The sequence below is a fragment of the uncultured Microbacterium sp. genome (assembly GCF_947632095.1).
Lineage (GTDB): Bacteria > Actinomycetota > Actinomycetes > Actinomycetales > Microbacteriaceae > Microbacterium.
In genome coordinates this window covers 1-55,673 of the sequence record NZ_CANROA010000006.1, presented here as the reverse complement: position 1 = coordinate 55,673, position 55,673 = coordinate 1, and the positions used below count along the sequence as shown (strand labels likewise).

General features: G+C 68.4%; 54 protein-coding genes (1 of these 54 running past the window's edge). 23 read left to right on the top strand and 31 right to left on the bottom strand.

Going from position 1 to position 55,673, the window contains the following annotated elements:
* Window positions 1–908: the 3' portion of a diacylglycerol kinase family protein gene (locus Q0Z66_RS03460; protein ID WP_298037792.1), read on the top strand. 13 nt of this gene lie to the left of the window's left edge; only the last 908 of its 921 coding nucleotides appear in the window; its start codon lies off the left edge, out of view; it ends in the stop codon at window positions 906–908.
* A gap of 71 nt (window positions 909–979) precedes the next feature.
* On the opposite strand, the gene Q0Z66_RS03455 is transcribed toward Q0Z66_RS03460, so the two are convergent.
* Genes Q0Z66_RS03455 through Q0Z66_RS03445 form a run of 3 tightly spaced genes read right to left on the bottom strand, consistent with a single transcriptional unit; the run spans window position 980 to window position 3,148 of the window.
* Window positions 980–2,272 (bottom strand): GNAT family N-acetyltransferase, encoded by a 1,293-nt coding sequence (locus Q0Z66_RS03455; RefSeq protein ID WP_298037791.1) that lies wholly within the window; start codon window positions 2,270–2,272, stop codon window positions 980–982.
* Between the two features lie 31 nt (window positions 2,273–2,303).
* On the bottom strand, window positions 2,304–2,543 hold the full coding sequence (locus Q0Z66_RS03450; RefSeq protein ID WP_298037788.1) for a zf-HC2 domain-containing protein: 240 nt from the start codon (window positions 2,541–2,543) through the stop codon (window positions 2,304–2,306).
* Window positions 2,540–3,148, bottom strand: coding sequence for a sigma-70 family RNA polymerase sigma factor (locus tag Q0Z66_RS03445; RefSeq protein ID WP_298037786.1), 609 nt, complete (start codon window positions 3,146–3,148; stop codon window positions 2,540–2,542). The genes Q0Z66_RS03450 and Q0Z66_RS03445 overlap by 4 nt, the downstream gene beginning before the upstream one ends.
* Window positions 3,149–3,256: 108 nt before the next feature.
* Between Q0Z66_RS03445 and aroA the strand changes: the two genes are divergently transcribed.
* The 3 genes from aroA to bcp are packed head-to-tail and all read left to right on the top strand — an operon-like array spanning window position 3,257 to window position 6,167.
* Entirely contained in the window at window positions 3,257–4,582 is a 1,326-nt protein-coding gene (gene aroA, locus Q0Z66_RS03440; protein WP_298037784.1) for a 3-phosphoshikimate 1-carboxyvinyltransferase, read from the top strand.
* The gene (gene rsgA, locus Q0Z66_RS03435) at window positions 4,579–5,664 is read left to right on the top strand and encodes a ribosome small subunit-dependent GTPase A (RefSeq protein ID WP_298037782.1); all 1,086 of its coding nucleotides are present in this window, start codon (window positions 4,579–4,581) and stop codon (window positions 5,662–5,664) included. Before aroA ends, rsgA begins: the two co-directional genes overlap by 4 nt.
* A gap of 26 nt (window positions 5,665–5,690) precedes the next feature.
* Window positions 5,691–6,167 carry a thioredoxin-dependent thiol peroxidase gene (gene bcp, locus Q0Z66_RS03430; RefSeq protein ID WP_298037780.1) on the top strand — a complete coding sequence of 159 codons (477 nt, stop codon included), beginning with the start codon at window positions 5,691–5,693 and terminating at the stop codon, window positions 6,165–6,167.
* Window position 6,168: 1 nt separating this feature from the next.
* Here the strand turns inward: bcp and Q0Z66_RS03425 are convergent, their stop codons facing one another.
* The gene (locus tag Q0Z66_RS03425; protein WP_298037779.1) at window positions 6,169–6,588 is read right to left on the bottom strand and encodes a hypothetical protein; all 420 of its coding nucleotides are present in this window, start codon (window positions 6,586–6,588) and stop codon (window positions 6,169–6,171) included.
* A gap of 212 nt (window positions 6,589–6,800) precedes the next feature.
* On the opposite strand from Q0Z66_RS03425, the gene Q0Z66_RS03420 reads away from it, so the two are divergent.
* On the top strand, window positions 6,801–7,049 hold the full coding sequence (locus tag Q0Z66_RS03420; protein WP_017203224.1) for a WhiB family transcriptional regulator: 249 nt from the start codon (window positions 6,801–6,803) through the stop codon (window positions 7,047–7,049).
* A 58-nt stretch (window positions 7,050–7,107) separates the two neighbouring features.
* Here the strand turns inward: Q0Z66_RS03420 and Q0Z66_RS03415 are convergent, their stop codons facing one another.
* Together Q0Z66_RS03415 and Q0Z66_RS03410 are read right to left on the bottom strand one after the other, a co-directional pair.
* Entirely contained in the window at window positions 7,108–8,592 is a 1,485-nt protein-coding gene (locus Q0Z66_RS03415) for a sensor histidine kinase (RefSeq protein ID WP_298037776.1), read from the bottom strand.
* A 74-nt stretch (window positions 8,593–8,666) separates the two neighbouring features.
* Entirely contained in the window at window positions 8,667–9,053 is a 387-nt protein-coding gene (locus Q0Z66_RS03410) for an Rv3235 family protein (RefSeq protein WP_298037775.1), read from the bottom strand.
* Between the two features lie 126 nt (window positions 9,054–9,179).
* Here Q0Z66_RS03410 and Q0Z66_RS03405 point away from each other — a divergent pair, with 126 nt between their 5' ends.
* Window positions 9,180–9,770, top strand: coding sequence for a hypothetical protein (locus Q0Z66_RS03405; protein WP_298037773.1), 591 nt, complete (start codon window positions 9,180–9,182; stop codon window positions 9,768–9,770).
* Window positions 9,771–9,795: 25 nt separating this feature from the next.
* Here Q0Z66_RS03405 and Q0Z66_RS03400 read toward each other — a convergent pair whose 3' ends face one another.
* Entirely contained in the window at window positions 9,796–10,062 is a 267-nt protein-coding gene (locus Q0Z66_RS03400; protein WP_298037772.1) for a helix-turn-helix domain-containing protein, read from the bottom strand.
* Between the two features lie 98 nt (window positions 10,063–10,160).
* Between Q0Z66_RS03400 and Q0Z66_RS03395 the strand changes: the two genes are divergently transcribed.
* Window positions 10,161–10,781 carry a hypothetical protein gene (locus Q0Z66_RS03395; protein WP_298037769.1) on the top strand — a complete coding sequence of 207 codons (621 nt, stop codon included), beginning with the start codon at window positions 10,161–10,163 and terminating at the stop codon, window positions 10,779–10,781.
* Window positions 10,778–12,064 carry a P-loop NTPase gene (locus Q0Z66_RS03390; RefSeq protein ID WP_298037767.1) on the top strand — a complete coding sequence of 429 codons (1,287 nt, stop codon included), beginning with the start codon at window positions 10,778–10,780 and terminating at the stop codon, window positions 12,062–12,064. Before Q0Z66_RS03395 ends, Q0Z66_RS03390 begins: the two co-directional genes overlap by 4 nt.
* Here Q0Z66_RS03390 and Q0Z66_RS03385 read toward each other — a convergent pair.
* Together Q0Z66_RS03385 and secA are read right to left on the bottom strand one after the other, a co-directional pair.
* Window positions 11,955–13,181, bottom strand: coding sequence for a pyridoxal phosphate-dependent aminotransferase (locus tag Q0Z66_RS03385; protein ID WP_298037765.1), 1,227 nt, complete (start codon window positions 13,179–13,181; stop codon window positions 11,955–11,957). The two genes, Q0Z66_RS03390 and Q0Z66_RS03385, sit on opposite strands and share 110 nt — an antisense overlap.
* A gap of 58 nt (window positions 13,182–13,239) precedes the next feature.
* The gene (secA, locus tag Q0Z66_RS03380) at window positions 13,240–15,984 is read right to left on the bottom strand and encodes a preprotein translocase subunit SecA (RefSeq protein WP_298037763.1); all 2,745 of its coding nucleotides are present in this window, start codon (window positions 15,982–15,984) and stop codon (window positions 13,240–13,242) included.
* Window positions 15,985–16,164: 180 nt separating this feature from the next.
* On the opposite strand from secA, the gene Q0Z66_RS03375 reads away from it, so the two are divergent.
* Together Q0Z66_RS03375 and Q0Z66_RS03370 are read left to right on the top strand one after the other, a co-directional pair.
* Complete coding sequence (locus Q0Z66_RS03375; protein WP_298037761.1) at window positions 16,165–16,755, top strand: PadR family transcriptional regulator; 591 nt, start codon at window positions 16,165–16,167, stop codon at window positions 16,753–16,755.
* 9 nt (window positions 16,756–16,764) lie between these two features.
* On the top strand, window positions 16,765–18,084 hold the full coding sequence (locus tag Q0Z66_RS03370) for a hypothetical protein (protein WP_298037760.1): 1,320 nt from the start codon (window positions 16,765–16,767) through the stop codon (window positions 18,082–18,084).
* Between the two features lie 63 nt (window positions 18,085–18,147).
* On the opposite strand, the gene raiA is transcribed toward Q0Z66_RS03370, so the two are convergent.
* The 5 genes from raiA to mtrA form a co-directional block, all read right to left on the bottom strand.
* Window positions 18,148–18,807: a ribosome-associated translation inhibitor RaiA gene (raiA, locus tag Q0Z66_RS03365; protein ID WP_298037758.1), complete on the bottom strand. Its 660-nt coding sequence runs from the start codon at window positions 18,805–18,807 to the stop codon at window positions 18,148–18,150.
* 97 nt (window positions 18,808–18,904) lie between these two features.
* Complete coding sequence (locus Q0Z66_RS03360; RefSeq protein ID WP_298037756.1) at window positions 18,905–19,561, bottom strand: ComF family protein; 657 nt, start codon at window positions 19,559–19,561, stop codon at window positions 18,905–18,907.
* 77 nt (window positions 19,562–19,638) lie between these two features.
* Window positions 19,639–21,357, bottom strand: coding sequence for a GerMN domain-containing protein (locus tag Q0Z66_RS03355; RefSeq protein WP_298037754.1), 1,719 nt, complete (start codon window positions 21,355–21,357; stop codon window positions 19,639–19,641).
* Complete coding sequence (gene mtrB, locus Q0Z66_RS03350; RefSeq protein WP_298037752.1) at window positions 21,354–23,054, bottom strand: MtrAB system histidine kinase MtrB; 1,701 nt, start codon at window positions 23,052–23,054, stop codon at window positions 21,354–21,356. The genes Q0Z66_RS03355 and mtrB overlap by 4 nt, the downstream gene beginning before the upstream one ends.
* Window positions 23,055–23,064: 10 nt before the next feature.
* A complete protein-coding gene (gene mtrA, locus Q0Z66_RS03345; protein ID WP_298037749.1) occupies window positions 23,065–23,745 on the bottom strand; it encodes an MtrAB system response regulator MtrA in 681 nt (226 codons plus the stop codon).
* 173 nt (window positions 23,746–23,918) lie between these two features.
* On the opposite strand from mtrA, the gene Q0Z66_RS03340 reads away from it, so the two are divergent.
* From Q0Z66_RS03340 to Q0Z66_RS03320, 5 genes are read left to right on the top strand one after another with little or no spacing between them, the layout of a single operon-like run.
* Complete coding sequence (locus Q0Z66_RS03340) at window positions 23,919–25,307, top strand: hypothetical protein (protein WP_298037746.1); 1,389 nt, start codon at window positions 23,919–23,921, stop codon at window positions 25,305–25,307.
* Window positions 25,304–25,960 carry a DUF4129 domain-containing protein gene (locus Q0Z66_RS03335; protein WP_298037742.1) on the top strand — a complete coding sequence of 219 codons (657 nt, stop codon included), beginning with the start codon at window positions 25,304–25,306 and terminating at the stop codon, window positions 25,958–25,960. The genes Q0Z66_RS03340 and Q0Z66_RS03335 overlap by 4 nt, the downstream gene beginning before the upstream one ends.
* The gene (locus Q0Z66_RS03330; RefSeq protein ID WP_298037740.1) at window positions 25,957–27,156 is read left to right on the top strand and encodes a DUF4350 domain-containing protein; all 1,200 of its coding nucleotides are present in this window, start codon (window positions 25,957–25,959) and stop codon (window positions 27,154–27,156) included. The genes Q0Z66_RS03335 and Q0Z66_RS03330 overlap by 4 nt, the downstream gene beginning before the upstream one ends.
* A 50-nt stretch (window positions 27,157–27,206) precedes the next feature.
* Window positions 27,207–28,130, top strand: coding sequence for a MoxR family ATPase (locus Q0Z66_RS03325; protein ID WP_298037836.1), 924 nt, complete (start codon window positions 27,207–27,209; stop codon window positions 28,128–28,130).
* Between the two features lies 1 nt (window position 28,131).
* Window positions 28,132–29,439, top strand: coding sequence for a DUF58 domain-containing protein (locus Q0Z66_RS03320; RefSeq protein WP_298037737.1), 1,308 nt, complete (start codon window positions 28,132–28,134; stop codon window positions 29,437–29,439).
* 71 nt (window positions 29,440–29,510) lie between these two features.
* Here the strand turns inward: Q0Z66_RS03320 and katG are convergent, their stop codons facing one another.
* Both katG and Q0Z66_RS03310 read right to left on the bottom strand, forming a co-directional pair.
* Entirely contained in the window at window positions 29,511–31,733 is a 2,223-nt protein-coding gene (katG, locus tag Q0Z66_RS03315; protein ID WP_298037735.1) for a catalase/peroxidase HPI, read from the bottom strand.
* Window positions 31,734–31,780: 47 nt separating this feature from the next.
* Window positions 31,781–32,218, bottom strand: a complete 438-nt coding sequence (locus Q0Z66_RS03310) for a Fur family transcriptional regulator (protein WP_298037732.1) — start codon at window positions 32,216–32,218, stop codon at window positions 31,781–31,783.
* 132 nt (window positions 32,219–32,350) lie between these two features.
* On the opposite strand from Q0Z66_RS03310, the gene aqpZ reads away from it, so the two are divergent.
* Window positions 32,351–33,115, top strand: coding sequence for an aquaporin Z (aqpZ, locus tag Q0Z66_RS03305; RefSeq protein ID WP_298037729.1), 765 nt, complete (start codon window positions 32,351–32,353; stop codon window positions 33,113–33,115).
* Between the two features lie 27 nt (window positions 33,116–33,142).
* On the opposite strand, the gene Q0Z66_RS03300 is transcribed toward aqpZ, so the two are convergent.
* Window positions 33,143–34,135 carry a stage II sporulation protein M gene (locus Q0Z66_RS03300; protein ID WP_298037727.1) on the bottom strand — a complete coding sequence of 331 codons (993 nt, stop codon included), beginning with the start codon at window positions 34,133–34,135 and terminating at the stop codon, window positions 33,143–33,145.
* Between the two features lie 16 nt (window positions 34,136–34,151).
* On the opposite strand from Q0Z66_RS03300, the gene Q0Z66_RS03295 reads away from it, so the two are divergent.
* A complete protein-coding gene (locus Q0Z66_RS03295; protein WP_298037725.1) occupies window positions 34,152–34,961 on the top strand; it encodes an RDD family protein in 810 nt (269 codons plus the stop codon).
* Between the two features lie 20 nt (window positions 34,962–34,981).
* Here the strand turns inward: Q0Z66_RS03295 and Q0Z66_RS03290 are convergent, their stop codons facing one another.
* The 4 genes from Q0Z66_RS03290 to Q0Z66_RS03275 all read right to left on the bottom strand — a co-directional run bounded on the left by Q0Z66_RS03290 (window position 34,982) and on the right by Q0Z66_RS03275 (window position 38,172).
* Window positions 34,982–36,196 carry an ABC transporter permease gene (locus tag Q0Z66_RS03290; RefSeq protein ID WP_298037723.1) on the bottom strand — a complete coding sequence of 405 codons (1,215 nt, stop codon included), beginning with the start codon at window positions 36,194–36,196 and terminating at the stop codon, window positions 34,982–34,984.
* Window positions 36,193–36,945, bottom strand: a complete 753-nt coding sequence (locus Q0Z66_RS03285) for an ABC transporter ATP-binding protein (protein ID WP_298037720.1) — start codon at window positions 36,943–36,945, stop codon at window positions 36,193–36,195. Before Q0Z66_RS03285 ends, Q0Z66_RS03290 begins: the two co-directional genes overlap by 4 nt.
* Window positions 36,942–37,865, bottom strand: a complete 924-nt coding sequence (locus Q0Z66_RS03280) for a biotin/lipoyl-binding protein (protein WP_298037717.1) — start codon at window positions 37,863–37,865, stop codon at window positions 36,942–36,944. The genes Q0Z66_RS03285 and Q0Z66_RS03280 overlap by 4 nt, the downstream gene beginning before the upstream one ends.
* Before the next feature lie 100 nt (window positions 37,866–37,965).
* Complete coding sequence (locus tag Q0Z66_RS03275; protein ID WP_298037715.1) at window positions 37,966–38,172, bottom strand: DUF3499 family protein; 207 nt, start codon at window positions 38,170–38,172, stop codon at window positions 37,966–37,968.
* 152 nt (window positions 38,173–38,324) lie between these two features.
* On the opposite strand from Q0Z66_RS03275, the gene Q0Z66_RS03270 reads away from it, so the two are divergent.
* Complete coding sequence (locus tag Q0Z66_RS03270; protein WP_298037835.1) at window positions 38,325–38,666, top strand: metallopeptidase family protein; 342 nt, start codon at window positions 38,325–38,327, stop codon at window positions 38,664–38,666.
* A 10-nt stretch (window positions 38,667–38,676) separates the two neighbouring features.
* Here Q0Z66_RS03270 and Q0Z66_RS03265 read toward each other — a convergent pair whose 3' ends face one another.
* From Q0Z66_RS03265 to manA, 4 genes are all read right to left on the bottom strand, one after another.
* Window positions 38,677–40,053 (bottom strand): DUF5719 family protein, encoded by a 1,377-nt coding sequence (locus Q0Z66_RS03265; protein WP_298037713.1) that lies wholly within the window; start codon window positions 40,051–40,053, stop codon window positions 38,677–38,679.
* Entirely contained in the window at window positions 40,053–43,115 is a 3,063-nt protein-coding gene (locus tag Q0Z66_RS03260) for a glycosyltransferase (protein WP_298037710.1), read from the bottom strand. The genes Q0Z66_RS03265 and Q0Z66_RS03260 overlap by 1 nt, the downstream gene beginning before the upstream one ends.
* Before the next feature lie 64 nt (window positions 43,116–43,179).
* Window positions 43,180–43,497, bottom strand: a complete 318-nt coding sequence (locus tag Q0Z66_RS03255; RefSeq protein ID WP_298037708.1) for a WhiB family transcriptional regulator — start codon at window positions 43,495–43,497, stop codon at window positions 43,180–43,182.
* A gap of 260 nt (window positions 43,498–43,757) precedes the next feature.
* Window positions 43,758–44,888 (bottom strand): mannose-6-phosphate isomerase, class I, encoded by a 1,131-nt coding sequence (gene manA / locus Q0Z66_RS03250; protein WP_298037706.1) that lies wholly within the window; start codon window positions 44,886–44,888, stop codon window positions 43,758–43,760.
* 72 nt (window positions 44,889–44,960) lie between these two features.
* Here manA and Q0Z66_RS03245 point away from each other — a divergent pair, with 72 nt between their 5' ends.
* Window positions 44,961–46,151, top strand: a complete 1,191-nt coding sequence (locus Q0Z66_RS03245) for an O-antigen ligase family protein (RefSeq protein ID WP_298037704.1) — start codon at window positions 44,961–44,963, stop codon at window positions 46,149–46,151.
* Entirely contained in the window at window positions 46,148–47,449 is a 1,302-nt protein-coding gene (locus Q0Z66_RS03240; protein WP_298037702.1) for an O-antigen ligase family protein, read from the top strand. The genes Q0Z66_RS03245 and Q0Z66_RS03240 overlap by 4 nt, the downstream gene beginning before the upstream one ends.
* 25 nt (window positions 47,450–47,474) lie before the next feature.
* Here the strand turns inward: Q0Z66_RS03240 and galE are convergent, their stop codons facing one another.
* Window positions 47,475–48,464, bottom strand: a complete 990-nt coding sequence (gene galE, locus Q0Z66_RS03235) for a UDP-glucose 4-epimerase GalE (protein WP_298037700.1) — start codon at window positions 48,462–48,464, stop codon at window positions 47,475–47,477.
* A 145-nt stretch (window positions 48,465–48,609) separates the two neighbouring features.
* Here galE and Q0Z66_RS03230 point away from each other — a divergent pair, with 145 nt between their 5' ends.
* From Q0Z66_RS03230 to Q0Z66_RS03220, 3 genes are read left to right on the top strand one after another with little or no spacing between them, the layout of a single operon-like run.
* Entirely contained in the window at window positions 48,610–50,520 is a 1,911-nt protein-coding gene (locus Q0Z66_RS03230) for a glycosyltransferase (RefSeq protein WP_298037698.1), read from the top strand.
* Window positions 50,517–51,479 carry a glycosyltransferase gene (locus Q0Z66_RS03225; protein ID WP_298037695.1) on the top strand — a complete coding sequence of 321 codons (963 nt, stop codon included), beginning with the start codon at window positions 50,517–50,519 and terminating at the stop codon, window positions 51,477–51,479. Before Q0Z66_RS03230 ends, Q0Z66_RS03225 begins: the two co-directional genes overlap by 4 nt.
* Window positions 51,479–52,078 (top strand): hypothetical protein, encoded by a 600-nt coding sequence (locus tag Q0Z66_RS03220; protein ID WP_298037693.1) that lies wholly within the window; start codon window positions 51,479–51,481, stop codon window positions 52,076–52,078. The genes Q0Z66_RS03225 and Q0Z66_RS03220 overlap by 1 nt, the downstream gene beginning before the upstream one ends.
* Before the next feature lie 15 nt (window positions 52,079–52,093).
* Here Q0Z66_RS03220 and Q0Z66_RS03215 read toward each other — a convergent pair whose 3' ends face one another.
* The 5 genes from Q0Z66_RS03215 to Q0Z66_RS03195 form a co-directional block, all read right to left on the bottom strand.
* The gene (locus Q0Z66_RS03215; protein WP_298037692.1) at window positions 52,094–52,843 is read right to left on the bottom strand and encodes an ABC transporter ATP-binding protein; all 750 of its coding nucleotides are present in this window, start codon (window positions 52,841–52,843) and stop codon (window positions 52,094–52,096) included.
* Window positions 52,840–53,382, bottom strand: a complete 543-nt coding sequence (locus Q0Z66_RS03210) for an NUDIX hydrolase (RefSeq protein ID WP_298037688.1) — start codon at window positions 53,380–53,382, stop codon at window positions 52,840–52,842. The genes Q0Z66_RS03215 and Q0Z66_RS03210 overlap by 4 nt, the downstream gene beginning before the upstream one ends.
* Window positions 53,379–54,482: a hypothetical protein gene (locus Q0Z66_RS03205; protein WP_298037686.1), complete on the bottom strand. Its 1,104-nt coding sequence runs from the start codon at window positions 54,480–54,482 to the stop codon at window positions 53,379–53,381. Before Q0Z66_RS03205 ends, Q0Z66_RS03210 begins: the two co-directional genes overlap by 4 nt.
* Window positions 54,482–55,279 (bottom strand): ABC transporter permease, encoded by a 798-nt coding sequence (locus Q0Z66_RS03200; protein ID WP_298037684.1) that lies wholly within the window; start codon window positions 55,277–55,279, stop codon window positions 54,482–54,484. The genes Q0Z66_RS03205 and Q0Z66_RS03200 overlap by 1 nt, the downstream gene beginning before the upstream one ends.
* Before the next feature lie 10 nt (window positions 55,280–55,289).
* The coding region (locus Q0Z66_RS03195) for a UDP-galactopyranose mutase (RefSeq protein ID WP_298037681.1) at window positions 55,290–55,673 on the bottom strand (384 nt) is incomplete at its 5' end.

Here is a 55,673-nt window from a genome sequence, read left to right as displayed (position 1 = left end):
CCCCACGCGTCACGGTCGTCGTGAACCCGACGGCGCGGGGTGGCACCGCCGGCCGCGCAGCCGTTCGAGCAATCGAACGTCTGCGCGGCCGCGGTGCGTCCGTGGCCATCGACGGCGGCAGATCGCTCGATGACACCCGTCGGGCACTTGCCGCGGCTCGTTCCGATCGCCCGGAGGCCGTCGTCGCCATCGGTGGCGACGGGACCCTCCGCCTCGCCGTCGAAGCGCTCCACGGCTCCGGTATCGCGCTGACCCTCATCCCCGTCGGCACCGGCAACGATTTCGCCGCATCGCTCGGGCTCCCCCGCGACCCGGAGGCCGCTGCCGATCTCGTCTTCGACGGCGACCTGCGCATGATCGATGTCGGCCGCGTCCGCCGCGATGACGGCTCAGTGTCGCTCTTCGGAACGATATTCGCGAGCGGGTTCGATTCGAAGGTCAACGAGCGGGCGAATCGGATGCGGCGGCTTCAGGGGCGAGCCCGGTACAACGCGGCGATCCTCATCGAATTCATCCGCCTCGCACCGGTCCCCTTCGCCCTGTCCTGGGTCGATGCCGACGGCGTCGCCGGTTCCTCCGAAGGCCGCCTGCTGCTAACGGCGATCGCGAATACGACGACCTACGGCGGCGGTGTTCCGATCGCCCCCGACGCCGATCCCGGCGATGGCCTGCTCGATCTGGTGTTCGTGCGGCCCGCTTCGCGGCTGCGTCTCGTGCGCATTCTCGCGCGGGCGTTCTCCGGCCGGCATCTGGCCTTTCCCGAGGTCCTCGTCCAGCGGGTGCGCGAGGTTCGCCTCAGCTCGCCCGGTCTCACCGGTTACGCCGACGGCGACCCCATGGGTCCGCTGCCGATGACGGTCGATCTCCTCCCCGGAGCCCTCGGCATCCGTGTTCCTCAGGCCGGGTGAGTCGGCCCGGGTGAGTCGGCCCGGGTGAGTCGGCCCGGGTGAGTCGGCCCGGGTGAGTCGGCCCGGACCGATCAGTACCAGATGCTGAGGACGGGAGCCTCGATGGCCCGGAACGCATCGTCGAGAGAAGCCGCGATCTCGAGCGGGGCGTCCAGACGGCCCGCGGCCCTCAGCTGCGTCGCCGTCACTCCTCCGGCGTAGATCGCGGACAGCGAGCCGATGTCGATGAGGCCGTCCGGCTCGGCATCAGGAGCGGGCTCCGCCGTCGCGACACCGTCCGACACCACGATCCGCCATGTTCCGGCCCCGAAGCCCAGGGGGTCGTTCACACGCAGGACGACGTCGAGGGGCGCGCGGTACGAACGCGCGGCCAGGGCCGCCGGAACATCGAGGATGCGGAGCCAGCCGTGGTCGTGCGCCGTGATCACGATGCCGCGTCGGTCGCGGACGAGCCACGGCAGCGGGTCGTCGAGCGGCCGCAGATCTGCGGTGATCTCGGTGACGAGATCGTGCTGGAGCGCAAAGCCCCAGAGTCCTCGGCGCGCCTCCGGCGTCGTCGCGATCAGATGGGTGATCGCCATGCGGTAGCGGAAAGCGCCCGGGATCTCCTCCAGCTTGTACGACATGACGCCGCGCATGACACCGGCCTCGTCGCGGAAGGCGATGCCGCGCACGGCCGACGCGGTGGGATCGCCGGGGTTGAGTCCGGCCTGTTGCTCCCAGCGGCGCTCCCACCCGGCGACCTGGCCGCTCCTGTGCCGCCGCACCGCCTGGTGGAGCACCGCCAGCTGCTGCTTCAACTCGTGCTTGTCGAGGTATTCGAGGCGTCCGAGGGGATCACCGCCGGCCCAGCCCGCACGGCGCGTATCGATGCGGAAGTGCGCGACCGGGATCGCCGAGGCGAAGCCGTATCGTCCGTAGATGGTGGCCTCGCTGACGGTGAGTCCGGCCATCGCGAAACCGGCCGATGCCGCAGCGCGCAGTTCTCCTTCGAGGAGGTTGCGCGCGATCCCCCGTCGCCGATGCGTTCCCGCGACCGTCACTGAGCTGATCGCCCACATCTCGATCTCACCACCGGGAACCGTCAGCGGCGTCTCCCAGGCGTTGACCGTGGCGACGGGGAAGTCGCCCTGCTGGGCGCCCTTCTCGAACACTCCGACGTTGCGCCGGTCGCGCAGATGCGGTCGATCGGCGATGATCTGCTCATCCGTCGGCTCCCGATCGAGGAAACCGCGCGCATCGGCGCGCAGGAACGCCTCGGTATCGGCATCCGAGGCCGTGTCGATGAGACGGTATGTCAGCTCCTGCTCGGCGAGGCGCTCGAAGCTGGTCGGGTCGACGGGAACATCACGTGCGTCGGTCATCGCCCCAGCCTAGAGGCGAAAAGGGGCTGTGTCAGTGCGCCGTCGCCGAACGCAGACGCGCGAGCACCTGATCGCGCAGTTCTTCGGGTGCGCTCTCCTTGCAGGCCCGGGCGACGACCTCGGTGAGGGTCGTGGCCACGAGAGCCTCCTCCTGGCACTCCGGGCAGCTGTCGATGTGCTCTTTGAGCACGGAGTGCTGGGTCTTGCAGACCTCGTTGCGCAAATACTCTTCGAGGTCCTGTCGGGCCTTCTCGCAGCCGCAATCGCTCATTTCTTGCTCCTTATAGCGGCCGTGGCGATTCCTCGCTCAGCGGCATAGTCAGCCAGCAGCTCCCGCAGCATCCGTCTGCCACGGTGCAGGCGGCTCATCACGGTGCCGATGGGGGTCTTCATGATGTCGGCGATCTCCTGGTACGCGAATCCCTCCACGTCGGCCAGGTAGACGGCCAGTCGGAAGTCCTCGGGGACCTCCTGCAGCGCATCCTTGACGACGGATGCCGGCATCCGATCGATCGCCTCCGCCTCGGCGGAACGGCCGTGCGACGCCGTCGTGGACTCGGCACCGCCCATCTGCCAGTCCTCGAGCTCGTCGATCGTGCCCTGGAAGGGCTCCCGCTGCTTCTTGCGATAGATGTTGATGTACGTATTGGTGAGGATGCGGTAGAGCCACGCCTTCAGGTTGGTGCCCTGCGTGAAGGACGCCCAGGACGCGAAGGCCTTGACGAAGGTCTCCTGAACGAGATCCGCCGCATCGGCGGGGTTCCTCGTCATGCGCATGGCCGCCGCATAGAGCTGATCCATGAAGGGGATCGCCTGGTCCTCGAACTCACGTCGAGCATCACCGCGCGCGGTGTCTGCGTGTGTCGTCTCATCCATCACGGGCCAGTCTAGGCCGAGGAGCTCCTCGAACCCGGTCTCCAGCGTCGCGACCACAGGATCTCCCTTCTTTCGGCGCTTTCGAGGGCATTCACTAAGGTGGAACCGATGAGCGACATTCGGTATTCCCCCTCCCCTGCCCGGGGCGCCTATGCCGCGCCCGAAGCGAGCGGCGCCCTGAGCGCGACGGTGACCATCCCCGGGTCGAAGTCGCTCACGAACCGCGAACTCATGATCGCCGCGATCGCCGACGGCCCCGGTCGCCTCGTCGCGCCGCTGCACTCCGACGACTCCGCCCGCATGGTCGATGCCCTGCGCGCGCTCGGCGTCGGCATCGAGGAGGTCGAGGGAACGGGTGAGTTCGGCCCCGATCTGCTCGTCACCCCTGCCCGTTTGCAGGGAGGCGCGACCATCGACTGCGGCCAGGCGGGCACCGTCATGCGCTTCATCGCTCCCCTCGCCGGACTCGCCGCCGAGGACGTGCACATCACCGCGCACGAGAACGCCCTGCACCGCCCGATGGGCGCCATGATCACCGCGCTGCGCGACCTCGGAGTCGACATCGACGACGAGGGCACCTGGTCCCTGCCCTTCACGGTCCGCGGTCGCGGCCGTATCCGCGGCGGCCGCGTCGAGATCGATGCCTCGACCTCGAGCCAGTTCGTCTCGGGTCTGCTGCTGGCCGCTCCGAAGTTCGATGTGGGCCTGCACCTCGTGCACACCGGGGAGCGCCTCCCGAGCCTCCCCCACATCGACATGACGATCGAATCGCTCAGCCGCCGCGGCATCCGCATCGAGCGTCCCGCGACCGGCGAATGGCTCGTCGAGGCAGGGGTTCCGCGCGCGAAGGAGATCGCGATCGAACCCGATCTCTCCAACGCCGCCCCGTTCCTGGCCGCGGCGCTGGTGACCGGTGGCGAGGTCTCGGTGACCGGATGGCCATTGCACTCGACCCAGCCCGGCGCGCTGCTGCCGGAGATCCTTCAGGCCATGGGTGCGCACGTCAGCCGCCACAGCGGCATCATGACGGTGCGGGCGGGCGAGAGCATCCGAGGACTGGACATCGACCTCTCTGCGGCGAGCGAGCTCTCCCCGACGATCGTCGGGCTCGCCGCCTTCGCCGACGCCCCCACGACCATCCGCGGCATCGGTCACATCCGCCTGCATGAGACCGACCGCATCGCCGCGCTCATCGCGAACCTCACCGCCCTCGGCGGCGAGGTCGAAGAGCTGCCCGACGGCGTGCGCATCATCCCCCGTCCTCTGCACGGGGGTGCCTGGCCCGCCTACCATGATCACCGCATGGCCACCACCGGCGCGCTGATCGGCCTGCGCACGGCCGGCGTCGTGATCGACGACATCGGCACGACGGCCAAGACGCTGCCCGAATTCGTGCTCCTCTGGGAGCGGATGCTGGGAGGCACCACCGCGTGAGCTGGCTCGATCCGAACGGCGACCTCGAGGACGACTTCGAGGATTTCGACGAGAGCAGCATCCGTTCGCGCCCCAATCCCAAGGCGAATCGTCCGCGCACGAAGCGCCGTCCCGCGCATGGTGACGCCCTCATCGGCCGCGTGCTCGGGGTCGACCGCGGCCGCTATTCGGTCATGCTGGATGAGGGCACGGCAGATGAGCGCACGATCACGACCACGCGCGCACGAGAGCTCCGCCGCACCCCGATCGTGACCGGCGATCGGGCCCGCGTCGTCGGCGACACCTCGGGCACCGAGGGCACGCTCGCGCGCATCGTCGGCATCGTCGAGCGCACCTCGCTGCTGCGCCGCAGCGCCGATGACACCGACCTCGTGGAGCGGGTGATCGTCGCCAACGCCGATCAGATGCTCATCGTCGTGGCATCCGCCGATCCCGAGCCGCGCCCGCGGCTGGTCGACCGCTATCTCGTCGCCGCCCTGGATGCCGGGATCCGCCCTCTCCTCGTGGTCACCAAGACCGACCTCGCCGATCCCGCGCCCTTCCTCGCCCATTTCGAGGGTCTCGATCTGCGGGTCTTCACCAGTGCGCAGGAGGAGATGCCCGTCGACGAGATCGGAGCGGCGCTGATCGGCCACTCGACCGTCTTCGTCGGGCACTCCGGTGTCGGCAAGTCCACCCTGGTCAACGCGCTCGTGCCGACAGCCGGACGCGCGACCGGTCACGTGAACCAGGTGACGGGGCGCGGACGCCACACCTCCTCATCGACCGTGTCGTTGCGCTACGAAGACTCTGACGGCGCGACCGGCTGGGTCATCGACACCCCCGGCGTCCGCTCGTTCGGGCTCGGGCATGTGGACCCCTCGAACATCCTCGCCTCGTTCACCGAGCTCGCCGAGATCGCCGAGCGCTGCCCCCGCGGATGCACGCACCTCGTCGATGCGAGCGACTGCGCGCTCGTCGAAGCCGCCGCGGACGGCGAGCTCAACCCGGCCGAGCTCGCGCGGCTCGACTCCCTGCAGCGGCTGCTGCAGACCTTCGCCGACAAGGCCGAGCAGAGCCAGGGGTCGTCTTCGGGTCGTTGACGCCCGTGGGTCGATAGGCTGAAGGGGTGACGAATCTGCGCCTCGAACCCGGTACCGCCGCCCCCGACTTCACCCTGCTCAACGAGAACGGCTCGGCCGTGTCGCTCGCCGACCTGCGGGGCACGAAGACCATCCTCTACTTCTACCCCGCCGCCATGACGCCGGGGTGCACGACCCAGGCCTGCGACTTCCGCGACAGCATCGCCTCACTCGAGGGTGCGGGCTACCGCGTCATCGGCGTCTCCCGCGATGAGCCTGCGAAACTCGCGAAGTTCCGTGAGCGCGATGGCCTCACGTTCACCCTGCTCAGCGATCCCGATCACGCCGTTCACACCGCCTACGGCGTGTGGGGCGAGAAGATGAACTACGGCAAGGTCGTCAAGGGCGTCATCCGCTCGACGTTCGTCCTCGACGAGCAGGGCGTCATCACGCACGCCCAGTACAACGTCAAGGCGACGGGGCACGTGGCCCGTCTGCGCAAGACGCTCGGCCTCGACGCGTGATCTACTCGCCGGCCGAATCCTGAGCGGAGTCGGCCGGCGACTCCTTCTCGGGGCGCCCTTCTCTGCTCGTCGTCGCCATGAGCAGGACGAAACCGACGATGCCCGGGATGCCCGCGCCGAGAACGGCGATCCACGGCACCGGCTCCACGCCGAGTGACGCCAGAGCGAATGCGATCACGAGGACCTGCAGCATGACGCCGCCGGAACGTGCCCATGTGCGGCCGGAGCGCGTCCCCCATGCGAAGGCGAACAGTGCCCCGGCGCCGATGAGCGTGAGCACGATCAGAGCGATCGCCGTCGTCGGGACCGCTGCCCGGCCCGCCCCGAGCCCGAAGAGCTCAATGATCGCCAGAGTCGCCAGAACCGCGCCTTCCAGCGCGAGAACGGCAGCGGCAGATGCGGCGAGAGCGGGTGAACGCACGGAGTCTCCTGGGAAATCAGATTTGTCAGCAAAAAATCCTTGATTTCGTACCGACCCTGTTACACAATGTTAACAGTCATGTGCTCCCACAGCGGCGTGGGGCGAGCAATCGCTCGCACTACATTTCAGCGACGGCGTCCCGAAAGCGTCGTCCTCTACGAGCCTTCACAAAAACGATCGCTCACCGATAATCCACACCGAGGAGCCCCACCATGGACTGGCGCGACAAAGCTGCCTGTTTGACCGTCGACCCCGAGCTGTTCTTCCCCGTCGGGAACACCGGCCCCGCCGTCGATCAGATCGAGAAGGCCAAGACGGTCTGCGCCACGTGCACGGTCACCGAGATCTGCCTGCAGTACGCCCTCGAGACCAGCCAGGACTCCGGCGTCTGGGGCGGCCTCTCCGAGGACGAGCGCCGCGCGCTCAAGCGCCGCGCCGCACGCGCCCGCCGCGCGAGCTGACCACAAGCGTCGTCAATACGAAAGGGCCCCTCATCGAGGGGCCCTTTCGTATTGGACGCTATTTTCGCAGCCAGCGCGTGGGGATGTCGATGGCGACCTCGGTCCCCTCCCCGTCGCTGCCGCGCCAGTCGATCGTCCCGCCGAGCTCGCCCTGGATCAGCGTTCTAATGATCTGCGTGCCGAGGCCCTGTCCGACGCGCCCCTCGGGCAGCCCGTGGCCGGTGTCCCGGACCGAGACGTGCAGATTCTCGTCGGTGCGCACGGCGTCGATCGTGACAGTCCCCTCGGTGCCGGCCAGGCCGTGCTCGACGGCGTTGGTCACGACCTCGGTCAGCGCCAGCGCCAGCGGCGTCGCATATTCGCTCGGCAGCACGCCGAAGTGGCCGGTCGACTGGGTGCGCGCCCGTGTGTTCGGCGCAGATGCGACCTCGGCGACGAGCTTGAGCACGCGCTGGAAGACCTCGTCGAAGTCGACCTTCTGCGTCAGCCCCTGCGCGAGGGTGTCGTGCACGACGGCGATCGCGTCGACGCGCCGCATGGCCTGGGTGAGGGCGTCGCGGGCCTCGTCGGAGTGCGTTCGCCGAGCCTGGATCCGCAGGAGCGAAGCGACCGTCTGCAGGTTGTTCTTGACACGATGGTGGATCTCACGAATCGTCGCATCCTTCGTGATCAGCTCCTGCTCCTGGTGGCGCAGCTCGCTGACGTCGCGGCACAGGATGATCGCGCCGATGCGCGTTCCATGATCCTTCAGGGGGATCGCGCGCAGGGAGACCGTGACGCCGCGCGCCTCGATGTCGGTGCGCCACGGGGCGCGGCCGGTGACCACGACCGGGAGGGATTCGTCGACCTCGCGCCCGGGTGGCACGATGCGCGTCGTCACCTCGGCGAGGGACTCCCCCTCGAGCTCGTCGTCGAAGCCCATGCGGTTGAACGCCGACAGCGCGTTCGGGCTCGCGAAGGTGCTGATGCCATCGACGTCGATGCGGATGAGCCCGTCCGAGGCGCGCGGAGCTCCGCGGCGGGGAGACGTGGGCGCCGTGAGGTCGGGGAACTCCCCTGTCGCGATCATGCGGAACAGGTCGTTCGCGCACTCCTCGAAGGTGATCTGCTGTCGAGACGGCGTCCGCGCCTCGCCGAGATTCGTGTGCCGGGTGATGACGCCGATGACCGGGGGCTTCTCCCCCGCCCGCGCGCGCTCGCGCACGATCGGCACCGCGCGCACGCGCGTCGGCGTCTCCTCGAACCAGTCCGGAGAGGAGGAATCGACGATCTCGGCGGACGTGAAGGCGCCCTGGACCTGCGTGCGCCACTGCGGACGCACGCGCTCCCCGACGATGTCGCGGTAGAACAGGGTGGCGGCGCCGCTGGGGCGGGTATGGGCGACGGCCACGAAGGTCCCGTCTTCTGCGGCGACCCAGATGACGATGTCGGCCGAAGCGAGGTCGGCGAGCAGCTGTCCGTCGCCGGAGAGACGGTGGAGCCATTCGACATCGTTGTCGTTCAGGAGACCCTGGGCATGGACGAGATCACTGAGCGTTGACACGCCTCCAGCCTAGAACCCCCAGGCCATCGGTTGCGCATCGCCGCGTGAACTCATCCGCGGAGAGGCCGCTCGTCTCAGAGCACCGCGAACGACGTGGCGCGCCACCGTCGGTCGAGTCCCTCGAGGCGGATGGCCACGGCACGCGTGCGCCCGGGGCCCGCGACCACCACCACCGCTTCGACGACGCCGTCGACCGGCGAGGTCTCCCGGATCGAAAGGATCTCGAAGACGGGGCGGGCGGGGGTGGTTCCGCGTGCGCTGCGGGCGCGCGCGGACAGATTCGCCCGGGCTCCCAGCTTGCGGTAGGCGTCTTCGCTGAACCAGCGTGCGAGCTGATCGAGCTCACGCACTCCGGCGAAGACTTCGAGAACACCCTGGGTGAGGCTCCGCAGCAGCTGTGTCGGCTGCGGGAGCTCCTGCGCAGATGTCGGCTGCGGCGCGAAATACTCGTGAAGCATCATCGATATCACTCTCAAATGGGGGGAGATGCCTGTCAGTAGAGCACGCAGCATCCGCACCCCGAGCAGTGCGAGAGGAAGATGTGGATAACTCGTAGTGGGTCCACATCGTCCCCTACGCTCGGTCGGGTGCATTGGGATCGCATGTTCGAAGACCTCGAGGGTCAGCTCGCCGCCGAGTGGGAGGCTGAGCGCGCTGTTCTGGATGCCGAATCCGAGCGCCTGCGGATCTCGAAGCTCTCGCTGCGCGCCAGATTGCGCGCTCTCGCGCAGGCCGAGGCATCCGTGGGCATCCGCCTGCGCGGCGGACTCCGGCGCACCGTACGCATCACGATGATGGGTGCGGACTGGTTCGCGGTGCGCGAGACGACCGATCGTCAGGTGATGATCGTCCCGCTGAGCGCCCTCACGACCGTGGCGACGGACCACGGAGCGCTGCTCGGCTCTCTCGCGGAAGACACTGCGTCCGTCGAAGACGTGCGGGGTCGCATGAGCTTCGGATTCCTCCTGCGCGACCTGGCCCGACGCCGGGTTCCGGTGCACCTGACTCTCATCGACGGCGACCTGGTCCACGGCACGATCGACCGCGCGGGAGAGGACCATCTCGACATCGCCGTGCACGACGCCGGCCAGGCTCGACGCGCGAGCGCGGTGTCGGCGTTCCACATGGTGCCGTTCGAGGCGGTGGTGCTTCTGCGCGCCGATGCGCGGATCACCTGAGCGATCGCTCGTTCGCTGAGGATCCTCAGCCGCGCTGCGTTCCCCAGACCTCGGGGAAGCTCGCCTCATCCGCCTGACGCCACAGCGCCATGCGCCGGGCCTGCTCCGTCTGCTCCGCGAGGTAGTCGGAGATGCTCTGCTCCTCGATGCGCCAGCGCGGCGGCGAGCCGACCTGGGCACCGCGCAGGTTTCCGGACATGATCAGGTCTATGACCTCGTCCACACCGATGCTCAGCAGCTCGGCCACCTGCGCAGGAGCGAGGAAGCGCGGGGTTGCGGACGGATCGAGCATGAATCCATTGTGACGCGCACTGCTCTCAGCACCCAACCCGCCACATCACTTGTGGATAACTTCGGAGCCAAGAGCGGCGATTCTGTGACCATGTCTGCATGAGCACCCACCCGCGCGCGCACCGCGCTTTCTGGGGCGATATCCGATTCCTGATCGGCCTCGCCCTGGTGATCTTCTCCATCCTCGGCGTCTGGCTGATCGTCTCCTCCGCCCGCCAGACCGCACCCGTCCTGCAGGCCAATCGGACGATCGCCGCGGGCGAGCCCCTCCTCTCCGAGGACTTCTCCGTGGTGGAGGTGGCGCTGGGGACCCTCATCGAGGACTACCTCGCGCCGCACGACCTCAGCGCCGGTACGATCGCGGCGCGCACCGTCATCGCCAAAGAACTCGTCCCGCTCTCAGCCGTCGCCGATGCGACGAGCCTGCGCACGACGAACATCGTCGTCGAGAGCAGCGTTCGCCTGCCGGTGGGCGTCGACGTCGGCACGCACCTGGAGCTCTGGCACTCCCCCGCCGCCGAGAGGGGCGAGAGCCTGGAAGCGCCGCGCATCCTCGCCGCCGATGTCATCGTCGCCTCGATCCCCGAAGAGGACGGCATGCTCGCCCAGCGCAGCACCGCCGTCGAGCTCGTGATCGAGCGTGCGGATGTGGCCGCGGTGCTCGCCGCGATCGACAGCGGCGCGTCCCTCTCCGTCGTGCCGCTGGGCGCGGGCTCGTGACCTCCGTTCTGATCGCCCTGCCCGAGCCGCGGGGCTCTCGCCTGCGCGATGAGCTCGAGCGAGACGGGATCGATGTCCTCGGAGTGATCCCGTCCGACGGCCGAGTGCCTTCCCGCCTCGATGACGTCGAGGCGCTGATCGTCCCGGCGACCCGGACAGCGCTCACCCCGGAACTGGTGGCCGCCTGCGACCGCGCCGGAGTGCGCATCGTCACACTGGGCGCCGGCGAGTCGCGGCTGCTGAGCCGATACGGGCTCCCCGAGGCGCTCGCCGACGACGCCCACTCGTGGCAGATCGCCGCGGCCATCGCCGATGACGCCCCTCCGACCGCCGCGGCCGCGCCGCCCGCTCGCCGCCGCGTGATCGCCGTATGGGGTCCGCACGGCGCCCCGGGTCGCTCAACCGTCGCGATCCAGCTCGCCGTCGAGCTCGCGCGCAGCGGACGAAGCTGCGCGCTGATCGACGCCGATACCGTCGCACCCTCCCTCGCGCTCCTGCTGGGTCTCGGCGATGAAGCGCCGGGGATAGCCGCCGCCTGCCGCCGCGCCGAGCTCGGCGGACTCGACCCCGCGGAGCTCTCCCGAATCGCGACGCGCGTCGAGACGAGCGGCGGCGCGATCGATGTCCTCGGCGGGCTGAACCGCCCCTCCCGGTGGCCAGAGCTATCGGCGCACAGACTCGCCCCCGCACTGGCGGTGTGCCGGGACTGGGTCGAGGAGACGATCGTCGACGTCGCCGCATCCTTCGACGCGGACGAGGAGATCTTCGAAGACCTCGCCGGTCCGCGCCGGAATGCGGCGACCGCGACGGCGCTGCGCGCTGCGGACGTCATCGTTGCGGTGACCGCGGCCGACCCGCTCTCGATCTCGCGCTTCCTGCGCGACCATGCCGAGCTGCGGGCCCTCATCGGGCCGACCGCTCGGATCGAGGTGGTCGCCAATCACGTGCGCCCGGGCCCGCTGGGCATCGATGCGCGAGGGCAGATCCGACGGGCCCTCGAGCGCTTCGCGGGCATCACCGATGTGACCTTCCTCCCGTTCGATCAGCGCGCGGCCGATGCGTCGCTGCTGCATGCGCGACCGATGGCCGATGTCACACCGCGATCGCCGCTCGTCTCCGCCGTGCGCCGGCTCGCCGAACGGCTCGAGCCGGCACCGACGGCGCGCCGCATCGCTACTGCCGGTAGCTCGAGAGGAAGTTCCCGAGGCGCTCGATGGCCTCGGAGAGCACGCGCGGCTCGGGGAGGGTCACGACGCGGAAGTGATCCGGTGTCGGCCAGTTGAACCCGGTGCCCTGCACCAGGAGGATCCGCTCCGAGACGAGCAGATCGTAGACGAAGCGCTCGTCGTCGTGGATCTCGTGCACCTCGGGGTCGAGACGGGGGAAGGCGTAGAGCGCACCCTGGGGCTTGACGCATGAGACCCCCGGGATCGAGTCCAGTCCCTTCCAGGCGATGTCGCGCTGCTCGTGCAGGCGGCCCGTCGGCGCGATGAGCCCGTTGATCGACTGCACGCCGCCGAGAGCCGCCTGAACCGCGTGCTGGGCGGGGACATTCGGGCACAGGCGGGTCGAGGCCAAGAGCGTGAGCCCCTCGAGGAAGCCCTTGGCATGGCGCTGCGGCCCGGTGACGACCACCCAGCCCGAGCGGAACCCGGCGACCCGGTAGGTCTTCGACAGCCCGTTGAACGTAAGGCACAGCAGATCGGGTGCGAGCGTCGCGGTCGGGATGTGCACGGCGTCGTCGAACAGGATGCGGTCGTAGATCTCATCGGAGAGGATCAGCAGCTGATTCTCCCGGGCGATCTGCACGAGCCCCGTCAGCACCTCGCGCGAGTAGACCGCGCCGGTGGGGTTGTTGGGGTTGATGATCACGATCGCCTTGGTCTGCGGAGTGATCTTGGAGCGGATGTCTTCCAGATCCGGCGCCCACTCGTTCTCCTCATCGCACAGGTAGTGCACGGGCGTACCGCCGGCAAGGCTCGTCATCGCGGTCCACAACGGATAATCCGGCGCCGGGATCAGCACCTCGTCGCCCTCGTCGAGAAGGGCTTGCATGGTCATCGTGATGAGTTCGGAGACGCCGTTGCCGAGATAGACGTCATCGGGCCCGAAGTGCGGGAAGCCGTCGATCTGCTCGTAGCGGCTGACGACGGCGCGACGGGCAGAGATGATGCCCTTGCTGTCGCTGTAGCCGTGGGCCGTCGGCAGAGCCGCCAGCATGTCGTGCACGATCTGGTGCGGAGCCTCGAAACCGAAGATCGCCGGGTTGCCGGTGTTCAGCTTGAGGACGGTGTGCCCGTCGGACTCGAGCCGGGCGGCCTCGACCAGCGCCTTGCCGCGAATCTCGTAAAGGACGTTCTTGAGCTTCGACGACTGGTCGAACTGGCGCATTCGGGTCATTGAGAAAGCCTACCGGCAAACGCCGGCAGGCTTTCTCAATGCACGTGCTCGCGCTCGCTTACTTCTTCTTCTTGCCCGCCGCGCGGCGCTGCTCACGGTTCTGCGGCCCTCCGGCGGCATCCGCAGCCGGACCGAAGGATCCCGCTGCCTGCTGGTCGGCCGACTGCCGGACCTGGCCGCGGTCGTTGCGGACCTCGACCTCACCGGCGTCGTTGGGCGCGGAGTACTCCAGGCGCTGTTCGCCGCCATCCGTCACGAGACCCTTGGCCTCGACCTCGGTGGTATCGGAGTCCCCGGTCTTGCGCACCTCGACCTCGAGGTTGTAGAGGTATCCGACGGACTCCTCCTTGATCTGGCCCATCATCGACTGGAACATCGCGTATCCCTCCCGCTGATACTCGATCAGCGGGTCGCGCTGCGCCATGGCTCGCAGGCCGATGCCGTCCTTGAGGTAGTCCATCTCGTAGAGGTGGTCGCGCCAGCGGCGGTCGAGAACCTGCAGGACGACGCGGCGCTCGAGCTCGCGAGTGGCGGCCTCGCCGAGCGTCTGCTCACGCTTCTCGTAGGCGATCCTGGCATCGGAGAGCAGTTCCCGCGTCAGGCCGTCCGCGGAGATCCCGCCCTTGCGCCCACCGGCTTCCGCAACGACCTCGTCGATCGTCACGCCGACCGGGTAGAGCGTCTTCAGCTCGGTCCACAGCGCGTCGAAGTCCCAGCTCTCGTTGTGCCCCTGGGCGGTGCGATCGGCGACCACGGCGGTGATCGCATCCTCGATGAAGTGCTGCACACGGTCGGCGATGTCGTCTCCGTGGAGGATCTGACGACGATCGGTGTAGATCGCCTCGCGCTGACGGTTGAGGACGTCGTCGTACTTCAGGACGTTCTTGCGCATCTCCGCGTTGCGGGACTCGACCTGCGACTGCGCGCTGCGGATGGCGCGCGAGACGAGACCCGATTCGATCGGCACATCGTCGGGGAAGTTCGTGCGCGCGAGGATCGCCTCGGCCGCCCCCGACTGGAACAGACGCATGAGGTCGTCCGTCAGGCTCAGGTAGAAGCGGCTCTCGCCGGGGTCGCCCTGACGCCCCGAGCGTCCGCGCAGCTGATTGTCGATGCGACGCGACTCGTGTCGTTCGGTACCCAGCACATACAGACCGCCCGCCTCGGCGACCTTCGCGCTCTCCTCCGCCACGAGGGCCTTCATGGCCTCGTAGGTCTCATCCCACGCGGCTTCGTACTCCTCCGGCGTCTCGGCCGGGTCGAGACCCTTCGACTTCAGCTCCTGCACGGCGAGGAACTCGGCGTTTCCGCCGAGCATGATGTCGGTGCCGCGGCCGGCCATGTTGGTCGCGACGGTAACGGCGCCCAGGCGTCCGGCGCGCGCGACGATCTCCGCCTCACGAGCGTGGTTCTTCGCGTTGAGGACCTCGTGCTTGATGCCCTTCTTGGCGAGCAGGCGCGAGAGGTACTCGCTCTTCTCGACGCTGACGGTTCCGACGAGCACCGGCTGCCCCTCGGCGTGACGCTCGGCGATGTCCTCGACGACCTGCGCGAACTTCGCCGTCTCGTTCTTGTAGACGAGATCGGCCTGGTCTTTGCGGATCATGGGGCGGTTGGTCGGAATGGGCACGACGCCGAGCTTGTAGGTCGACATGAACTCGGCGGCCTCGGTCTCGGCCGTTCCGGTCATGCCGGCGAGCTTGTCGTACAGGCGGAAGTAGTTCTGCAGCGTGACGGTCGCCAGCGTCTGGTTCTCGGCCTTGACCGGAACGCCCTCCTTGGCCTCGATCGCCTGGTGGATGCCCTCGTTGTAGCGGCGTCCGACGAGGATGCGGCCGGTGTGCTCATCGACGATCATGACCTCGTCGTTCATCACGACGTAGTCGGTGTTCTTCTTGAAGAGCGCGAGCGCCTTGATCGAGTTGTTCAGGAACGAGATCAACGGCGTGTTCGCCGACTCGTACAGGTTGTCGATGCCGAGGTAGTCCTCGACCTTCTCGATGCCGGGCTCGAGCACGCCGATCGTGCGCTTCTTCTCGTCGACCTCGTAGTCGACGCCCGCCTCGAGCGTGCGGGCGATCTTCGCGAACTCGGCGAACCAGCGGTTCGCCTCGCCCGAGGACGGGCCCGAGATGATGAGCGGGGTGCGGGCCTCGTCGATGAGGATGGAGTCGACCTCGTCGACCACCGCGAAGAAGTGATCGCGCTGGACGAGATCCTCCTTGCGCCAGGCCATGTTGTCGCGCAGGTAGTCGAAGCCGAACTCGTTGTTCGTGCCGTAGGTGATGTCGGCGGCGTACTGCTCGCGGCGGACCGCGGGCGTCTGACCCGACACGATGATTCCCGTGGTCATGCCGAGCGTGCGGTAGACGCGCCCCATGAGCTCGGCCTGGTAGGACGAGAGGAAGTCGTTGACCGTGATGACGTGCACGCCGCGTCCCGCGATCGCATTGAGGTATGCGGGGAAGGTGGCGACGAGGGTCTTGCCCTCACCGGTCTTCATCTCGGCGATGTTGCCGAAGTGCAGCGCGGCGCCGCCCATGAGCTGGACGTCGTAGGCGCGCATGCCGAGGGTGCGCTTGGCGGCCTCGCGGACGGCTGCGAAGGCCTCGGGCATGAGCTTGTCGAGGGTCTCCCCCTCGTCGTAGCGCTCGCGCAGCTGCGCGGTCTCGTTCGCGAGCTCGTCATCGGTGAGCTTCTCGAAGTCCTCCTCGAGAGCGTTCACGGCCTTGACGACCTGGTTCAGGCGCCGAAGGATGCGGCCTTCGCCTGCGCGAAGCAGCTTCTCAAGAGGATTCGCCACTTAAGTCATCTCCCTGTTGTGGGTCAGATCCCAGCCACCCAGATCGGGCTTCGGTGCCGGGCATACTCGCCCATGTTACCGGCCCGTGACATCCTGATCGACTGCGCAGGGGCACCAAAAGACATTTCGTCGTATCTATATACTCAGCAAAGTCTTGACGATTCGATGAACGGAGGCCGCATGTCGGTGCGTCAGAGTCTGCTCGCGATCCTCGATCAGGGACCGTGCTACGGCTACCAGTTGCGCAGCGAGTTCGACCGGAGAACCGGCTCCACGTGGCCGGTGAACGTCGGACAGATCTACAACACGTTGGAAAGACTCGAGCGCGATGGCCTCGTCGAGCGCGGTTCCACCGATTCCCAGGGGCACGTGTACTGGCAGATCACGGATGCCGGGACCGCCGAGGTCGTGCGCTGGTTCTCGACCGCGGTACCGCGCGGATCGGGGACGAGGGATGAGCTCGCGATGAAGGTCGCCGTCGCCGCGACACTCCCCGGAGTCGATGCCCTCGACCTTCTCCGCGCACAGCGGGAGGAGTCGACCCGGCGCCTGCTCGCTCTGCAGAGCGCCGGTCGTCGGGGCGATGAGGACCCCGAGGCCCTCGCCCGCTCCCTCGTCAACGACTCCATGCGGTTCGCCGTACAGGCCGAGTTGCAGTGGCTCGATCATGTCGAGCACGCCCTCAGCAGCGAGCCCCGCCAGACGATGGATCTTCACCTGGCGACCGAACGGCCCAAGCGCGGCCGCCCCGCCCTCGCAACGGGAAAGTAGGATCGAGGAATGGCTGGTTTCTGGGGTAAGCGCAAACGCGAACAAGAAGCTGCTCGGGCAGCGCAGGACGCGGATCTCGCCAGAAGGGCCGAGCAGGCCCTCGTCTCCGCTGATGAACGGATCCGCACCGCCGGAGACGAGCTCGCCTTCGCCGAGGCCGAACTCGGAGCATCCTTCACCGCCGATCTGCGAGCCGCGCTCGATTCGGTCACGACGCACCTGCGCGAGGCCTTCCAACTGCATCAGCTGAACCATGACGAGATCCCCGACACCGCGGAGGAGCTGCGCACCCGCAACGCCCGCATCGCGCAGCTCTGCGATTGGGCCGAGGATCTGCTCGATGAGAAGACCGGCGCGCTCGCCGAGGCCGTGGCACGCGTGCGCCGAGCCCCCGAAGCGCGCGCTCAGGTGAGGGCATCCGCCGAAATGCTCTCCGCGCGCGTCCCGCAAGCCTCCGCCATCATCGAGCGCCTCTCCTCCCGGTACGCGGAGTCGGCCGTGCACCAGATCAGCAGCAGCGCGAGCGAGGCGGAGCAGCTGATCGCCTTCGCCCTGCACGGCGCGGATGTCGCCGAGCGTCGCCGGTCCGCCCGCCAGCACGAGGAGGCCGACCTCGCGCTGCAGACCGCGACCGAAGCCGTCCGGCGCGCCGAGGCGATCCTCGTCGCCGTCGAGGACTTCGAGATCGAGGCGCTGCGCGCCGAGTCGACACTCGCCCAGGTCGTCGCCGATTCCCGCGCCGATCTCGTCGCAGCGCGCAACGCTCCGCGAACGCCCGCGGTCACGACCGCGGCCGGCGCACTCCAGCAAACGCTGAGTTCGCTCGCCCCGGCGGGCACCGCCAACGACCCCTTCGCCGAGCTCAGCCGCCTGCGTGCGGCGAACACCGATCTCGATGAGGCGATCGCCCACGCGCACTACCGCGCCCAGAATCCGCTTCCCTCGGTTGCGCAGGTGCAGCACGCGCTGGATGACGCCGATCGTCAGCTGGGCGTCGCCCGAGGCCTGATCGCCGGCCATCGCGGCTGGATCGGAGCCGATGCGCGCACCCGCCTCGCCGAGGCCGAGCGTCTGCGCATCGACATCCCCGCCATGATCGAGCCGGAGCAGAGCCGTGAGGAGGCGCTGGCCGCTTCCCGCCGCGTCGCTCAGCTCGCCGCCGAGGCTCTGCAACTCGCCCAGCGCGACATCGACTCGGCCCGCCCGCAGGATCAGGGCTGGGGCGGCGGCGGCTGGGGCGGCGGGCGACGCGGCGGCGGCGGAGACATCGCCAGCGGTATCCTCGGCGGCCTCGTCATCGGCAGCATCCTCGACGGCATCTTCGACTGACCCGGGGTTCCCATCACGGCAGAACGCCCGCTCCGTCCGGAGCGGGCGTTCGATCATATCGGATCAGGATGCGAGCACTGCTGCGGCGGCGGTCTCCGCCGTGAGCGCGATCACGCCGTAGTCCCAGCCCTTACGGCGGTAGACGACGCTCGGCCGGTCGCTTCGGGCATCGATGAACAGGAAGAAGTCGTGTCCGACGAGCTCCATGCGATCGACGGCCTCTTCGACCGTCATCCACTCGGCGTCGAATTCCTTCGTCCGGATGACGACGGGCGAGTAGACCTCTTCCTCTTCCTCCGCCTGGACAGGGACGGCACCGGTGGCCACGGCCTCGAGCACGTCGACCGAGGCGGGCTGCACGTCGATGCCGGCCAGCGAGCCGCTGCCCTTGTCGAGGTGGGCACCGCGGGGGTGCTGGCGACCGTCGATCCGCTTCTCCTTCGCTCGGCGAAGTTGCCCCGCCAGCTTGTCGATCGCGAGATCCAGCGCCACGAACTTGTCGCCGTCCACGGCCTCGGCTCGGATGACCGGGCCTTTGCCGACCAGCGTGATCTCAACCGTCTCGTCGGGAACCCGGCCGCCGCGGTAGGCACGGTGCGTGACCTTCACGTCGATGCGCTGCGCCTTGGGCGCCAGCTGCTGGACGCGGGCGATCTTCTCTTCGACAACGGTTCGGAAGCGATCGGTGATCCCCACTCCGACGCCAACGATGCTCGTTTCCATTGCTGCCTCCTTGTCCCGGTCCTCCCGGCCAAGGGCGGACCGTGGTCGCCTTGTGCACCCCACCGTAGTCCTCGTTCGCCACGATGTCACCCGTCATTCACCAGGTATTTTCCGCGTCATCCCGATGGCGCGGCGTCGCGGCCAGAACGAGTGCACCGCGCACGCGAAAACCCGCGTATTCCAGGGCTCTGGCGGCCTCATCGAGCGTCGCGCCGGTCGTGATCACGTCGTCGACGACGACCACATCGCACTCCACCCGGGCGTGTCGCGCCACCATGCTGCGGGAGACGTTCCGCGCGCGTTCGGCGACGCCGAGCTCCCGCTGATCCGCGATGCGCCGCACGGAGCGCAATCGGCGATCGACCGGCAACGCCGCACGGCGCATGAGCAGCTCCGGCACACGATATCCCCGTTTCCGGAAGGCCGACCGCGATGTCGGCACCGGCACGAAGCCCTGTCCCGGCGGCAGTTCCCGCGCCGCCGCGGCGAGCGCGGAGCCGAGGGGACGGGCGAGAACCGTCTCGCCGTCCTCCTTGATGCGCCGGATACACCGGGCCGCGACGCCCTCGTAGGTCAGCGCGGCGACGACCGGCAAGCCAGTCGGAGTCGTGCGCTTCTGAGGCGCCTGAGTGAGTGCCCGACGGCACGGCGGGCACAGCAGTGTGCCGGGGATATCGCAGCCGGCGCAGCATCCGGACACAGCGAAAGCCGCGACCTCGTCGATCAGCCGGGCCCATCGCGGAGAATCGTCCATGGCTCGAGTGTCGCGGGGAGACGACGCCGGCCCGGTTCTATTCGCGCGATCTGTGGAAGATCACTCGCGGTGCAGAATCACTGCCCGGCGTGGGTTCCGAGGACTCTCACACCCACCAGGCCCATCTGCCAGGTGGTCCCCCGCTGCGCGAACAGCACGCCGTCGGCGGCGAGGATCCGCACCGCGGAGGTCTTCGCGCCGCCCGAGAGCATCACGGCATCGCTCGGTGCCCCGGCATAGGCGCCCGGACCGCCGATGTCCTGCGTCAGAACGCTGCGTCGGCCGTCCATCGAGGTCAGCACGCTCAGTCGGTCCTCCCCCACCCACGACACGGCGAGCACGTCGGTGACGTCATCGAGCTGGGCGATCAGCTGCACGGGGCCGAGGCCGATGGGCGTGTTGTCGGCCTCTCGCAGGATCGCCGAGGCCGCGGCCCAGCGCTGGCCCCCCACAGTCACAACCGCGACGAGACGCACCCCGTCGGAGGAGACCCGCAGGTGGGAGATCGACGAGGTCCCGGGGAACGCATTCGCGATCGGTGCTTCCGTGACGTCCGGGCGCCATGCGATGAGCGCGGCCGGTGACGAGGCCGGAACCGTCCATGTGTAGCCGTAGGGATCCATGGAGGGGGCGATGAGACCGGGACGGGCGTCGAGCTGGTCGACGCGGCCATCGGCGACCGTGTACACGCCCCGGGTATCGAGCTGGACAGCGGCTCGCGCTCCGTCATCCGAAACATCGACCGCGACGACCGAGGAGGCGAGCTCGACCACCGCGGCGGTGATGCCCTCATAGGGGGTGATCTCATCCCCCACGTAGCCGCCGAACGAGTCGTCCGTGAGCACGACGGGCCCCGTGTCTACCGCGGTGGGTGCCAGCGCAGTGCGGCCGGCTTCGAGATCGCGGCCGTTCACGAGCAGGCGCACCTCGAGCACACCCGCGCTGCGCAGCGTCGCCTCCAGTTGTGTGCGCATGCGGGCGAGCTCGGTGGATCCGAGCGTCTGCGCCGGCGCCGTCAGCTCGACCGTTGCGACCTTCTCCGCATTGATCGGGACCGCGTCGCGGGCCAGGGTGACATCGCTCGGATAGGCGCTGCGCACCGCCGGCTCCAGCCAGGCGCTGGGCGATCCCTCCAGCAGCTCCTGCGTCAGCGTCGTGGCGATCTGCGCGCGTCGGGGGAACCAGCGCACGTCGGGGATCAGGTGCGACCAGCTCTGGTCGAAGTACTGCAGAGCGTGGCGGCGATAGACCTGGGTGAAGGCGTCGGCGTCGAGGACGATGCCGTTCGCGGCGCTCGTGATGCGCCACTCGCCGTCCTCGTTGCGTGCCAGCTCGAAGACCGCGACGGCCGCGTCACCGGCGACCTCCGTGTAGACGCCGGAGGAATCGAGCGTGGCGATCTGATCGATCGTGACGCGCACCTGCCCTTCGACGGACTCGTCGTCGTCCTCCGGAAGGTCGTCCGCGAACTCCCGGGTGGCAGCGCTCGCATCGATCGTCACGTTGACGCTGGGCTTCCAGATGGCGGCGAACTCGGGGCTGAGGAACTTCCGCGCGATCTCCCAGCTGTTCGTGGGGGTCAGCGCCGCATCGAGGAATCCCTCGACCATCTCCTCCGCGCTGGCGCCGACCATCGGATCGGAGGCGATCTGGCTGATGTCGGGCAGCACATCGGCCTCGTCCAGCGCGAGTCCGGGGCGGACCTCACCGCGCACGGGCAGTCCCGAGCACGCGACGAGGATCACCGCGAATGTCGCGATCACAGTGGTGAGCATCCCTCGACGGGCGCGTGTCATGAGGTCCCCTCCTCGATCGTCGGGATCGTCTCGGTGAAGTAGACCTCGCGCAGCTCGGTCGCGGGGTCCGCGTCTGCGGGCCCCATGACGTCCGCCAGAGCGTCCTCGGGGTGCACTGGGACGGGGCCGTCCGCGGCGTGGGTGCCCGGAACCCGCGGCAGCGTCAGCACGAAGTTCGTACCGGCGCCGCGCTCCGACCAGACCTCGAGGGTGCCGCCGTGCAGTCGGGCATCGCCCAACGCGATCGAGAGGCCGAGCCCAGTGCCGCCGATCGTCCGCTGGCGCGACGGATCCGCCCGCCAGAACCGGTCGAATACCCGCTGGGCGTTGTCCGGATCCATTCCCAGACCGTAGTCGCGCACGCCGACGGCGACCGTGTACGGGTTGCTGTCGACCGTGACGACGATCGGATGCCCCTCGCCGTGCTCGATCGCGTTGCCGACGAGGTTGCGCAGGACCCGGCGCACACGGCGCGGATCCATGTCGACGTGCGAATACCCGCCGGGGGCGACCAGGCGCAGCTCGGAGCCGCGGCTCTCCGCCAACGGCAGCATTTGTCCGATGATGTCCTCGGCGACTTCGGCCAGGCTCGTGGCCTCGAGCTCGAGCTGCACGGAGCCCGCATCGTACCGGCTGATCTCGAGCAGGTCGCTCAGCAGCGTCTCGAAGCGCTGGACCTGAGTGTGCAGCAGCTCGGCCGTGCGGTTGGTCGTCGCGTCGAAGGCGTGCCGCTGGTCGTTGAGCATGTCGGCGGCCAACCGGATCGTGGTCAGCGGCGTGCGCAGTTCGTGCGAGACGTCGGAGACGAAGCGCTGCTGCACCAGCGACAGTTCGCCGAGTTCCTTGATCTGCGCCTCGATGCTGTCGGCCATGGCGTTGAAGGAGGTCGCGAGCGTCGCGAGCTCGTCCTCTCCGTAGACGGGGAGGCGCACCTCGAGGTCACCCGCGGCGAGCCGGGCGCTGGTGCGCGCCGCTTCGATGATCGGGCGCGAGACCGAGCGCATCACGACCCAGGAGATCCCGGCGATGAGCGCGATGAGGATGAGGCCGGCCGCCCACAGGGTGCTCTGCACGAACTGGAGCGTTCGCTCGGAGTCGGCGAGGTCGTAGGCGATGTACACCTCGAACGCGCCGACCTCGGGCATGAACATCTGCTGGCCCACGACGATGCCCGGCGCGGTGGTCCCGTCGGACAGCGTCAGCGCGATCGATTGCCAGGACTGGCGCTCCGGGAACGAGACGACGCTCTCGCGCAGCCCGGCGCTGAGCAGGTCGACGTCGAGGTCCGTCGTGAAGGCGCGCACGCCGCTGCCCACGGGAAGCTCATCGATCGGGAAGACGGCGATGTGCGTGGAGGACGCCGCGCGTGGAATCGTGTCCTGCACATCGGCCCACAGCCCGCGTGCGGCCGAGGGGTCATCGGAGACCGCGGCCGAATCGAGGTTGCGCTGGGCCGCGGCGACGGCACTCAGGGAGTCGCTGAGGACCTCGTCCCGGCGTGACTCGAAGAGATTGTTCTGGATCACGAGCGACATGGTCAGGCTCGTGACGAAGATCGCGAACGAAGTGAGCACCACGGTGATCGAGATGATGCGGAAGCGCAACGAGCGGCGCCACAGGGTGGTGATGCTCGAGGACCACCCCCGCCAATCGCGCCACAGCGCGACAGTGGTCGTCGTCGCCGTCGTCGCGGTCAACGTCGGCCCCTCAGATGACGCTTCCGGCCCGGTACCCCACGCCGCGCACGGTCATGACGATCTTCGGAGCGTCCGGATCGAGCTCGACCTTCGCGCGCAGGCGCTGGACGTGCACGTTCACGAGGCGAGTATCGGCCTTGTAGTGGTAGCCCCATACCTGCTCGAGGAGCATCTCGCGGGAGAACACCTGCTGGGGTTTGGATGCGAGCGCCACGAGCAGCTGGAATTCCAGTGGCGTCAGGGCGATCGGCGTGGTGCCGCGGCGCACCTCATGCGCGTCGACGTCGACCACGAGGTCTCCGATGCGCAGCACCTCGCTGGTCGTCTCGGCGACGGGTCGCAGGCGGGTGCGTATGCGGGCGACGAGCTCCTTCGGGTTGAAGGGCTTGACCATGTAGTCGTCAGCGCCCACTTCGAGGCCGCGGACCACGTCGGCGGTGTCTCCGCGTGCGGTGAGCATGATGATCGGGATGCCGGACTCGGCGCGGATGCGCGTGCAGATCTCGATGCCGTCCATGCCCGGGAGCATGAGGTCGAGCAGGACGAGATCAGGGCGCTGTGCACGCCATTCGTCGACCGCCTGGGCGCCGTCGGCGCAGAACACCGGCTCGAACCCCTCGGTTCTCAGCACGATGCCGATCATCTCGGCGAGCGCGGTGTCGTCGTCGACCACGAGGATCCGTGAGGTCATCTGGTCCCAGCCTCATCTTTCTTGCCATGCGCCCCGACCCTCATCCGGGACGGCGCGATTCCCTTCAGCGTACTTCATGACAACGTTTCGATCACGGAAGCGGCTCGGCGTGATTTCCCGGCGGGCATCGGAGGATGTGACACGATGGATTCTGCAGCATCGGAGGGAGCGTCTTGAGCGCACAGAATATGAACACGCAGGGATGGACACCGGCTCCGAAGCCCGGTCTGATCCCCCTTCACCCTCTGACCTTCGGGGCCCTGATCGGAAAGCCCTTCGCCGCTCTCCGGCACAACCCCAAGGTGCTGTTCGGCTTCGCGATCGTGCTGCAGCTCGTCATCGCGGTGATCACGCTCGTCGTCGTGGGCGGTGTCGCGATCGCCACCTTCCTGCGGTTGGAGTCCCTGTCGCCGTCCGACCCGGACTTCCTGCCGGTCATGTGGGGAACGATCGCGATCAACGGGATCGTCGTTCTGGCGATGAGCTTCGTCGGCCTCGGGTTCACGGCCGTCATGCAGGGCGTGATCGCCGCGAACATCGGTTATGCGGCACTCGGCGACAAGCCCCGACTCGGTCAACTGTGGCGCACGATGCGCCCGTCGCTGTGGCGCCTGATCGGCTGGAGCGTGCTGCAGACCCTCGCAGCCCTCATCATCTTGGCCGTGATCGGCGGCATCATCGCGCTGGGCGTCGTGGCGGGCGTGGGCGGAGACGGCGCGGGCGTCGGGCTGGCCGTGCTGATCGGCATCATCGTCGTGCTGGGCGCGATCCCCCTGTGGATCTGGTTGAGCACGAAGCTCGTTCTCGTTCCCTCGGTGCTCGTCCTCGAGCGCGAGGCCCTGCGACCGGCCCTCGTGCGCTCATGGCGACTGACGCGCGGCCGGTTCTGGAACACATTCGGCGTCATCTTCCTCGTGAACACGATCATGAGCGCCGCGGTGAGCGTGGTCAGCATCCCGCTGTCCCTGGTCGGCTCCCTCGTCGGCTCGGTGATCTCCCCGACCGGTCCCACGGACGCTTCGGGCATCGCCATCTACCTCCTCGGCACCATCGCACCGCAGCTGCTCGTCTACGTGCTCCAGGCGATCGCCATCGTCGTGGTGTGCGCCGCCGGCGTCTTCCTCTATCTCGATTCGCGCATGCGCTACGAGGGCCTCGATCACAGCCTGATCCGATATGTGGAGCGGCGCGACATGGGCGTTCCCGCCGATCAGCTGGGCGACCCGTTCTCGGTCGACCCCGCGCGTGCGGTGAGCAGCGCGCCGCCGCCGAAGCAGATGCCCGGATACGCCGCTGCACCGGCCGGGTGGCCTCAGCCGTATCCGCCCCAGGCCTATCCGCCCCAGTCCTACGCGGATCAGCCGTATTCCGCGCCGCAGTACCCCGTGCCCCCGATGCCGCAGTACCCGCCGTATGCCGGGCAGGCGCAGAATCCGGCGCACACGGCCCGGACTGCGCAGCCGGCGCCGCCGCCTCCGGCACCTCCGGCGCCGACGAACCCCGCTCCCGCGCCTGCTGACCCCGCGAGCGGGTGGGCCGCACCTGGCTCGGGCTCTGCATGACCTCGTTCGATCTCGATCCCGCTGCTCCGGATGCCGAGGAGGCCCGCCGCCTCGCCGAGCAGGAGCTGCAGAACCCGCGCTACGCCGCCGCGAAGCCGACGTGGTTCGACCGCCTCGCCGAGGATGTCGCGGACTTCATCGCGAGCCTGTTCTCCGCAGAGACCGGGCAGAGCGCGGGAGGGTTCGCTCTGGTCATCATGATCATCGTGCTCGTCGCCGCGCTCGTCACCGTGCTGATCCTGTGGGGACGGCCCCGTCGTTCGCAGCGGATGCGCCGGGGCGTGACGGACTTGCTCGGAGAGCGCGATGACCGCTCTGCAGCCCAGCTGCGGGCAGACGCTGAGCGCGCCGCCCAGCGCGAGGACTGGGATGCGGCCACGGTGCTCCGGTTCCGCGGGCTCGCGCGCGGGCTTATCGAACGCGATGTGATCGATCCGTCGCCGGGTGCGACCGCGCAGTCCCTCGCCCGTGAGTCGGCGCGGGCTTTCGAGGGCCATCGGGACGCGCTCACGGCCGCGGCGGGTGCCTTCGACGATGTGCGCTATCTGCGTCGGCCGGCCTCGGCCGAGAGCTATCAGGAGCTGGCGCGCACGGATGAGCTGCTCATGAGCGCCCCGCTGCCGGTATCGCCCGGGGAGGCGGTCTCCGCATGACTGTTCTCGACGCGCACGAGTCCGCACCACCGGTCGGCACGGCGGCGAAGCCGGCGCGCCGGTGGGGCGCTCTGGCCGGTTGGGTCGGGCTGATCGCCGTCGCCGCACTGTTCGCGCTCGTCGTCGGCGCCCTCGCGATCAGCGCACCGGAGAGCCGGAACGCGCTCGACCCGGAGAGCGCGAAGGGCAGCGGGAGTCTGGCTCTCGCCGAGCTTCTGCGAGACCAGGGCACCGATATCTCGGTGGTGCGCACCCGGTCGGCAGCGATGGCGGCCCTGGACGATGGTGCGATGCTCGTCATGAGCGACCCCTTCGCGTTGAGCGATGATGCCGTCCTGGAACTCCTCGACGGTGCGGACGATGCCGTCGTCCTCTCGGCGTCGAGCCGGATGCTGCGGCTGCTCGAGATCGGCGAGAACACGGTGGGTGCGACGCACGAACCGCTCAGCGCGGTGTGCGCGCTGCCGGAGTTGGCGAATGTCGGCGGCATCCGCCCCGAACGGTTCTTCTCCCCTGCGGCGGGCGTGACCGGATGCTTCGTCGATGCGGATGGCGGTGCCGGGCTGCTCGTGGATGAGCGGGGTTCGGGCCGGACGCTGCTACTCGAAGCCGGCGCACTGTTCAGCAACGATGCTCTCATCGAAGACGGTAATGCGGCACTCGGGATCGCCCTGCTCGCCCAGGCCGAGAAGATCGTCTGGTACGTGCCCTCGTACGCCGATTCCGACATCGAGGCGCAGGAGGCACCGTCGCTGGCGGAGCTGACGCCCGAGTGGGTGACCCCGGCGATCCTGCTGCTCATCGTCGCCGGCGCGGTCGCCGCGGTCGCCCGCGGACAGCGCTTCGGTCCGCTCGTCGCCGAGACTCTGCCGGTCACCGTCCGCGCCTCGGAGACGATGCAGGGGCGCGCTCGCCTGACGGCACGGGCCGGCGACGCCGCCCATGCCGCCCAGGCGCTGCGCGAGGGGTCGCTGCGACGTCTCGCCGCCCGCCTCGGGCTCGCGGCATCCGCCACCCCCGCGGAGGTCGCCGATGCGGCATCCGATCGTCTGCGCATCCCGCGCGGCTCCCTCTACGATCTCCTCGCAGGCTCCCTGCCGACGAGCGATCCCGACCTGGTCGACGCCGCCCGTCGACTCTCCGAACTCGAGGCGGCGGTCGACACCGCCGCCCATGTGGAAAGGAACACCCCGTGACCGAAACCGCACCCCCGACGCATCTGGACGATGCACAGTTGCGGGCGGCGATGCACCGCGTCCGCGCCGAGGTCGACAAGGCCGTGATCGGCCAAGCCGGCACGGTCACCGGGCTCCTCGTGTGCCTGCTCTCGCGCGGTCACGTTCTGCTCGAGGGTGTGCCGGGCGTCGCCAAGACGCTCGTCGTGCGCTCGTTCGCGCGTGCCCTGGGCCTGGACACGAAGCGCGTCCAGTTCACCCCCGACCTCATGCCCGGCGATGTGACGGGTTCGCTCGTCTACGACGCGCGAACCGGTGAGTTCGAGTTCCGCGCGGGCCCGGTCTTCACCAACGTGCTCCTGGCTGATGAGATCAACCGCACGCCCCCGAAGACGCAGGCCGCGCTTCTGGAGGCCATGGAGGAGCGTCAGATTTCCGCCGACGGCACCAGCCGCGATCTGCCCGATCCGTTCATCGTCGCCGCCACGCAGAACCCGATCGAGCACGAGGGAACATACTCGTTGCCCGAGGCCCAGTTGGACCGTTTCCTCATGAAGCTCGTCGTCGGCATGCCCGAGCGCGATGCGGAGGTCACGGTGCTGCGCCTGCACTCGGGCGGGTTCTCGCCGCGGGCGCTGACGGGTGTCGAGCCGGCCGTCACCGCCGACGAGATCCGTGCGGCACAGGATGCCGCGGCCCGCGTCGCCGTGACGGATGAGGTGCTCGGCTATGTCGTCGACCTCGCCCGCGCCACGCGCGAATCGCCGTCCGTGCTGCTGGGCGCCAGCCCTCGTGCTTCGACGGGCCTGCTCGCGGCCGCGAAGGCCTGGGCCTGGTTGAACGGATCGACCGCGGTGACGCCGGACCACATCCAGACGATGCTCCTGCCCGTGTGGCGCCACCGTCTTCAGCTGCGACCGGATGCCGAGATGGAGGGCGTATCGGCCGATGCTGTGCTCGCCTCGGTGATCCAGCAGACCCGGGTGCCGTTCTAAGGTGTTCCTCTCTTCCCGTCTCGCCCTGATCGTCGGGGTCGGTGTCGTCCCGCTCGTCGCCCTCGCGACGGCGGGCGTTCCCGTATGGGCGGCGCTCGCCGGTTGGCTCCTGCTGTGCGCCGTGCTGCTGGTGCTGGATGTGATCCTCGCGGCGAGCGCGAAGTCGCTGACCGTCAGCCGCCGGGTACCGGCGCGCGCGCGGTTGTCGGAGCCGGTCGAGACGAGCGTCGCGGTGCACAATCACGGCGTCCGCACGGTGAACGCGCGTGTTCGCGATGCGTGGCAGCCGACGGCCGGGGCATCGTCGCAGCGTCTCGCCCTGCGGGTCCCGCCGGGTGAGCGCGGGCGTGTGAGCGTGCCCCTGCTCCCCCGCCGACGCGGTGAGCTGGTGAGCGAGTTCGTCGTGATCCGTTCGCGGGGGCCGCTCGGCCTGGGCGGGCGACAGGCGCGCCATGATGTGCGCGGTGCGGTTCGTGTGCTCCCCGCCTTCGCCAGCCGCAAGCATCTGCCCTCCCGGCTCGCGCGCCTGCGCGAGCTCGACGGCAACACGAGCATCCAGGTGCGCGGTCAGGGAACGGAGTTCGACTCGCTGCGCGAGTACGTGCGCGGCGATGATGTGCGTTCGATCGATTGGCGGGCGACGGCGCGTGCGGGAACGACGATGCTGCGCACGTGGCGCCCCGAGCGCGACCGCCATGTCGTGATCCTCATCGACACCGGGCGCACTGCGGCGGCGCGTGTGGGCGATGGAACCCGATTGGATGCTTCGCTCGAGGCTTCCCTGCTGCTGGCGGCTCTCGCCTCTCGAGCAGGCGATCATGTGCACCTGCTGATGTACGACCGGACCGTCCGCGGGCGGGTCACGGGAGTCGACGGAGTCGGTCTGCTGCCGGCGCTGACGGATGCCATGGCCCCCGTGCACGCGCGTCTCGTCGATACCGACTGGGGCGGCGCCTTCGGCGCGATCCGTTCGCTGACGACGCGCCCTTCCCTCATCGTCGTTCTCACCGCACAGGATGCCGCGGAGTCGGCGCGCGGCTTCCTCGGGGCCTTCCCGAACGCTTCCCGTGCGACGACTGTGCTCGTGGGCTCGGTGACGGATGATGCGATCGGTGCCGTCGCGCAACGACGCGATTCGCGCGAGGACGTATATCTGGCCGCCGCGGCCGAGCGCACCATGCGTGACGCCGAGAACGTGGCCGATGCGGTCCGTCGCGCGGGCGGGGAGGCCATCGCCGCCGACCCCGAGAATCTGCCGCCGCGCATCGCCGACCGCTACCTCGAGTTGAAGGCGGCAGGCCGCCTCTGACGCTTCCCGGCTCCGTCGTGGAACGAGGAACGGCCCGCACCTCTCGGTGCGGGCCGTTCCTCGTCAGGGGATCAGACGAGGTCGAAGCGGTCGAGCTCGGTGACCTTGCCCCACGCCTTGACGAAGTCCTTCACGAACTTCTCGGCGGCGTCGTCCGAGGCGTAAACCTCGGCGAGGGCGCGCAGCTCGGAGTTCGAGCCGAACAGCAGGTCGACGCGGGTGCCGCGGCCGACGAGGTCGCCGCCGGCGACCTTGTGTCCTTCGTAGGCCTGCTTGCCCGGGTCGAGCGCCTTCCACTCGGTGCCGAGGTCGAGCAGGTTCACGAACACGTCGTTCGTGAGCACGCCCGGGCGCTCCGTGAACACGCCGTACTCGGAGCCATCCCAGTTCGCGTTGATCGCACGGAGGCCGCCGACGAGGACGGTCATCTCCGGAGCGGTCAGCGTGAGCAGGTTCGCCTTGTCGACGAGCTGGAACTCCTGCGGCATGTGCGCTGCACGGCTGTAGTAGTTCGTGAAGCCGTCGGCGACGGGCTCGAGCCAGGCGAAGGACTCGACGTCGGTCTGCTCCTGCGTGGCGTCGGTGCGGCCGGGGTGGAACACGACGGTCTCGTCGTATCCGGCATCCGCCGCGGCCTTCTCGACGCCGGCGTTGCCCGCCAGGACGATGAGGTCGGCCAGGGAGACCTTCTTGCCGCCGGTCTGCTCGGCGTTGAAGGCCTCCTGAACGCCCTCGAGTGCCGAGAGGACCTTCTGCAGGCGCTCGGGGTTGTTGGCGGTCCAGTCCTTCTGCGGAGCGAGACGGATGCGGGCGCCGTTGATGCCGCCGCGCTTGTCGCTGCCGCGGAACGAGCTCGCCGCAGCCCAGGTGGCCCACACGAGGTCGCTGACCGAGAGGCCGGTCGCGAGGACGCGCTTCTTCAGCTCCGCGGCGTCCGCGTCGTCGATCAGCTCGTGGTCGACGGCGGGCACCGGGTCCTGCCAGATGAGGTCCTCAGCGGGGACCTCTGCGCCGACGTAGCGGGTCTTTGGGCCGAGGTCGCGGTGCGTCAGCTTGAACCAGGCACGGGCGAACGCGTCGGCGAAGGCCTGCGGGTCCTCCTTGAAGCGGCGCGAGATCTTGTCGTACTCGGGGTCGGTGCGCAGCGCGATGTCGCTGGTGAGCATGCGCGGCTCCTGACGGGCGTCCGAGTGGGCCTTGGGGACCATGTCCGCACCGGCGCCGTGCTTCGGGTGCCACTGGTGCGCGCCACCGGTGCCGGTGAACAGCTCCCAGTCGTAGGCGTACAGGATGTGGAAGAACTCGTTGTCCCAGCGGGTCGGGTGGTAGGTCCAGGTGACCTCGATGCCCGAGGCGATCTGGTCGTCTCCCTTGCCGGTGCCGAAGTTGTTCTTCCATCCCAGGCCCTGCATCTCGAGGTCGGCGCCCGCGGGCTCGGCCTCGACGTGGTCGTCGGCGGTCGAGGCGCCGTGGGTCTTGCCGAAGGTGTGGCCACCGGCGATCAGCGCGACGGTCTCCTCGTCGTTCATGGCCATGCGGCCGAACGTCTCACGGATGTCCTTGGCCGAGGCCAGCGGGTCCGGGTGGCCCGCGGGGCCCTCGGGGTTGACGTAGATGAGGCCCATCTGGGTGGCGCCCAGACGTGCGTCGAGCTCGCGCTCGCCCTCGCCGTAGCGGCCGTCATCGGCGAGCCAGGTCTTCTCGTCACCCCAGTAGACGGCCTCTTCCGGCTCCCAGACGTCCGGGCGTCCGCCCGAGAAGCCGAAGGTCTCGAAGCCCATGTTCTCCAGCGCCACGTTGCCGGCGAGGATCATGAGGTCGCCCCAGGAGATGGACTGGCCATACTTCTTCTTGATGGGCCAGAGCAGACGACGGGCCTTATCGAGACCGGCGTTGTCGGGCCAGCTGTCCAGCGGCGAGAAGCGCTGCTGCCCGGTGCCGCCACCGCCACGGCCGTCCGTGACGCGGTAGGTGCCGGCGGAGTGCCAGGCCATGCGGATGATGAGCGGGCCGTAGTGACCGAAGTCGGCGGGCCACCACTCCTGCGAGGTGGTGAGCACCTCGGCGATGTCGGCCTTGACCGCGTCGAGGTCGAGCGCCTCGAAGGCGGCGTTGTAGTCGAACTCGCCGATCGGGCTGCGCTCGGCCGGGTTGTTCGCGAGGACCTTGAGGTTCAGGCTGTTCGGCCACCAGTGGCGGCTGGTCGTTCCACCGGCGACCGCTGCGGTTGCAGCATCCGTCGTGTTGTGGATGACGGGGCATTCGCCGGCGTCAACAGGTGCGTTCTCAGTCATGAGAGTCCTTCCATAGGGTTGGGCGAGGTGAGGGGAAGAGGAGAAGTTCAGGATGCGGCATCGGCGCAGCCCGCGCAGATGCCCCAGTAGGTGACCTCGGCGGCTGCGATGCGGAAACCGTGGTCGTGCGACGGGGTCAGGCACGGGGCATGGCCCACCGCGCACTCCACATCGCGCACCGCGCCGCACACCGTGCAGACGAGGTGGTGATGGTTGTCGTCGACGCGCAGCTCGAAGAGCATCGGATGCCCCGCGGGCTCGATTCGGCGGACGAGACCCGCCGCGGCGAAGTCGTTCAACGCGTTGTAGACGGACTGCACACTGGTCGAGGCGACCTCGGGTCGGACCGCGGCGAGAATATCGTCGGCGCTCGCGTGCGGGTTGTCGCGCAGCGCATCCAAGACGGCTCGGCGCGACTGCGTGACGCGCAGACCCGCTGTGCGGATCATCTCCTCGGCGGAGGGGATCGGATGCGTTGTGGACATGACTCCATCGTACCTTATTTTGATTCACTAAAGAAAAGCGTTCCTGGCGAGTCCTTGCCGTGCTCCCCCGCCACCGGGTGGATGATGTGGCCAGAATCCGGTTCTCGCCGGGTGCAGAAGAGAGGAAATTCCATGAGCGAGTCACTCGCCGAAGCCGCTCCTCCGGTGCCGTCCACCGGAGCGAAACTCATCGCCGAAGCGCTCGGCACCTTCCTACTGGTCTTCGGCGGCGTCGGTACGGCGATCTTCGCCTCGAACCACTTCACCGACCCGGGCTCCGGTTCCGCGGTCTACGTCGCGGTCTCCCTCGCGTTCGGCCTCACCGTGGTCGTCGGCGTCTACGCCTTCGGCCCGATCTCCGGCGGACACTTCAACCCGGCAGTCAGCCTGGGGCTCGCCGCAGCAGGACGTCTCCCCTGGCGCGAGGTCCCCGGCTACATCATCTGCCAGATCGTCGGCGGGCTGGCGGCGAGTACCTTCCTCGTGCTGATCGGCCTCTTCGGCCCGGAAGGATGGCTGACGAACGCTCAGGACTCCGGGTTCGCGAGCAACGGCTGGGGCGAGCACTCGCCCGCAGGGTTCGGCATGTGGTCGGCGATCATCATCGAGGTGATCCTCACCGCGGTGTTCCTCTTCGTCATCCTCGGAACCACGCACAAGCTGCGCCCGACGCCCTTCGCCGGCCTCGCGATCGGCCTGACGCTCGCCCTCATCCACCTCATCAGCATCCCCGTCGACAACACCTCGGTGAACCCGGCGCGCTCGATCGCCGCAGCGGTGTACGGCGGCGTGGGACCGCTGTCGCAGCTGTGGGTGTTCCTCGTGTTCCCCATCGTCGGAGCGCTCATCGCCGGCTTCGCATACAAGACGCTGCTGGACGGTACGAAGATCCTCTGATTCAGCGCACCAGGCGAAGCGGGCATGTCATCCGGCGACGAGCCGGGGCGTGCCCGCTTCGTGTTCCAGCAGGTCGCCCCGCTCCCCTCGCCGATAGGCGCGCCCGCCGACGACGAGCATGTAGACGAGGAACACGGCCAACGCCGCGGCGCCGATGCCCAGTTTGATCGGCCATGGCAGCGACCATCCGGTGATGAAACCCTCCACGAGACCGGAGAGGAACAGGGCGAACACGAGGCCGATCGCCACGGTTGCCAGTGCCCGGCCCTCTTCGGCGAGCGCTGCCGCACGCGTGCGGTGCCCGGGCGCGACCCATGCCCAGAACAGGTGCAGCCCGCCGGCGGCGGCGACGAAGATGCTCGTCATCTCGAGCATGCCGTGCGGGAGGATGTAAAGCACGAAGACGTCGACGCGGTCGTGAGCGGCCATGACCGCCGCAGAGACGCCGACGCCGAAGGCGTTCTGCACGATGACGTAGATCGGCCAGATGCCGGTCACTCCGAACAGCACGCACTGCACGGCGATCCACGCGTTGTTGGTCCACACCATTCCCGCGAAGACCGCGGCGGGGTTCTCGGTGTAATAGCCGGTGAAGCTCTCATCGGCGTACTGCTGCAGTAGATCGGCGGGCCCGAGGGCCGCGACGAGCGCGGGGTCCGAAGAGATCCAGACGGCGACGCCTGCGACGACCGCGATGAACACGAGCGCGATCACGAGGGTCGTCCAGCGCAGCCGGTAGAAGGCCGCGGGCAGCTGATCGGCGAAGAATCGGGTGATCTGGGTAAGGATGCTGTCGGAGGCGCCCGTCAGTCGCAATCGGGCCCGCGCGAGGATCAGCGACACGTAGGCGCCCTGCGGCGAGTCCCCGACCGAGGTCTTGAGCTCGGCGAGATCCGCGGATGCCGCCCGGTAGCGGACGATCAGTTCATCGACGCCGGCGCCGTCGAGCTTCTGTCGGCTGAGCTCGTCGAGCCGTTCCCACTCACTACGGCGCGCATCGGTCAAGGCATCGGCATCCACCTGATTTACTGTACCTATGTCTACGCCGATCGACACCGCGGACGAGGTGCTGTCCGGCGAAGCCGTCGCCATCGATGTTCAGCCCCTCGGGTTCTTCATGCGCGCTCTGGGCGCCGCGATCGACATGGCCGTCGGCTGGATCCTGTTCATCCTGTTCCTGTGGCTGCGTTTCTGGGTGTTCGACCGGGGCATCGGCGATTCGTCGATCGACGGCATTCTCGCCATCGTCGCGATGGTCGTGTGCTTCGTGATCGTGCCGATCGTGCTGGAGGTCGCCCTGCACGGGCGCAGCCTCGGAAAACTCGCCGTCGGCGGCCGCATCGTACGGCTGGACGGCGGGGCGGCGGGCTTCCGCCACGCGTTCATCCGCGCGTTGATCGGTGTTCTCGAGATCTACATGACGGTCGGGGCGATCGCGCTGCTCACCGGAGCCTTCACGGCGCGTTCGCAGCGCCTGGGCGACCTCGTCGCCGGCACATACAGCCAGCGCGTGCGCACGCCGCGATTGACCGCGCTCTCCCCCGTCATACCGCAGGCCCTCGCCGGGTGGGCGCAGATCGCCGATGTGGCGCGCATGCCCGACCGTCTGGCACGGCGCATCTCGCAGTTCCTCCAGCACGCGGAGCGCATGTCGCCGCCCGCGCGGGCCCGCATCGCGCAGGAGCTCGTCGACGAGGCATCCGCCTTCATCTCGCCGCAGCCCGCCGCACACCCCGAGCAGGTCCTCATCGCGATCACCGCGCTCCGCCGCGAACGCGAGCGCCGCGCCCTGGCGATCGCCGATGCCCGCGCCGAGAAGCTCACCGGTCGGCGCGTCGGCGTCTGATCACCGACCGGCACGCATTCTCAGAATCGGATCGCGTCGATCACCTTCACGCGCAGCGCGACCAGAGCCGGGATGAATCCGGCGATCGCGCCGACGATGACCGAGGCCACGAGGCCCGTGATCGCCGCACGCATCGGGAACGGCGGGGTGTCCTGCATCTCACCGAAGATCGCCGGCACCACCCAGTCCGACCGCAGCACCGCCACGACCAGGGCGATGCCGATGACGCCGGCGACGGTCGTCGCCACGAGGCTCTCCAGCAGCACGGAGACGAAGATCCGCCCGGAGGTCGCGCCGAAAGCTCGCCGGACGCCGATCTCGCGCACACGCTGGCGCATCGCGACGAGCTGGATGTTGATGAGGCTGAGTGCGCCGAGCGCCAGGATGAGTCCCGCGATCCCGCCGGTGATCAGCTCGAAGGTCGCCGAGACGTCGTCGAAGCCCGGTTGGGAGGCCCAGTCCGTGCGCTCGATCCGCACCGTCTGCCCGTCGGGGAGCCCGGCACGCAGATCCATGGCGAGCACCGGCGCGATCTCGGCCACCTGCTCGTCCGAGAGCCAGATCTCATGCCGTGGCCATGTGCCCTCGGGCAGCTGATCGACCCGGGACATGTAGGCGTCGTAGAGCACATCGACGCGCAGCTGCTCATCCCAGATCCCCTGCTTGGCCGTGACGCCGACGATCTGATAGACCCCGCCCTCGTCCCCGCTGAGCCGGAGCGTCGGATGCTGGGAGATCGGGATGCGCCCCAGCTCATCCCACAGCGGCTCGGTGATCACGACGGGCGGTGCGAGGGCCGATTCGTCGCCGGGGCGGAACCAGCGGCCCTCCAGCAGCTTCTCCCGGTGCATCACCGAGTACTGCGGATCGACGAGACGGCCCTCGACGTCGACGGCTCCGCGAGGAAGATCCGCGCGCAGCATGATCGGATCGACGATGCGCGCGGCATGGCTGAAGCCGAATCGTTCGGTGACGCGATCGAAGCGCTCATCGAATGCGACGAAGTCGACGGGCGCACCCGTGTCGTCGGAAACGGACACCGCGATCGTCGCGGATCGTCCGCCGTAGCGGTCGGACTGCTCGATCTGGGACTGCTGCTGGTACTCGGAGATCGCGATCACCGTGGTCAACGCGCCCACCGAGGCGGCGATGCCGATGAGGCTGAGCAGCACGCGCAGGCGATGGACACGGATCTCCGACCAGGCGTCGACGAGCGCGCCGATCAGCCCGGTCATGCCGTCATCTCCTCGTCGGAGACGGGTCCCGGCACGGCGAGAGTCGACGCTTCGAAGGCCCGACCGAGGTCGACCGGCTCGAGCCGGCCCGCGTCGAGGCGGTAGTGCCGGCGTGCCCGCGCCGCGACATGCAGATCGTGCGTGATCGTCACGAGCGCGGCATCCGTCTCGGTGGCGACTTCGTCCAGCAGAGACATGACGGATGCTCCGGTGTCGATGTCGAGCGCGCCGGTGGGCTCATCCGCCAGGATCAGCATGGGCTTGCGCACCAGGGCCCGTGCGATCGCGACGCGCTGCTGCTCACCGCCCGAGAGCCGGTCGGCGACCTGTCCGATCCGGTGCCCGAGGCCGACGCGCTCGAGCATCTCGGTCGCGATCTCCCGGCGATTCCAGAACAGGCGTCCCTTCGCATGCCCGAGGGGCATCATGACGTTGTCGAGGGCGGTGCGCCCGGCCAGCAGGTTGAACTGCTGGAAGACGAATCCGACGTTCGCGCCGCGCAGCCGATCCAGGCGCCCCGCACCCATCCGATGCACCGGGACGTCGTTGAAGGCGACGGTGCCCGAGGTCGGAGCATCCAACATGCCGAGAATGTTCAGGAGCGTCGATTTCCCCGATCCGGATCGGCCGACGATCGACACATGGTCTCCGGCGCCGACCGACAGGCTGATGCCGCGCAGGATCTCCAGGCGCGAGTCATCGGGGAGGAGGACGCTCTTGGTGACGTCCTCCAGAGTGACGAGACTCACCAGGTCATCCCGCTCTCGCAGTACTCTTCGCCGGGGGCGACCTCGTAGCAGTACTCCTCGGTCGGGGCGACGAACCCGGGAACGAACTCGCGGATCATGTCGCCCTCTTCGAGCCCTTCGACGACCTCGACGAACACTCCGTCGTTGACCCCGAGCACGACGCTGCGCTCCTCCGGCTCACCATCTGCGGCGTCGATCCAGACGAGCCCCGACTCGGCCCCGCCCTGCACAGCGGTGACCGGGACGACGAGGGCGTCATCGACCTGACCGAGGGCGAGGTCGATCCGTGCGGGAAGCCCCGCGAAGACCGTCTGATCGCCCGGGATCGCGCACCGCACGCTCGCCGTGCCCTCCCCGCTCACCTGCACGGAGACGCCCGTGCAGGTGAACGGGGCCGGCCCGCCCGTGATCGTCACGGTGGCCTCGCTCGGCGCATTGACCAGGCGGTACAGCTGCACGGGCTGAACCGTGGCGAGCAGATGATAGCTGCTCGGCGTCAACGTCGCGACGTCCCCGCCGACCGAGACGTCCTGCCCCTTGATCACACTGATCTCGGAGAGGTCGCCGGCAGCCGGTGCGAGGATGTCGACGAATCGCTCGGGATAGTCCTGCTTGACGGTGAAGAGCACCTGGCCCGCGGTAACGGCGGCACCGTTGGACACCTTCACGTCCGTCACCGTGCCGTTGGTCTCGCTGCGCACCGGGTAGGAGTCGTTGCGGGCCACGTTGCCGTCGAGGCTGAGCTCGTTGATGACCGAACCGCGCTCCACCGAGACGACGGGATCGGAGATCCCCGCCTCGGGCCTGAGCATGGCATCAGCGGCGGCCGGGAAGAAGGCGAGCTTGATGAGCCCTGCAGCGCAGGCGCCGAAGACGAGGATGAGCAGGATCGGGAAGATCCATCGACGCCAGATGATCACATGTGCCTCTCCGGAGGCCCCTCTGTGACGCGTCCGGTGTCAGGATAGCGAGATTCCCTCCGGCACAGGAGAGCGCATCGGTGTGAATACGCCCTCGCGGTCAGAAGCGCATCGTCTCGTGCCGGATCACGACCCATCCCGCCGGCACCGACAGTCGATCGGTGTGCTGGGCGCACAGGTCGTGCGCGTGCGGGTGGTCGTTCTCCCCGAGCGGGCCGAGCGCCGCCATCCGGTCGCCGTAGTCGAACGTGAGCGTCGCCACGGCTTCGCGCGCGCAGGTCGCCTTCGAGCACAGTCGTTCTTTCATCACGGTCAGCGTAGGGCGCGCTCCAGGGCCCCGTCGGATGCCGCGCGGGACGGCCTAGACTTTGATTCATGGTCCGCCCCTCCGATAACCGCGCCGCTGCGCGCCGCGGTGCCCGTCATGGTCGTCACGGACGGCTGGGGCGCAGCGAGGTCGTGCGCCCTCCCCTGCCGCCGCTGAACGGTCGCATCGACCGCTTCGATCGCACGATCGGGAACGCGGTGGAGTTCCTGCGCGGCACGTGGCCCGAGTTGCAGGAGGTCCGCTTCGAGATCGGCGATCTCCCCCAGGCTCACGATGCCGACGGCATCCCGCGCTGGCTTCTCGATCGCGAAGGGCGCCGCATCGTTCTCTTCCGCATCCCGATCGAGCGCCTGCTGCCTCCCGGCCATGACGACGGCGCGCACCGGCGCATCGCGATCGAGAGCGCGGTGTTCCGCGCCGCCGCGGAGTACATCGGCAAGGACCCGTGGGAGTTCGGCCCCGACTTCGGGTGATCCGTGCGGATCAGGGGTAGACGGTGATCGGGTCCTGAGCGGATGCTGCGGGCCACACGGGCCATCCGGCGATCGCGTCCGTTCCCGACATGATGACGGCTGCATGGAGCGTCCCGTCGGCGACGAGCGCGTAGACGCGCCCACCGGCGACGTCGACGACCACGAATCCACCGCCGGGAACGATGATCTCCTCCGCCGCGGCACCGTTGGTCGGGGCCAGTGATGCGCTGACGTCCTCCGCGCTCGGGTTCACCAGGTGGATGCGCGGGGCGGGGCCCTCGGGCACGGCGATCAGAGTCTCCCCGGCGATCACCGGTGCGGGGGTCATCCAGGCGAAATCGCTGCCGGCGCCGACGCGCGTCGTCTGGCGGATCGCTCCGGTGATCGACCCGTAGGCCTCCACCGTGACGACGTGGACGCCCGGCTCCAGATCCTCCAGCTCCAGCTCGACCGGTGTTCCGGCCAACAGCGAGATCGGGGGCAGCCGGGTCTCCTCTCCATCGCCGCTGACCGTGACGCTCGCCACCGTATCGGTGTCGGTCGCCATCAGGCGCATCACGGTCAGAGCCGTCTCATCGCTCTCGTCGAGCACCTGGACTCCGGCGAAGACGAGGGCTGTCGAGGGGATCCCCGCCGTGTCCTGCAGGTCGATGCCCGTCGGATCCAGGGTGCGGATGAGCGAGGACTGCATCACGGCTCGCACCGGCGCGCCCTTCGCCGTGACACGGACCACCGGGCCGTCCATGCCCGCGGCGATCGAGGCCAAGGGCACCGCCACCTGCGTCTCGGCGGGAACCAGTGTCGTGCTCGCCGATTCCTCATGGCCGAATACCGTCAACGTCGCGGTGGCCGTGACGCTTCCGGGGTTCGAGAGGATGATGATGTCGTTGGTTCCCGTCTCGACGGATCCGCCCACGAGCCATGATTCGGTGCTCGGCTCTCGGCAGGCGCTCGCGGCGAGACCCGTGAGGTCATCCGCGACGAGTTCGATGGATTCGGCGGCGCCGACCAGGGTCGCCGAGTTCTGCTCTGCGCTGGCCACGATGCGCTGCGGGCCGGTGAAGCCATCGGGCATGTTGGATGCTGTCAGCGTGGATTCCTCACGGGGGCCGTTGCTGTCGAGCGTGAGCCGCGCGGGCCCGGCGGCGGACATCTCGGCGGCGTCCTGCGTGTTGCGCCCCAGCGCCCGGAAGTCTCCCGCGCACACGAGAGTCGAATCCGCCGCGGACGGGGTGACCTCGACCTGCGCCGGCTCATTCGCCAGCGTGGGCCACGGGGCGGCCACAGCCGCCGTCACACCGATGACGCATCCCACCGCGACAGCGGCTCCGACGAGCAATCGGGCGCCGGTCGCGACGAGGCGGATCGCACGCTTCTGAGTCGCCATCACTTCTCCTCCGCCTCGGTCGTGGTCTCGGTCTCGGTCTCGGGCTCGGCCTCGGTCGTGACCTCGGGCTCGGCCTCCGGCTCGGTCTCTGGCTCTCCGGCTGACTCACCGCGGGCTTCGACGTCCTCCGGCTGCGGAGCGTCCTCGATAGCAGGAGCAGGTTCGTCCGCAGGCTCGGGCTCCGGCGGCGCCTCGCTCTCGAGCATCGGCTCATCGTCGTCCCAGACGTCGTCGCTGCGGCGCGGCAGCACGAGCGGCTCCTCGGGCGAGCGCCCGACGATGCGCGACTGGGCACGCGCGGCACGGCGCGACGCGCGCGTCGGGATCGACAGCAGCAGGGCTGCGAGCATCACGACGAGCTGCAGGGTGACCACGGCGCGGGCGGTCGCCTGCTGCGTCGTGCTCATCTCCGCGCGGTCTGCGGCCACAGCATCCAGACGCCAGAGCACACCCTTGTCGGTCTCGCCGACCTTCACGAAACCAGCACGCTGATCGAGCGCATTGACGGCCGATGCCCGGAACGTTCGGGCCAGGTCGCTCTCCTCGCCGGAGACCTGATCGAGGAGCACGAAATGGATACCGAGCTCAGCGAGCTCACCGGGGGCGTCGAAAGTGCGCGTGGAGAGCAGATCGACCGCCAGAGCGCTGATGTCCTCGCCGACGGGGGCGATCGCTGTGCTGCGGATCGTCGTCTGCGCGCCGAGCGTCTCACTCGCGCCCCAGACCGCCTCGATCGCCATGGCACCGTCGTTCTGCGGCGTGATCACGAGTGTCGCGATCTCCTGGTCGCCGCGGGCCTCGGCCGCGACGAATGCCGGCAGGGTGCTCGCCGGACCGTTCGTGAGCACCGCTCGGTCGGCGTGCAACGCGGTGAGCGCGGGCACCGCGCAGACGGCGAGGGCCACGCCCGCGATAGTCATCGCGACCGCTTGCAGGCGCGGCAACGTGATCGCCGTGTCGATCGTGACGAGGGCGGCGCCGACGAGCCCTGCCCAGGCGAGACTCAGCCCCGTTCCGGGCCAGATCTGAACGGGCATCCCCTGGGCGAAGCCGACGACGACGCCGATCGAGAGGAACGCGGTCGCCAGACCGGAGACGGCGACGATGAGCAGGGTCACACCGGCGCCCCAGCGCGGCGCGATGGCCGCGGCGAGCGCCAGCAGCACGAGGGGGGCGATGAGCAGCGGCGCCCAGATCGCGATGGTCGGGTCGAGGATGTCGGCCCATCCGGCGAGGTCGGCGGTCGGGAATCCTGTGGCCAGCTGCAACCGGCCGGCGGCGTCCGCCGTCGTCTGGGCGCTCGCCCAGGGCAGGCCGGGGTCGGCGAAGATCGCCCAGATGTTCCCGTGGCGCAGCTGCCAGATGACGAGCGGTGCGAACAGGACGGCTGTGGGCGCCAGCATCCAGATCAGTCGGACCGCGCCGTGGAACCAGCCGCGGGCGGTGACGATCACGAGGGCGATCAGCCAGAGGAGAATCAGGGCGGGTGCGAGTGCGGGAGCGCACGCGAGGACGGCTGCCAGGACGATGGATGCCGCGCCCGCGGCTCCCCAGGAGCGATGCGCGACGACCGCCGCGTGGAACAGCCAGGGAAGGAGCAGGTGCAGCAGGACCGCGGCCGGGCGCCCCTCGATGAGGGCGGTGAGGAAGGTGGGCGCCAGCGCCCATGCGACACCTCCGAAGATGCGCAATCCACCGCGATCGGTGATGCGGGTGGCGGCGAACCAGCCGCCGAGCACGGCCAGGGGCAGGGCGAGCAGCCAGAGAAGCACGATCGCGAACGAGGGTGCGCCGCCCCACAGCGTTCCGATGACCGCGATGACGGCGGCGAAGGGGTCGGCCGGGCCGACCAGGTCGATGCCGAGGCCGCGCATGCCCCATGCCGCGTCCGCCCAGAGCCCGGCGATGGTGTCTCGCATCGGCAGCAGCGCTCCGCCGCCGAGCGCGGGCCAGGCCAGCAGGCTCGTGAAGGCTGCGATGCTGACCACGAGGGCGCCGAGTACGGCCCAGGCGCCTCCTCCGGTGAAGAAGTTCAGCTCGCTGATCGCACCGCCTTCGCTGCCGTGGCCGTCATCGAGTCGCTGGCGCAGCTCGGAGCGGGTGATGCGCAGAGGAGCGAGCTGAGACCAGGACGCTGTCTTCGACGTGCGGATGGTCTTGCGCGAGCGCGCCACGGCGGCGAAGCGGAACATCGCGGTCAGCGCCGCACCCCACTCGGGGAAAACGGATGCCGGTCGCTTGGCGATCAGGTCGACGATGCTGCGGTAGAGCGCCAGGGGAAGCAGGGAGAGCCAGTGCAACGGCACAGCCGGTGCAGGCGCATAGGTCAGGCGGCGGTGGAGCTGGGCGAGACGGGTCGCGTATGCGCGCTGCGCTGCGTTCTGAGGGAGCGCCGCCGGACCATCGGGGTGCACCGAGATGCGGGCGTTCGGGGCGAGGGCGACGCGTCCGCCCGCCAGGCGTGCGCGGATGCCGAGGTCGAGGCCCTCGTCGGCTCCGGCGAGAGCCGGGTCCGGGCGCAGGATCGCACGCGCTTCGGGACGGATCAGGATGCCGCGGATGTCGGAGCCGAGCACGTCGTCGTGTCCGTCGTGCTGGCCCTGATCGAGTTCCCCGGCGGCGAGTTCGACGGAGCGTCCGAGCCGGGTCATGGTGACGCCGAGCGAGGCGATCTCGCGATCGTTGTCGACGTCGACGAGCTTCGGTGCGATGATCGCCGCGGAAGGCGAACGTTCGAGAGCTCCGGCGAGCTGTGCGAGTGCCTGCGGGTGCGGTGCCGTGTCGTGGGCGAGGAGCCACAGCACGGATCCTTCTTGCACGCGGGGTCGTGCGAGCTCGATCGCCTCGGCGTAGGAGGTGCTGCTGCGGGCCTCGATGATGCCCTCGGCCAGGCGCGCCACTTCCGGGCTCTTGCGGGCCGCCGTGGCGTCGCCGCACACGACGAGGGTGACGACGTCGACCGGTCGGGTCTGCAGAGTCAGGGCATCGAGTGTTCGCAGCATCTGCGCCCGCGATGATGCGCCGGGGCGCGCGACGATGATGGCGTGTACTCGAGTTGGCATGGCTTGTTCAGCCTAGGCGCTGGGAGTGCTGAGGATGCTGAGCCGCATCGGCGCGCCCGGGTGCTCAGACCGCGCGGCGCTTGAGCTTGCGGCGCTCGCGTTCACTGAGGCCGCCCCAGATGCCGAAGCGCTCGTCGTTCTTCAGCGCGTACTCGAGGCATTCGCCGCGGACGTCGCAGGAGGAGCAGATGCGCTTGGCATCGCGCGTCGAGCCGCCCTTTTCCGGGAAGAAGGCTTCCGGGTCGGTCTGGGAGCAGAGTGCGTCGGTCTGCCAGGAGAGCGCCGTGTCGTCATCGGATTCCGGGCGCCGGACTCCTGGTACCCCGAGATTGACCGGATCGACAAACCAGTTCTCGGGAACGTCGGAACGGTAAACCGTCATATCGTTCTCCTGCCCTCTCAATGCCCCCCGCTGGGCCCAACACACCTAATTACACCCGTGTCATTCCGTCGGGTCAAGTCGCAGATAGTAAACCCTCAAGATCCTATTGAAGGTTCATGGCGTGTCGTCGGCGTGTCTTGTCAGCCGACACGGAATTCCGCGGCACTCGCGCCGCACGATGGGCGTTCCGAGGCGTTCGGAGGGCAAACCGATCCCGAAACGAGACCCTTGCGCTCAGCGCACGCCGACCGGAGGAGTTCTCAGCGCCCGGGCTGGGCGATGAACGCCTCTCCGGTGCCGCGGAGGGTCAACCCGGCCTCGTCGGTCGAGGCGAAGACCGCGGTGCCGATCCCGATGGACTGTTCCTCACGCGTCGCCTCGCCCGCGACCGCGACGGCGCCCGCGGTCGCGAGGACCATCGCGGGGCCGTGGATCGGGACCGTGACCGGCTCGCCGACGAGTTCGAGGCGTCGCAGCGAGAAATCGGGAACGTCCACGGAGTACGACGTCACCAAACCGGCGACTGCCGGGAACAGGACCGGCACGGTGCCGGGCTCGGCATCGAGGATCGCCAGCAGCTCGGGCACATCCACATGCTTCGGAGTGAGCCCTCCGCGCAGCACGTTGTCGCTCGCGGCCATGATCTCCACGCCCAGCCCCGATACATAGGCGTGCAGCATCCCCGCGCGCAGGAAGACGCCCTGACCGCGACCGAGAACGACGAGGTTCATGAGCAGCGCGACGACGATGCCCCGGTCGGCGGGGTTCTGATCGGCGATGCCGCGCACGACCGAGATCTCCGCGGCGAACTCCTCCGACGAAGCATCCGTCACGGCCGCGATGATGTCGTCGATCTCGCTCTGCGCAGCGGTCGACAGGGCCCACTCCACGGCGTCGCCCAACGCTCCCGCGTCATCGGGGCCCGCTGTCAGAACGGCCCGGAGCCGCGCGACGCCGACCGAAGGCCCGAGAGCATCCAGCAGGCGCAGCGTGTCGGCGATGGGACGCAGCCCTGCCAGGGCCTCGAAGCGGTCGCTGACGGCAACGATCAGTTCGGGCTTGTGGTTGTCATCGCGATAGTTGCGTTGCGGATCATCCGCGGCGAGATGCTCCTCGCGGTGACGCCCTTCCCGCGCCTGAGCGATCGTCGGGTGCACCTGGATCGACAGCGGCGCACCGGCCGCCAGCAGCTTCAGCAAGTACGGCAGCTCTCCCCCGGTGACCGCATCCAGCGTCGAGCCGTCGGGGAGGTCGGCCGGATCGCCCGGATGGTCCCCGAACCACACCTCCGCCTCGGGCCCTCCCGTGGGCTCGCGGCCCTCGAGCTCGGCCAGGAGCGTGGCCGAGCCCCAGGCGTAATCGCGCGGCGTGTTCGACAGTCTCAGAAGCATGAGGCCAGCGTACCCAGGAGCTCCGACGATGCCGGCCGACGCACGCACGCCCGGCGCGGTAGCCTGAAGCCGATGGCGCAGTACACGAAGCATCCCGTGCAAGCCCCGCCCACCGCGCCGGAGCGCGAGTCGACGGGCCGTCTGCTGTTGCGCGCCTACGTCATCATCGCGTTCATCGCCGTGCTGGCTCACGATGCTCTGCTCTCGCTGTTCGGGGGCCTCTTCTCTGGCGCGGCGCTCCTCGTGACCACTCTTGCCGGTGCAGCGATCGCCGCACCGATGATCGCCCGTCAGACACCGCATGCATTCCCCTGGCGCAGGCTCCCCTGGGTCGCTCTGGCCTACCCGCTCATCGCCGCGGCATCCGCCCTCTGGTCCGGATCCGCCACAGACTCGCTGGTCATGACCGCCGCGCTGCTCGCCACGGCGGGAATGTCGTTGCTGATCGGTTTCGTCCTCACCTGGGACGAGATCATCCGATCCCTCGCCTCCGCGCTGAAGTGGATACTGGGGCTGGCGCTCACCGCCGAGGCCGGGGCTCGCCTCTTCCACGACGACCGCTTCCTCCAGTTCGGCGGGAATCCGGCCCTGCTCGCCGGCCTCAGCGCCCTCGCGATCGTCGTCTTCGGCATCCAGTTCGCCCGACGACGCCGTTGGCGCACGACCACCGCGCTGTGGGGCGTCCTCGCCGCAGCGCTCCTCTTCTCCGCGTCATCCGCGACCGCTTATCTCGGCGCTGCGGCCGGTGCCGTGGTCCTCGTCTTCGCCCTGACCATCCGGCGCACGAGCGCCATCTCGGCGCGCCGACGCGTGTACGCCGTCGGCGGCATCCTGATCCTCATCCTCATCACCGCCACGGCGATCCTGCACCGAGCTCTCCTCGCGGCTCTCGGCGAAGCGGGCGACGCACCGGATCCCGCGAACATCATGGATGCGAGCGCCCAGGTCGGCGTCGTCGGCACCGTCGTGCTGTGCATAGCGGTCGCCAGCCTCCTGTGGCGCGCCTGGTTCTTCGCGGCCGACCGCCCGCGCTGGGATCTGCGCGCCGACCGCCCCTATTCCTCCCTGACCCTGCTCCCCCTTCTGTGCATCGTGATCGCGGCGGTTCAGGCCCTCGCCGGATCATCATCGGCTCTGCTGTGGGGCTGGATGCTGCTGGTGCTGTTCTCATTCAAGATCAAATCGGTGCCCCTCGTGGGTGTCGGCCTCCGGGAGCAGGCGCGGGTGACGGAGCGCGGACGACGGGCACGGCGCATCCCATGACCCCCGTCGAGACGCCGCTTCGCCGCCTGCTCGGTTCGGTAGACATGGCCCGCGCGTACACGCTCGCGGCCCTCACCACCGCTTTCGGGTCGTTCCTCATCGTGCATCTGACCTCGAGGACGACGTTCGCGACCATCGTGCTGCTGATGAGCATCCTGGGAATGGCGATCCTCGTCGTCCGCCGCGCCGAGCTGTCGGCGCTGCGCTTCGCCCCCTCGTCGCTGCTGATATTCCTCGCCCTCGCCCTGATCAGCGTGTTCTGGTCGACGGATCGCTCGGGCACCCTCGCGGGCTGGGCCTGGATGCTGGGCTTCGCGCTCATGGCCATCACGATCGGACATGTACGCGACACACTGCAGACCGTCCGGGCGATCGGCGACACCCTGCGCACGCTGCTGGCACTGTCACTGGGGGTCGAGATCCTCTCCGGCATCCTCATCGACATGCCGATCCTCTTCCTCTCCGTCGAGGGGAACATCGCCCTCGGCGGGCCGGTGCAGGGCGTCTTCGGCACCCGCAACATGATGGGCTTCGTCGCCGTGATCGCCCTCATCACCTTCGTGATCGAGTGGCGCACCCGTTCGGTGGCCGCCCCGCTCGCGATCCCCTCGATCGCCGTCGCCGCTTTCCTCGCGCTGCTCTCCGCCTCCCCGACCGTGCTCGTGCTGGCCGCGGCCGTCGGCACCGCCACCGGAGCGCTGACGATCGTGCGCCACACTCCCGCGCGTCGACGCGGCCTCGTGCAGTGGCTGCTCGGCGGCCTGGTCACCGCAGCTCTCGCCGTCGCCTTCTTCTTCCGTCACCAGATCATCGCCTGGATGGATGCCGGATCGGATTTCTCGACCCGTGCGGATCTGTGGAACACGATCCTCGACTTCGTCGCCATCAACCCCTTCCAGGGCTGGGGCTGGTTCGGCGTCTGGGCGCGCGGAGAGTATCCCTTCACCTACATCAACTATCTGCTCGCCGACCGGCACGAGACCGCACTGAACGCCTACTTCGACGTGCTGCTGCAGCTCGGCATCGCCGGATTGCTGCTGTTCCTCGTGCTCGGCGGCGTCGCCCTGGTTCGCTCGTGGCTGGTGGCGAGCGTGCGGCGTTCGGTCGTCTACGCCTGGACCCCGCTGGTGCTCGTCACGCTCGCCGTCGACTCGATGTTCGAGAGCTTCACGATCGCCGGCGCCGGCTGGCTGCTGCTGGTGCTGTGCGCGCTGCGCGCCGGACAGTCGCGATCCTGGCGCGAGGACATCGACGCCGCGCAGACCGGAACGATCTCGACGCTGCCGCCACAGGAGTGATCCCCCGCGGCGCGGAGCATGCCCTTCAGCTCAGAGAACGGAGCTTGTCGGCCCAGGCGAGGGCGTCACGAACGCCATCGTCGACGGATCGCTCGGCCGTCCAGCCGAGCATGTCCTTCGCGCGATCGACGATCGCGAAGGCTCCGGCCTGGTCGCCGGGGCGCCGTTCGGTCTCGATGACGGGCAGCGGCTGCTTGGTGACGCGCTCGAATGCGCCGACGAGTTCGCGCACGGTGACCCCGTCACCGGTACCGATGTTGATGACGCGATAGGGCTCAGCGGCGGTGGCGACCGCATCGAAGCGCTGAACGGCGGCGACGTGCGCGAGTGCGAGGTCCCACACGTGAATGTAGTCGCGCAGACCGGATCCGTCGCGCGTCGGCCAATCGGTGCCGGTGATCGTGAATGCTTCCCCGGCTTCCCGCGCCTGCATGATCTTGCCCAGCGCGTGCGACGGGGTCGGGTTCTGCAGGCCCGTGCGCAGCCGGGGGTCGGCGCCGATCGGGTTGAAGTAGCGCAGGGCGATCGCGCGGTGAGAGCCGGATGCTGCGGCGTCGGAGAGGATGCTCTCGACCATCGCCTTGGTCATGGCGTACGGGCTCGACGGCGCGAGCGGCGCGTTCTCGTCGACGCCCTCGCCCCCCTCGCCGAAATAGACGGCGGCCGACGAGCTGAAGACGATGCGGGTGATCTTGTGCTGCCGCAGGTTCTGCAGCAGGGTGATGGTCTTGCCGACGTTCGCGTCGTAATAGCCGAGCGGGTCGGCGACGGACTCCGGCACGACGATCCGCGCCGCGCAGTGCACGACGACGTCGATATCCGGGTGGTCGGCGACGATCCGATCGAGCAGATCCGCATCGGCGATGTCGCCGATGTAGAGGTTGCGGTCGACTCCGAAGTCCTCGCGCCCCGTGGACAGGTTGTCGAGGATCACCGTCTCGATGCCCGCTTCGAGGCAGGCCGTCGCTACAGTCGAACCGATGTATCCGGCGCCGCCGGTGATTAGAGCCTTCATCGCGCCCATCGTAGCGCGCGGCAGGTTCACCGGTGCGATCTTCACCGGGGCTTCACATCGCTGAGCGGTAGGCTGGGTTCTGCTCACAGCAACCCGCTCAGTGCCGATCCGGCCATGCGTGCAATCAAATCTCGGAGATCCTTTCGTGGCTCACGTCCTTCAGAACGTCGTCTTCCCGCTCGACCGCGACCCCGACCTCCTGCCGCTCTATGCCGACCCTGAAACATGGTCGACGATCGACGAGCAGCCGGTGCGCGTGTCGAACCGTGCCCACCTCGGCAACATCCTCGGTCGCCACCGCGCCCGGATCGTCTCCGGTCGCCGTGTCTCGCTCGGCACCTACTTCAACGCTTTCCCGGCGTCGTACTGGCAGCACTGGACGAGCGTGCGCCAGGTGCGACTCACCGTGCGCACGAGCGGTCCCGCGACGATCCTCGTCTACCGGTCCAACGGGGCCGGTGTGCGCCAGCGCGTCGACTCGCGCGAGGTGACGGGCGAGGCGACCAGCCACTTCGATCTCGAGCTGACCCAGTACAGCGATGGCGGCTGGCTCTGGTTCGACATCGTCGCCGACGAGAAGCACGCGATCCTCGAGGGCGCGGAGTGGACCACCGAGCAGGCCCCGGCGCGCACGGGCAAGGCCTCGCTGGGCATCACCACGTACAACAAGCCCGATTACTGCGTCGAGACCCTGCAGGCGCTGGCAGCCTCACCGGATGCCCTCGAATTCGTCGACCGCATCTTCCTCGTCGATCAGGGCACCCAGCTCGTGACCGAGCAGGACGGCTACGACGCGGTCGCCGCTGACCTCGGCGAGACGCTGCAGGTGATCCGTCAGCCGAACCTCGGCGGTTCGGGCGGTTTCGCCCGCGGCATGCACGAGGCGCTCCAGCGCCCCGAGAGCGATTTCGTGCAGCTTCTCGACGACGATGTGCTCATCGAGCCCGAATCCCTCCGACGCTCGATCGTCTTCGGCCAGTATTCGACGAATCCGACCCTCGTCGGCGGGCACATGTTCGACCTCCTCGACCGCCCGAAGCTGCACGGCTGGGCCGAGGTCGTCGACGAGCACCCCTTCATGTGGCGCAACCTCTACCAGGAGAAGATGGCTCACGACTTCGGCACCTCGAATCTGCGCCAGTCGACGCTTCTCCACATGCGCATGGACGCCGACTACAACGGGTGGTGGATGTGCCTCATCCCCCTCGACGCGATTCGCGAAGTCGGCCTGTCATTGCCGGCTTTCATCAAGTGGGATGACGCGGAGTTCTGCCTGCGCGCCGGCGAGGCGGGCTTCCCCACTGTGTCGATGCCGGGCGTCGCGCTCTGGCACGTCTCGTGGGTCAACAAGGACGACTCGATCGACTGGCAGGCCTACTTCCACGCCCGCAACCGCATCGTGGCCGGCCTCCTGCACTCCACTGCGCCCCGCGGCGGCCGTCTGCTCGCCCACAGTCGCCGCGTCGACCTCAAGCACCTCATGATGATGCAGTACTATCCGGTTGCGTTGCGTAACCAGGCGCTGCGCGATGTACTGCGCGGCCCCCGGCACATGCAGGAAAACCTTGCGACGGCAATGCCCGCCGCGCGGGCTCTCGCAACGTCCTACCCGGAGACCGTGATCCACCGTGACCCGTCGACGGTGCTGCACGCACGCAAGGGACGTCAGGTCTACAAGCAGTTGCTGAGGAATGAGTTCGACAGCCCAACCGGCCTGAAGCTTCGGATCTTCACGCTCAAGACTCTCGTCGCGCACTGGCTGCACAAGCCCGCACAGGCCAACGTCGCGCAACCCGAGGTCGAGTTCGGCAAGGGAGATGCCCACTGGTGGCGCGTCCCCCAGTTCGACAGCGCGCTCGTCAGCGCAGCCGATGGCTCGGGCAAGAACATCTATACGCGCGATCGCAAGAAGTACCGTGCGATGCTGCGCGAGTCGGTGCGCCTGCACGCCGAGCTCAAGCGCCGCTGGCCCGAGTTGCAGAAGCAGTACCGCCAAGCGCTGCCCGAGCTCGTCTCGCAGCAGTCCTGGCAGAAGATCTTCGAGGAGAAGGCATGACCGCGACCCCCGTCGCATTCGATCCCGCAACCGCAGCGATCGTCGTCGTCACATTCAACCGTTCGCACCTGCTCGCGGGCCTGCTGGAGAGCATCGTCGCGATGGATCCGAAGCCGGGTCGCGTCATCATCACCGATAACGCATCGTCGGATGACACGACTGACGTCGTCGAGTCCTTCCGGGACCGTCTCGGCACCGAGCTCGTCTACAACCGGCTCGAGACGAACACCGGAGGCTCCGGCGGGTTCAGCGCGGGTATGGAGAAGGCCTACGAGCTCGGCAGCGAGTGGATCTGGATGATGGACGACGATGTCGAGGTCGTCCCCGACGGGCTCGCCCGAATGGGCAAGTGGGCACCCCGCTTCAAGAGCATCCAGGGACGCCGTTACGACTACGACGGCAGCGAGTTCTATTGGCAGTACCGCATCGCCGACCGCATGGGCATCCCGATTCCGTTCGCACCCTCCGGCTTCGATGAGTCCGGCTACAAGGAGATGAACAGCGGATGCTTCGAGGGCATGTTCATCCATCGATCGATCGTGGCGCAGATCGGCCTGCCCGACCCGCGCTTCTTCATCTACTGGGATGACCAGATGTACGGATGGATGGCCTCTCGTCTGACGACCGCTGTAATCGTGGATGAGTTCGTGCTGCGCCGCACCCGCGAGATCAGGCAGTGGGACATGGGCATCCGCCATCTGAACGCTTCGAGCAACGCGTACCGCTACTACATCATGCGCAACCGCGGCTTCATCAAGCAGTACTACCGCGTGCACGGCGTCTACAACCCGGTGCTGTTCGGGCTGGGAACGACGGCGACGTTCTTCAAGGAGCTGATCCGGCTGGTTTTCGTCGAGCGCACGGTGCGCGGAACGAGCAATCTGTTCCGAGGTCTGCGCGACGGCGGCACGGTCGGCCGCGACCGCACCTGGCAGCCGATGCCCGCTCTGGAGGCATGATGTCCGACGAACCTCAGCCGCACGCCGTCTGGGTCTTCCCCGAGAAGAAGAAGCGCACCGCCGGCAAGGTCTGGCTCATCGTCGTGCTCTCGGTGGTCGCACTGGCGATCGTCGGGACGGTGCTGTTCTTCTTCCTACCGCGGGCGGGCGCTCCGTCGCCCAGTCCGTCCCCCACGGCTTCGTCCGCGTCGCCGTCGCCGTCGCCCTCGTCGACCGCCTCCCCCACCGCGACGCCTTCTCCGGAGCCCTCACAGGTTCCGCAGACGACGCCGCCGGAAATCCCGGACCCCGACATCGACACGTTCGCCGCTCAGGTGAAACCACGTCTCGATGACGCCACGACCGGCCTGACCATGGTGCGCGAGATGAGCGGGCAGGATGCCTCCCAGGTCGTCGATCAGCTCCAGCAGGATGCGGAGCGACTCACCAGCGTCCCGGCACCGAGCTCGATCTCGACGCAGTGGAACGACGCGGTCGGCGCCTATGCAGCCCAGCTGAAGGCGTTGCGCACGGCCTACGACAGCGGTTCGAACGCGACAGCGGGGCTCGATGCTTCGGCCTCTGCGTTGCAGACGGTCCGCGCTCTCGTCGGTCTCTGAGCGGGCAGAGGCCGATCAGGCCTTCTTCTTGGCCGTGCCCGAGTCTTCGTTGTAACGATCAAGAACCTCGCTGATGCCCGCGTCCAGCACGAGGCCGCCCTTGTCCAGGTAGAGACCCCGCGTGCAGAAGCGACGCAGATCGCGCTCGTTGTGGCTGACGAAGAACAGCGTGCGCCCTTCGGCGAGAAGTTCATCGATGCGGCGATAGCACTTGTCGCGGAAGGCCTTGTCTCCGACCGCGAGCACCTCGTCGACCAGCAGAATCGGCTCGTCGAGCTGAGAGACGACGGCGAAAGCCAGGCGCACCTTCATGCCGTTGGAGAGGTGCTTGTAGGGCGTCTCCTGGAAGTCGTGCAGCTCTGCGAACTCGATCATCTCCGCGTAACGGGTCGTGACCGCGTCCCGCGTCATGCCGTGCAGTCCGGCTGTGAGCCGAACATTCTCACGGACGGTCAGATCCCCCACGAACCCGCCGGTGAGCTCGATGAGCGGCGCGACTCCCCCGTTGACCGAGACCTTCCCTTCATCGGGAAGGAGCACGCCCGCGACGAGCTTGAGCAACGTCGACTTGCCCTGCCCGTTGCGGCCCACGACGCCGATGGCTTCGCCGGGCTCGACAGTGAACGAGACATCGCGCAGCGCCCAGAACTCCCCCGGCCTGTTGCGGCGCTTGGCACCGGCGAAGAGGTCTTTGAAACTGCGGCGTCCTCGCCGGTTGCGTCTGAAGCGCACTCCGAGACCGGTGACCTCGATCGCTGCTTTCATGAGAGTTCTCCTTCTGCCATCCACAGTGCCAGTGCGGCCAGTGAGTGGGCGTCGGCGATGACGCCATTGCTGATCATGCCGGTGATCTCGTCGGTGCGGATCCACCGGGCGTCGGCGATCTCGCCGTCGGTCTCGCCCGGGATCGCACCGGCCTCGATGCGACAGGATACGACAGCGACCTTCTGCGGATAGACCGTGGAATCCGTGACATAGCGACCGATCACCCGGGCGGCGGTGGCGGGGAACCCGGTCTCCTCCATCAGTTCGCGCAGCGCCGTGACGGTGGTCGCCTCGTCGAACGCGTCGCCGGCCCCCCGAGGCAGCTCCCAGAGCTCTTCCCCGGCTGCGATGCGGTTGCTCTGCACCAGCATTACAGCGCCGTCTCGGACGGCGATCACGACAGCTCCGGTACGGCCGTCTGCGGTGACGAGCCGATGATGTGTATAGACGCCTGCTGCCCCCTCCACCCGGGCCGCTTCCAGACGGACAGGAAGCGCGCCGTCGCTGTCGTAGACGACGCGGAAGTCGACATCGGTCATGACGTTCCCCTTCCGTGCAGGACGAGCCGGGCTCTCGGATCCTGCTTGAGGAGCGCGAGCAGTGCGAAGAGCGATTCGAAGGGCACGGTCGTGACGATCACGCCGAGGAATGCGACCCAGGTCCAGGGGCTGTCGATCGCGTCGATGTTCAGCCCTGGCAGTGCGAGGACGACGACCAGTATGGCAACAGCGAGTTTCGCGAGCGAGCCGCGGATGACGCTGCCGCGCGACTCGACCACGGCGACCTGAGTCACGGCGAAGGCGAGTGCCTTCATACGCGTCCACGTCGGTCTCGTATGCAGCGCTGCCCGTTCCTTCACGGAAGCGTCGCCCGCGATCGCAACCGTGGCGGGCGATGAGGTGCGCGCCCATTCGAGCAGACCGGCGGACAAGGGGAAATCCACATCGCCATCGCGCGGGTGCAGACCCCGTGAGGAGTCGCCTTCGAAACTGACCCAGTCCGCATCCGCGTTCTCCGCCAGCATCCGCAGATACGCGCCGTTCCACCAGGCACGGATCCTTTGACGGGTCTCCTCATCGACATCGAGGTCATCGATCTTCCGCCAGGCCTCGCTGCGATATCGTTCCTCTCCCAGGCGCGCTTGCTCGATCATCAGGCGCTCCTTCTCGGAGGCGACGGGCGGTTCACCGGTGCGCAGGCTGGCATCGACGCTCCGCTGCTGCTCGTACCGGACAGTTCCCGACTCGACGAGATCGATCCAGGCATCCCACCGCCGAAGAATCTCCCGGCTCACCTGCCCGTCCCGGGCAGCGGCCATCGACCAGAGGAAGTCGGGGTTGCGACGACGACGGTCCAACCCGGCGCGAAGGTCCGCATCAGGCCCGGTGATCGTCACCGGAAATGCCGCCCGAGTCGCACCGAGCTCGTTCAGTACGCCCTCGGGGCCGAGGGTCATGAAGTATTCGCCATCGAGCAGCATTGCGTCTGTGACGAGGATGCTGCCGGAGACGAGCACGCCGACGCGGAGCATCCCCGTGAGCTCGGTGATCGCCGCGCGCGCCCCCTTCTCGGAGAATCGCTGGGCTTGCGCCGGAGAATCCAATTCCGCGATCAGAATGCGCCGGGCCGATTCCGGCATCACAGCTCCTTGAGGACCGATCGCTCGAGCGACCGGAACACCCAGAGGCCCAGCCCGAAGATCACGATGGTCATCACCGCGCTGATCACGACCGGTGCCGTCTGCCACTGCTCCGGGAAGAAACCGACCCGGTAGAGGGTGAAGATCCCCGACAGCGGGTTGAAAGCACCGATGGTGTTGAACGGGTCCGGTAGATCCGAAACGCTGTAGATGACCGGCGAAGCGTAGAACAGCGCCCGCAGGATCAACGCCGTCGTCCGTTCGAGATCCGCGTAGAGGACGCACAGCGGAGCCACCAGCATGCCGATGCCGATGAGCAGCAGCGTCTGCATCAGGATCGCGACGGGGAACCACAGCAGCGACCAGCTGACAGTCATCTGGTCGAGGTTAAAGAGGATGAACAACGCAAGAACGGGGATCGAGCAGAGGAACTCGATGCCCTTGCTCAGCACGATCCGGTTCACCCAGATGGACCGCGGGATTGACGTGGAGCGCATCAGTCGCGCGTCCCTGCGGAATGCCCGGGTGAAGTCCGATACGGAGCTGTTGAACCACACCCAGGGCAGCAGGGCGAGCACGAGGAAGACGATGTACGGCTGCTCGCCGACGCCGCGTTGGAACACCTGTGTGAAGACGAACCAGTAGATCGCCCCCATCACCAGAGGGTCGAGAACCGACCACAGGTATCCGAGCCAGCTCGTCGCGTAGCGGACCTTGAGGTCGCGCGCGGAGAGCAACCAGAGGGAATGCAGGTACCGCCGGGGTGTTCCCGGCGCCCCGACGGCAGCGTGACTCACGGTTATGAGTCTAGGAGAGGGTGTTGTTCCACATGGACAGCGCCGAGCCGATGGCCATGTGCATGTCGAGGTACTGGTACGTTCCCAGGCGCCCGCCGAAGTGGACGTCCTTCTCCCCCTTCTGTAGATCGCGGTAGGCCAGCAGCCCTTCGCGGTCGGCCGGGGTGTTCACCGGGTAGTACGGCTCGTCGGCCTTCTCGGCGAAGCGCGAGAACTCGCGCATGATGACGGTCTTGTCCGCCGGGTACAGGTCCTTGCGCTCCGGGTGGAAATGCTTGAACTCGTGGATACGGGTGAAGGGGACGTCCATGTCGGGGTAGTTCATCACCGGGGTGCCCTGGAAGTCGCCGATGTTCAGCACCTCCTGCTCGAAGTCGAGCGTGCGCCAGCTCAG

What these genes read in the sequence shown, in the direction of transcription:
- Q0Z66_RS03360 (WP_298037756.1), bottom strand. Translation starts at nt 19,561, where the DNA reads ATGGACGATTCTCCGCGATGGGCCCGGCTGATCGACGAGGTCGCGGCT.
- Q0Z66_RS03225 (WP_298037695.1), top strand. Translation starts at nt 50,517, where the DNA reads ATGACCGCGACCCCCGTCGCATTCGATCCCGCAACCGCAGCGATCGTC.
- aqpZ (WP_298037729.1), top strand. Translation starts at nt 32,351, where the DNA reads ATGAGCGAGTCACTCGCCGAAGCCGCTCCTCCGGTGCCGTCCACCGGA.
- Q0Z66_RS03245 (WP_298037704.1), top strand. Translation starts at nt 44,961, where the DNA reads ATGGCGCAGTACACGAAGCATCCCGTGCAAGCCCCGCCCACCGCGCCG.
- Q0Z66_RS03410 (WP_298037775.1), bottom strand. Translation starts at nt 9,053, where the DNA reads ATGATGCTTCACGAGTATTTCGCGCCGCAGCCGACATCTGCGCAGGAG.
- Q0Z66_RS03455 (WP_298037791.1), bottom strand. Translation starts at nt 2,272, where the DNA reads ATGACCGACGCACGTGATGTTCCCGTCGACCCGACCAGCTTCGAGCGC.
- Q0Z66_RS03260 (WP_298037710.1), bottom strand. Translation starts at nt 43,115, where the DNA reads ATGCCAACTCGAGTACACGCCATCATCGTCGCGCGCCCCGGCGCATCA.
- Q0Z66_RS03275 (WP_298037715.1), bottom strand. Translation starts at nt 38,172, where the DNA reads ATGAAAGAACGACTGTGCTCGAAGGCGACCTGCGCGCGCGAAGCCGTG.
- Q0Z66_RS03445 (WP_298037786.1), bottom strand. Translation starts at nt 3,148, where the DNA reads ATGGATGAGACGACACACGCAGACACCGCGCGCGGTGATGCTCGACGT.
- galE (WP_298037700.1), bottom strand. Translation starts at nt 48,464, where the DNA reads ATGAAGGCTCTAATCACCGGCGGCGCCGGATACATCGGTTCGACTGTA.
- Q0Z66_RS03310 (WP_298037732.1), bottom strand. Translation starts at nt 32,218, where the DNA reads ATGTCCACAACGCATCCGATCCCCTCCGCCGAGGAGATGATCCGCACA.
- Q0Z66_RS03370 (WP_298037760.1), top strand. Translation starts at nt 16,765, where the DNA reads ATGGCTGGTTTCTGGGGTAAGCGCAAACGCGAACAAGAAGCTGCTCGG.
- Q0Z66_RS03385 (WP_298037765.1), bottom strand. Translation starts at nt 13,181, where the DNA reads ATGACCCGAATGCGCCAGTTCGACCAGTCGTCGAAGCTCAAGAACGTC.
- Q0Z66_RS03215 (WP_298037692.1), bottom strand. Translation starts at nt 52,843, where the DNA reads ATGAAAGCAGCGATCGAGGTCACCGGTCTCGGAGTGCGCTTCAGACGC.
- Q0Z66_RS03450 (WP_298037788.1), bottom strand. Translation starts at nt 2,543, where the DNA reads ATGAGCGATTGCGGCTGCGAGAAGGCCCGACAGGACCTCGAAGAGTAT.
- katG (WP_298037735.1), bottom strand. Translation starts at nt 31,733, where the DNA reads ATGACTGAGAACGCACCTGTTGACGCCGGCGAATGCCCCGTCATCCAC.
- aroA (WP_298037784.1), top strand. Translation starts at nt 3,257, where the DNA reads ATGAGCGACATTCGGTATTCCCCCTCCCCTGCCCGGGGCGCCTATGCC.
- Q0Z66_RS03240 (WP_298037702.1), top strand. Translation starts at nt 46,148, where the DNA reads ATGACCCCCGTCGAGACGCCGCTTCGCCGCCTGCTCGGTTCGGTAGAC.
- Q0Z66_RS03355 (WP_298037754.1), bottom strand. Translation starts at nt 21,357, where the DNA reads ATGACACGCGCCCGTCGAGGGATGCTCACCACTGTGATCGCGACATTC.
- manA (WP_298037706.1), bottom strand. Translation starts at nt 44,888, where the DNA reads ATGCTTCTGAGACTGTCGAACACGCCGCGCGATTACGCCTGGGGCTCG.
- Q0Z66_RS03420 (WP_017203224.1), top strand. Translation starts at nt 6,801, where the DNA reads ATGGACTGGCGCGACAAAGCTGCCTGTTTGACCGTCGACCCCGAGCTG.
- Q0Z66_RS03255 (WP_298037708.1), bottom strand. Translation starts at nt 43,497, where the DNA reads ATGACGGTTTACCGTTCCGACGTTCCCGAGAACTGGTTTGTCGATCCG.
- Q0Z66_RS03330 (WP_298037740.1), top strand. Translation starts at nt 25,957, where the DNA reads ATGACTGTTCTCGACGCGCACGAGTCCGCACCACCGGTCGGCACGGCG.
- Q0Z66_RS03400 (WP_298037772.1), bottom strand. Translation starts at nt 10,062, where the DNA reads ATGCTCGATCCGTCCGCAACCCCGCGCTTCCTCGCTCCTGCGCAGGTG.
- Q0Z66_RS03395 (WP_298037769.1), top strand. Translation starts at nt 10,161, where the DNA reads ATGAGCACCCACCCGCGCGCGCACCGCGCTTTCTGGGGCGATATCCGA.
- Q0Z66_RS03295 (WP_298037725.1), top strand. Translation starts at nt 34,152, where the DNA reads ATGTCTACGCCGATCGACACCGCGGACGAGGTGCTGTCCGGCGAAGCC.
- Q0Z66_RS03290 (WP_298037723.1), bottom strand. Translation starts at nt 36,196, where the DNA reads ATGACCGGGCTGATCGGCGCGCTCGTCGACGCCTGGTCGGAGATCCGT.
- Q0Z66_RS03205 (WP_298037686.1), bottom strand. Translation starts at nt 54,482, where the DNA reads ATGCCGGAATCGGCCCGGCGCATTCTGATCGCGGAATTGGATTCTCCG.
- raiA (WP_298037758.1), bottom strand. Translation starts at nt 18,807, where the DNA reads ATGGAAACGAGCATCGTTGGCGTCGGAGTGGGGATCACCGATCGCTTC.
- Q0Z66_RS03265 (WP_298037713.1), bottom strand. Translation starts at nt 40,053, where the DNA reads ATGGCGACTCAGAAGCGTGCGATCCGCCTCGTCGCGACCGGCGCCCGA.
- Q0Z66_RS03375 (WP_298037761.1), top strand. Translation starts at nt 16,165, where the DNA reads ATGTCGGTGCGTCAGAGTCTGCTCGCGATCCTCGATCAGGGACCGTGC.
- Q0Z66_RS03335 (WP_298037742.1), top strand. Translation starts at nt 25,304, where the DNA reads ATGACCTCGTTCGATCTCGATCCCGCTGCTCCGGATGCCGAGGAGGCC.
- mtrA (WP_298037749.1), bottom strand. Translation starts at nt 23,745, where the DNA reads ATGACCTCACGGATCCTCGTGGTCGACGACGACACCGCGCTCGCCGAG.
- Q0Z66_RS03325 (WP_298037836.1), top strand. Translation starts at nt 27,207, where the DNA reads ATGCACCGCGTCCGCGCCGAGGTCGACAAGGCCGTGATCGGCCAAGCC.
- Q0Z66_RS03210 (WP_298037688.1), bottom strand. Translation starts at nt 53,382, where the DNA reads ATGACCGATGTCGACTTCCGCGTCGTCTACGACAGCGACGGCGCGCTT.
- Q0Z66_RS03220 (WP_298037693.1), top strand. Translation starts at nt 51,479, where the DNA reads ATGTCCGACGAACCTCAGCCGCACGCCGTCTGGGTCTTCCCCGAGAAG.